The following is a 54,898-nucleotide window of genomic DNA, read 5'->3' as shown; positions in this document are numbered from 1 at the left end:
GATCGAGCAGAAGTCCCAGCACCTGACCTTCGGCGAGTTCTCCTCCAAGTTCGCCAAGGCCGCGAAGCTCGCGCCGTGGCTGGACGAACCGACCGTGATCTCCTCCGAGCCGGGCACGCACCCCGAGCCGGTGGCCGAAGCGGGCGTCGACGTGTACGCGTACACGCACAACGAGACCTCGACGGGTGTGGCGGCGCCGGTCAAGCGCGTCGCGGGCGCCGACGCCGGGTCACTCGTCCTGGTGGACGCGACCTCGGGTGCCGGCGGTCTGCCGGTGGACATCACCGAGTCCGACGTCTACTACTTCGCCCCGCAGAAGTCCTTCGCCTCCGAGGGCGGCCTGTGGCTGGCGGCGTTCTCCCCGACGGCCCTGGAGCGCGCGGCGCGCGTCCACGCGTCCGGCCGGCACATCCCGGAGTTCTTCTCGCTGCCGACGGCGATCGACAACTCGCTGAAGAACCAGACGTACAACACCCCGGCACTGTCCACCCTCTTCCTGCTGAACCAGCAGCTGGAGTGGATGAACGGCCAGGGCGGCCTGGAGTTCACGACCGGCCGTACGGCGGCCAGCGCGCGCAACCTGTACGGCTGGGCGGAGGCGTCGAAGTACGCGACCCCGTTCGTCGTGGACGCCGACAAGCGCTCCGCCGTCATCGGCACGATCGACTTCTCGGACGACATCGACGCGGCCGCCGTCGCCAAGGTGCTGCGCGCCAACGGCATCGTGGACACCGAGCCGTACCGCAAGCTCGGCCGCAACCAGCTGCGCATCGCGATGTTCCCGGCGATCGACCCGGCGGACGTGCAGGCGCTGACCGCGTGCATCGACTACGTGATCGAGAAGCTCTGACCGCACCCCGCAGCCCGCACCCGTACGGAGCCCCCGGCGACCTCGCGTCGCCGGGGGCTCCGTCGTTCCGGACTCGGCGCGCGGCCCGGGACCTCGCAGGCGTAGCCCTCGCCTCGGCGTTGACCCTCGCCAGCACCGCCACCGCGTTCGCCGCCGACGCAACTCCGGCTCCCTCGGCCGGGCACAGCACGAGCCCCGCCGCCACCGCCTCGCTGAAGCCGTCGAAGGACTCCGGCGGCAAGGAGTCCGACACCGTCAAGTTCTCGACGGAGGCCGGTGGAGGCGGCGGGAAGCCCGACGTCAAGCCGCTGCAGCCGAGCCCCGCCCCGGCGGGGGCCGCGGGGCTGGCCGTGGTCCTCGCCTCCGGCTGCTCGGCGGGCGGCGCCGCGGCCCAGGCCTCCCCCGCGCCCGCCGGGGCGGCCCCGGCCATCGTCGGCCACATGGACACCCGAAGGAGAAGCGGATCGAGGTCCACCGGGCCGACGGCACCACCACCGTGTTCGCCGCCGACGAAGCCGACACGTACGAGAAGGACCGTTTCCCCACGGACAAGGTCTACGGGGACACCCACGGCGCGGCCCAACTCCGCCTGATCACCTGCGGCGGCAACCTCACCGCGGACCGCCACTGGGACTCCGACGTCGTCGTGTTCGCGCATCTCACCGGCCCGGCTCAGGCCGTGGCCCGGCACGGGCCCGGCCGCCCCGACCGCCGGGGGCCGCACGCGATACCTTCAAGGCCTCGGCATTCGGCACTCGGTGAATGCAGTGCAGTGCAGGACAGCTTGGAGGCAGCGGCGTGAGCGTGCGAGTGACGGCGGCCCAGGGCGGCGTGGACCCCTTCGGCACGGCCCGGCTGCGGCGCGGGGTGCTCGACGCCTGGGGCGCGGGCCCGGCCCGCTTCCGGGAGGACGCCAACGCCGAGGAGGACCTTGCCCTCGGCGGCTACCGCGACCGGCTCGTCGTCGAGCTGGCACAGAACGCAGCGGACGCCGCGGCCCGGGCCGGAGTGCCCGGCCGGCTCCGGCTCACCCTGCACCCCGGCGAGGGCGGGCACGCGGTGCTGGCCGTCGCCAACACCGGAGCCCCGCTGGACGCGACGGGCGTGGAGTCGCTGAGCACCCTGCGGGCCTCCGCGAAGCGGGAGCCCGCAGGATCGACCGGCACGACCGGCGCGACCGGCTCCGCCGACACCGTGGGCCGTTTCGGCGTCGGCTTCGCGGCCGTCCTCGCGGTGTCCGACGAGCCCGCCGTACTCGGCCGCCACGGCGGTGTCCGCTGGTCCCTGGCCGAGGCCCGCGAACTGGCCCGCGACGCCGCGAACGGCAGCCCCGGCCTCGGCGACGAGCTGCGCCGCCGCGACGGGCACGTCCCGCTGCTGCGGCTGCCGCTGCCCGCGGAGGGCACCGCCCCCGACGGGTACGACACGGTCGTGGTCCTCCCGCTGCGCGACGCCGCCGCCGAGGACCTGGTGCAGCGGCTGCTGGCCGGTATCGACGACGCGCTGCTGCTCACCCTGCCCGGGCTGGCCGAGATCCTCGTGGAGACCCCGGGGGAGGGCACCCGCACGCTGCGCCGCCGCGACGAGGGCGCGTACACCGTCATCGAGGACTCGGCAGGAGGCACCGGGGGCGAGACCCGGCGCTGGCGCACCGTCCGCCACAGCGGCCCCATCGAGCGGGCGCTGCTCGCCGACCGGCCCGTCGAGGAGCGGCTGCGGCCCGTCTGGACGGTGTCCTGGGCCGTGCCCGTCGACACCGACGGCGCCCCCGTACGCCCGGCCACCGCAAGCGTGGTGCACGCACCGACCCCGACCGACGAACCGCTGGGCATCCCCGCCCTGCTCATCGCGACGCTGCCGCTGGACACCGCCCGCCGGCACCCCGCGCCGGGGCCGCTGACCGACTTCCTGGTGGAGCGCGCGGCCGATGCGTACGCCGAACTGCTGGGCGCCTGGGACCCGGTGAGCACCGCGCTCGTGGACCTCGTACCCGGGCCGCTCGGCAAGGGCGTACTGGACGGGGCACTGCGCGCGGCCGTGCTGCAGCGGCTGCCCCGTACGGCCTTCCTCGCCCCGGCGGCTCCCGCCGAGCACGCCGAGGAGCGGTCCGCGCTGCGCCCGTTCGAGGCCGAGGTGGTGGAGGGCGCGGGCGCCGACACCGTACGGGTCCTCGCCGAGGTCCTGCCGACCCTCCTCCCCGCCGGGCTGGAGCGCCGGGCCGAGCTGCGCACGCTGGGCGTGGGCCGGCTGCCGCTGGGGGACGCCATCGAGCGGATCGCGGGCATCGAGCGCACCCCGGACTGGTGGCACCGGCTGTACGACACCCTGGCCGGGGTGGATCCGGACCGGCTCTCGGGCCTGCCGGTGCCGCTGGCCGACGGGCGGACCACGATCGGCCCGCGTCACGTACTGCTGCCCGACGCGGACACCCCGAAGGACCTGGCCCGGATGGGTCTGAAGGTGGCCCACCCGGACGCGGCGCACCCGCTGCTGGAGCGCCTCGGCGCGCTCCCGGCCACGCCCCGCGCGGTCCTGACGACCCCGCAGGTACGGGCCGCGGTGGCCGCCTCCCTCGACGCCGGGGAGATCTGGGACGAGGACGCCCTCGATGCGGACGAGCTGGCCGAGGTGGTCCTGGGCCTGGTCCGGGAGGCCGATCTGGCGCCGGGCGACGAGCCGTGGCTGGGCGCGCTGGCCCTCCCGGACGAGGACGGCGAGCTCACGCCCGCCGGCGAGCTCCTGCTGCCGGGCTCCCCGCTGGCCTCGGTGATCCGCGAGGACGAAGTCCCGTACGTGGAGGCCGAACTGGCCGACCGGTGGGGTGCGCAGCCGCTGACCGCATGCGGGGTACTGGCCGAGTTCCAGCTGGTCCGCGCCACCGATGTGGTCCTCGACCCGGACGAACTGGAGCCCCGCGACGGGGACTTCGCCGAGCCCGACGACGCGGGCCTGCTGGACGCGGTGGACGTGTGGTGCGAGGACGTCCTCGACCAGCTCCCCGACACGCCGCTGCCGCCCGTGGCCACGGAACTCGTCGCGGTCCGCGACCTCGACCTGGTCGACGACGACTGCTGGCCCCAGGCCCTGGCCATGCTCGCGCAGCCCCCGCTGCGCGATGCGCTGACCCAGCCCGTACGGGTCCTGCTGCCGGACGGCACCACGCAGTCGGTGCGCCCGTACACCGCCTGGTGGCTGCGTGACCACCCGGTGCTCGACGGCCGCCGCCCGGCGGGCCTGCGCGCGGCGGGCGGCGACCCGCTGCTGGCGGGCCTCTACACCTCGGCCGACGCCACGGGCTTCGAGGACGAGCAGGTCCTGCGGGCCCTTGGCGTACGCACGACCGTGCCGGCCCTGCTGGAGGAACCCGGCGGCGCCGCCGAGCTCCTGGGCCGGCTCGCCGACCCGGACCGCGAGGTGTCGGACCGCCAACTGCACGCCCTGTACGGGGCCCTGGCCGATCTGGACCCCGAGCAGGTCACGCTCCCGGACGAGCTGCGCGCGGTGGTGGACGGCGAGGTCGTCGTGGTCGACGCGGCGGACGCGCTGATCACGGACGCCCCGGACCTCCTGCCGCTCACGGCAGGTCTCCCCCTCCTGCCGGTGGCCCCGGCCCGTGCGGCCGACCTGGCGGAGCTCCTCCAGGTCCGCCGCCTCTCGGAGACGGTCCCGGCGGAGGTGACGACCCCGGGCGAGGAGCACGAGGTACCGGAGTCGGTCAGGATCCTCCTCGGCCCCTCGACCCCGGAGACCTACCTGGAGCACGAGGAACTGATCGCGGGCGGCGTGGAACTCGACTGGCGCCGCACCCCGGACGGCACCCTGCACGCCTCCACCCTCGAGGGCGTGGCGGCGGGCCTGGCCTGGTCGGCGGGCCAGTGGCCCCGCCGCTTCGAGGTGGCGGCCCTCCTGGAGGACCCCTCCCGCACGGCGGAACTGGCCCGCGACCGCTGGTTCGACTGACCCGCCCGGACCGGCTGCACCGCTCCTCTGGGCCCCCTCCCCGAAACCGTGCAAAATGGAAGGGAGGGGGCAGGCCGGAGCACGTACGGCGACCCTGCGGAGCGATGACCCATGGCCGAACGGTTGCGTATCGAGGTCCAGCGGTCCGACGAAGACATCGAATCGCTACTGCGGGAAGTGGACACCCTCCGCAGGGACCTGCTGGAACTGGACGTCGTGAACGTCGAGCGCGCCGAGGCGGGCCCCGCCCCACCCGGCACCCGGGCGGGGGCCCTGGAACTGGCGAACGGACTGCTGGTCACGCTGCCCGCGGCCATGACGCTGCTGAAGGAAGTCGTATCGGTCGTCGGCGACTGGCGCGGCCGGGCCACCACGACCGCAGACGTCACCCTGAAGATCGGCGACCACCGCCTCATCCTGACCGGGGTGGGGGCCGCCGAGCAGCGCAGGCTGATCGATGCGTGGCTGCTTGCCGTCTCTGCCGGCCGCGGTGCGGAGGAGGTGGACGGTGGCTGAGTCGCGCCGGAGGGCGCTCGTCGTCGTCACCAGCACGTACGGCGACAGCAAACTCACCGCGCTGCGGGCACCCCCACACGACGCCGCGGCGCTTGAGGAGGTACTCGGCGATGCCAGCGTCGGGAACTTCGACGTGAAGATACTCGCCGACCCGAGCTGCCAGGAACTCCGGGAGGCAGTGGAGAACTTCTTCGCCGACCGCTCATCCGACCACACCCTGTTGCTGCACTTCTCGTGCCATGGGCTGAAGGACGCATTCGGCACCCTCTTCCTCGCGACGAAGGACACCAAATGCACCCGCCTCGCCTCGACGGCCGTACCGGCCGAGTACGTGAGCACCCTCATGCTGAGGAGCGACGCACGGCGCGCCGTTGTCGTCCTCGACTGCTGTTACGCCGGGGCGTTCGACCGTGGGGTGCTGACACGCGCAGGTGATGAAGAAGACGTGCACGTGGAGGAAAGCTTCCACAACCTCGACGAGATCAGCGATACCAGCCCGCGCGGGCGCGCGGTGCTGGCCGCATGCGGTGCGGTCGAGGTCTCGCAGGAGGGCGTCAGTGACGCGTCGCTCTTCACCCGCACCGTGGTGAAGGGGCTGCGCAGCGGTGATGCCGACCTGGACCGGAACGGCGAAATCGGAGTATCCGAACTGCACCAGTACGTCTGCGACGAAATCCGTGAGTTGACGCCCCACCAGAGGCCTCGCTTGTGGGTCTTCGGCGGCCATGGACGCGACCTTCCGATCGCCCGGGCCCCTGCGAGAGAACCCGAACTCCCGCCGCTTCCGCCGGAGCTGGATGCCCTTGTCAAGTCGCCCAGCCCCGCAGATCGGTTGTGGGCCATCGAGGATCTCGAATCCATCCTGCAGGGCGATGGGATCGGGCTGGCCCTGACGGCCGTGACGACGTTGGACGCGATGCAACGGGACGACAGCCGCCGCGTGGCGGACAAGGCCGAAAGGGTACGGCGCTCTGCACGGCCCCGGGTCCGTCCGGACTCGCTGGATCTCGGGACAGCGATCCAGGACGCGCCCGGACCGGCCGCCGTAATCAGCGTGGAAGGCCCGCCCGTGGCGCACTCCAAGGTGGAAGCCACGACAGACGTCACGTGGCTGACGGCAGAGCCCGTGGCCGACGGGGGCGAGGTCGAGGTGAGGACGACCCGGCTTCCCGGCCCCGGGAATCACCAGGGCCACGTACGGGTACGCACCGCTACGGGAGAAGAAGCGGTCCAGGTGCGGGTCCAGGTCGAGTCCCGGGTTCAGCCCGAGACCTTGGTCCAGGTGCCCCCTGTCACGGAACCGATCGGAGAGGAAGTGGTTGTGCCGGGGGACCGGCCGCCGCCCCCTCCACCCGCCAGACGTGTGCCGCACTGGCCCTTCTCCATCGCGGTGGTGCTCCTGGTGATCCCCCTCGTGTGCCTACTGACCACCGAGGATGAGGGTCACTACCTCTGGAGCGTCTTCAGCGGAGCTTCGGCCCTCCTGGTGTGGCCGGTGCTGATCGCGAGCATGGCCGCGAACACGGCGATGGCCGTGATGGCACGACGCAGAGCCGCCGTCCTGCGAAGTGCACCGATGTTCGGGTGGTACATGGGCCTGACGGCTCTGACCATTACGGCGACGGTCCTGGCCTTCATTGCCTACACCCCCATCGTTGACGCCTCTACCACTCCCACATCGTCCGTATGGGACATGGACACGACCATCTCGGCCTTGTACGCACTCCCTTGCGCCTGCGTCGCCCAGCTCGCCGGATGCCTCGTCCTCGGGAGGGCCGGACCGGCCGTCACGCCGGGAATCTCCGGTCCACCCAGCGGAACGTGAACTCGATCAGGAGCGACGCCCCCGCCGCGATGGCGACGGCCGTCCACGGCATCTGGGTGCCCACCAGCTTCAGCTGGAAGAACTCCTGGAGCCACGGGACGACGAGGACGACCAGGAACGCCGCTCCCATCGCGCCGACCAGGGCCACCCGCCACCACGTGTACGGGCGGGCGATGATCGCCAGGACCCACATCGAGGTCAGGAACAGCGTCAGCGTCGCCGCGCTCGTCTCGGCGTTCAGGGCGTCCGGGCCCGTGTAGTGGTGGCGGGCCACCAGGTACGTCACGAAGGTGGCCACCGCCGCGATCACGCCGCCCGGGATCGCGTACCGCATCACCCGTTTCACGAAGTGCGGCTTCGCGCGCTCCTTGTTCGGGGCCAGGGCCAGGAAGAACGCCGGGATGCCGATCGTGAGGGTGGACAGCAGCGTCAGGTGGCGCGGCAGGAAGGGGTACTCGACCTGGAAGCAGACCACCAGGATCGCCAGCAGCACCGAGTAGACGGTCTTCGTGAGGAAGAGGGTGGCGACCCGGGTGATGTTGCCGATGACCCGCCGGCCCTCGGCGACCACCGAGGGGAGGGTGGCGAAGCTGTTGTTCAGGAGGACGATCTGCGCGACCGCGCGGGTGGCCTCGGAGCCCGAGCCCATGCTCACGCCGATGTCCGCGTCCTTGAGGGCCAGGACGTCGTTGACGCCGTCGCCCGTCATCGCGACCGTGTGGCCCTTGGACTGCAGCGCGCCGACCATGTCGCGCTTCTGCTGCGGGGTGACCCGCCCGAAGACGGCGTTCTCGTCGAGGACCCTGGCCATGTCGGCCTGGTCGGCCGGCATCCTGCGCGCGTCGACCGTGTTCTCGGCGCCCGGCAGGCCGAGCTTGCCGGCCACCGCGCCGACGGAGACCGCGTTGTCGCCGGAGATGACCTTCGCGTGGACCTTCTGGTCCTCGAAGTAGCGCAGGGTGTCGGCGGCGTCCGGACGCAGCCGCTGTTCCAGGACGATCAGGGCGGTCGGCCGGGCCCCGGCCCCGACGGCCGGGTCGTCGAGCTCGCCCGCGGCCTTGGCGAGCAGCAGGACGCGCAGGCCCTGCTCGTTGAGCTCGTTGATCTCGTCGAGGGCCGGGTCGCCGGCCGGGAGGAGTACGTCGGGGGCGCCGAGCAGCCAGGTGTTGTTCTCGCCGTCGCCCTCGCTGAAGCTGGCGCCGCTGTACTTGCGGGCGGAGGAGAAGGGCAGCGATTCGGTGCAGCGCCACTCGGCGCTGACGGGGTAGGCGTCGATGATCGCCTGGAGGCTGGCGTTGGGCCGCGGGTCGGATTCGCCGAGCGCGCCGAGCACCTTCCTGACGTAAGTGTCCTCCGCGCCGCCGAGCGGGCGGAGCTCGGTGACGTCCATGCCGCCCTCGGTGAGCGTGCCGGTCTTGTCGAGGCAGACCACGTCGACGCGGGCGAGGCCCTCGATGGCCGGCAGTTCCTGCACGAGGCACTGCTTGCGGCCGAGCCGGATGACGCCGATCGCGAAGGCGACGGAGGTCAGCAGGACCAGGCCCTCGGGGATCATCGGGACGATGCCGCCGACGGTACGGGCGATGGCGTCCTTGAGGTTGTCGTCCTTGACGACGAGCTGGCTGATGATCAGGCCGATCGAGGTCGGGATCATCATCCAGGTGACGTACTTGAGGATGGTGGAGATGCCGGAGCGCAGCTCGGAGTGGACGAGCGTGAAGCGGGTGGCCTCTTCGGCCAACTGGGCGGCGTAGGCCTCGCGGCCGACCTTCGTGGCGGTGAACGCGCCGCCGCCGGCGACGACGAAGGATCCGGACATGACCGGGTCGCCGGGCTTCTTCAGGACGGGGTCGGCCTCGCCGGTGAGCAGGGACTCGTCGATCTCCAGGCCGTCGGCCTCGCCGACGGCGCCGTCGACGACGACCTTGTCCCCCGGCCCGAGCTCGATGACGTCGTCGAGGACGATCTCGGAGGTGGAGATCTCGGCGGTCCGGCCGTCGCGGCGGACGCTGGGTTTGGCCTCGCCGATGACGGCGAGGCTGTCCAGGGTCTTCTTGGCCCGCATCTCCTGGATGATGCCGATGCCGGTGTTCGCGATGATCACGTAGCCGAAGAGGCTGTCCTGGAGCGGCGCGACGATGAGCATGACCACCCAGAGCACGCCGATGATGGCGTTGAACCGGGTGAAGACGTTGGCGCGGACGATGTCGGCGGTGGAGCGGCTGCTGCGGACGGGCACGTCGTTGACGGCTCCGCGCGCGACGCGTTCGGCGACTTCGGCGGTGGTCAGGCCGGCGGGCTTGAACCGGGGCGCGGGCGGCCGGACGGGGTGCACCGGGTCGAGCTCGGCACCGGCGTCGATGGCGGCGCCGCCGGGCCCGCGGCCTACCGGCTCGGAACCGTTGGGTTCGATCTCTGCCCGCTGCGTCATGCAATCGACGGTAAAGGGGGTTTCCTCCGTTCACCCGCCGAGCGGCGCGAAGATCCGACTTCGGGATGACCCGAATCGTCCCCCGGTCGGGCACGCACCGGACGCCCCTGCACCAAGGCGGGGCCCGCATGCCGGCGCGGCCGGCGCGGCCGGCCCGGCTGCCGTCAGCCGGTGCGCGGCGCCGGGCCGGCGCCGCTTTCCTCGTCCCGCGCGGCCAGCGCAGCTGCGGCGTGCCGCTTGAGCGCCGCGTCCCGGCCCCGTACGTACCAGAGGCCGATCAGGCCGAGCACGCCGCCGGCCGCGCAGCACCAGACCCACCACAGCAGGTCCCGGTCGGCGAACCAGCCGTAGAAGGGGAGCTGGACCAGGAACAGGGCGAACCAGATGATCGTGCCGCCGGTGACGGTCGCGACGATCGGGCCCTCAAGGGGCTCGGGCGCCTCGTGCTTCGCAGTCCATTTCGCCATGCCCTCAAGTCTAGGTGCGCGGAAACGGGGTCTACGCGCGGAGATGGACGGGCTTTCGTTCATGTGTTCATACTGAAACGGTGTGGGCATGGCCCATTTTCTTCGTATGAATCCCCCAATGCCCCCGCAATGAGGACCCAGAGGACCGCATGAGCACGTCGGCCCCCGCCCCCGCGCCCACCCTCCCGGAACCCGGCCCCCAGGGCACGTCCGGACTGGACCGCTACTTCAAGATCTCCGAGCGCGGCTCGACGGTCGCCCGCGAGGTCCGGGGCGGTTTCGCCACCTTCTTCGCGATGGCCTACATCATCGTGCTGAACCCGATCATCCTGGGCAGCGCGAAGGACATGTACGGGCACCAGCTCGACGGCGGCCAGCTCGTCACCGCCACCGTCCTGACGGCTGCGTTCACCACGCTCCTCATGGGCGTCATCGGCAACGTCCCGATCGCGCTCGCCGCCGGCCTCGGCGTGAACACCGTCGTCGCCCTGCAGCTCGCCCCGCGCATGAGCTGGCCCGACGCCATGGGCATGGTGGTCCTGGCCGGCTTCGTCGTGATGCTGCTGGTCGCGACCGGCCTGCGCGAGCGGGTCATGAACGCCGTCCCGCTCAGCCTGCGCAAGGGCATCGCGATCGGCATCGGCCTGTTCATCATGCTGATCGGCCTGGTCGACTCGGGCTTCGTCACCCGCATCCCGGACGCCGCGCACACCACCGTGCCGCTCCAGCTCGGCACGGCCGGCCACCTGCACGGCTGGCCGGTGCTGATCTTCATCGTCGGCGTCCTGCTGACCCTCGCCCTGCTGATCCGCAAGACCCCCGGCGCGATCCTGATCTCCATCGTGGTCATGACCGTGATCGCCGTCGCCGTCCAGCTGATCGCCGGGCTGCCCGACTCGGGCTGGGGCTTGACCGTCCCCGAATGGCCGGGCAACCCGGTGGCCGCCCCCGACTTCGGGCTCGTCGGCCAGGTCAGCCTGTTCGGCGGCTTCGGCAAGGTCGGCCTGCTGACCGGCATCCTCTTCGTCTTCACCGTGCTGCTGTCCTGCTTCTTCGACGCGATGGGGACGATCCTCGGCGTCGGCGACGAGGCCAAGCTGATCGACAAGAAGACCGGCGAGTTCCCCGGCATCAACCGGGTCCTGCTGGTCGACGGCCTGGCCGTCGCGTCCGGCGGCGCCACCTCGTCCTCGGCCACCACCTGCTTCGTGGAGTCCACGGCCGGCGTCGGCGAGGGCGCCCGTACCGGTCTGGCGAACGTCGTGACCGGCGGCCTCTTCGCCGTGGCGCTGTTCCTGACCCCGCTCGCGACCATGGTCCCGTCCCAGGCGGCCACCCCCGCCCTCGTGGCGGTCGGCTTCCTGATCCTGGCGGGCTCGGTCAAGGACATCGACTGGAGCGACTTCACCATCGCCGTGCCGGCCTTCCTGGCCATGGTGATGATGCCGTTCACGTACTCGATCACCAACGGCATCGGCTTCGGCTTCATCAGCTTCTGCGTGCTGCGGCTGGCGACCGGCCGGGGCCGTGAAGTCCCGGCGGCCATGTACGCCGTGTCGGCGGTGTTCGTCTTCTACTACGCGATGCCGGCCCTCGGCCTCACGTAGTCGCCTCACGCAAGGGCCTCGCCCGGGCGCCCCTCCCGGGCCTCCACGGGCTCAGGTCAGCCCGTAGAACTTCTCCGTCTCGTCGACGGCCGCCTTGAAGCGCTCGTCGAAGTCATCGCGAATGAGCGTCCGGACGACATAGTCCTGGACGCTCATTCCGCGTTTGGCGGCATGAGTCCGGAGGCGGTCGAGCAGCTCCCCGTCTATGCGCATGCTCAGCACGTGTGTCCCCATGCCGAAAGGGTCGTGGCACAGACCGTGGACGCGTGTCACTTTCCGCCGCCGACTCACCCGTACGAGTGATTCGATTAAGTGGCGTTCCTTAGCGAGAGTAATGAGGTAGTCTAAAGAGATGCTCGACCTTACCCATGGCGACGACGCTGCCGCCGTGAACGACCTCCGCTCCGCCGTCATGCGGCTGGGCCGGCGCCTCAAGCACCAGCGCGTCGACGAATCGCTGAGCCCGACCGAGATGTCGGTCCTCGGCACCCTCGCCCGGTGCGGCCAGGCCACCCCCGGTGAGCTGGCCCGGCGCGAACACGTCCAGCCGCCGTCGATGACACGCATCGTCGCGCTGCTGGAGGCCAAGGGGCTGGTCAGGCTGCAGCCGCACCCGGACGACCGCCGCCAGAAGGTGGTCACCCAGACCGAGGAGGCCGAAGCGATGCTCGAGGAGAGCCGTCGCAAGCGGAACGCCTTCCTGGCCGGGCTCGCGGCCGAGCTCACCGAAGACGAATGGGCCAAGCTTCGCGAGGCCGCGCCCGTCCTGGAGAAGCTCGCGCACCTGTAGGAGACGACGCCAGGAGGCGAACGCTTTTGAGTACGGGAAACGGAGCAGACTCCGCACCCGGCCATACATCCACCACTAGCACCGCGCGCACGACGCGCGCCGCGGGCGAGAACAACTCGATGTTCAGCTCGCTGAAGATCCGGAACTACCGGCTCTTCGCCACGGGACAGGCGGTGTCCAACACCGGCACCTGGATGCAGCGCATCGCCCAGGACTGGCTGGTCCTGTCCCTGACCGGCTCGGCTTCCGCCGTCGGCATCACCATCGCGCTGCAGTTCCTGCCGATGATGGTGTTCGGCCTCTACGGAGGCGTACTCGCGGACCGGCTGCCCAAGCGGCCGCTGCTGATCGCCACGCAGTCCCTGATGGGCCTGACCGGTATCGCCCTCGCCGCGCTCACCCTGGCCGGACACGTCCAGGTCTGGCACGTGTACCTCGCGGCCTTCCTGCTCGGCCTCGTCACCGTCGTGGACAACCCCGCACGGCAGACCTTCGTCTCCGAGATGGTCGGCCCGGAGCAGCTCGCCAACGCCGTCAGCCTGAACTCGGCCAACTTCCAGTCCGCGCGGCTGGTCGGCCCGGCGATCGCCGGTGTGCTGATCACCGCCGTCGGCTCCGGCTGGGCCTTCCTGCTGAACGGGCTGTCCTTCGCCGCGCCCGTCGCCGGCCTGCTGCTGATGCGGACGCGCGAACTGCGCCCGATCGAGCCGCAGCCGCGTGCCAAGGGGCAGCTGCGGGAGGGCCTGCGCTACGTCGCCGGGCGCCCGGAGCTGATCTGGCCGATCGTGCTGGTGGGCTTCATCGGCACCTTCGGATTCAACTTCCCGATCTGGCTTTCGGCGTTCGTCAGCGACGTGTTCCACGGGGACGCGGGCACGTACGGCCTGTTCAACACGCTGATCGCCGCGGGCTCCCTGGCGGGTGCGCTGCTGGCGGCGCGGCGCGGCAACTCCCGGCTGCGGCTGCTGGTCGCGGCGGCGCTGCTGTTCTCCGTACTGGAGGTCGTGACGGCCTTCGCACCCGGGTTCTGGCTGTTCGCGGCGCTGCTCGTCCCGATCGGGATGTTCGGGCTGACGGTCAACGTCACCGCCAACGCGAGCGTCCAGATGGCCACCGACCCCGAGATGCGGGGGCGGGTGATGGCCCTGTTCATGATGGTGTTCACCGGCGGCACCCCGATCGGTGCACCGGTCGTCGGCTGGGTGACGGACACGTACGGGGCCCGCATCGGCATGGCCGCGGGCGGCCTCGTCTCACTGGCCGCCGCCGCGACGATCGCGGTGGTCCTCTCCCGGGTCGGCAACCTCCGCCTGAGCGTGACCCGCCGCGGAGTCACGTTCGTCCCTTCCCCCCGCCCCCGCGAACTTGTCACGGCGGCGTAGCGAACCCCCGGCAGCGGACCGCCGGTCAGGAGTTGTCCCGGGGGCGGCGGCGGAAGAGGCGCTTGGCGCCGAAGACCAGGGCCGTGCCCACGGCAAGGACGGCCGCGCCCTTCGTGAAGCCGCCCCCGCCCTGCTCGCCCGCAGGGCCGGGGGCCCCGGCGGCCGGAGTCGCGCGCGGCTTCGCGGGGGCCGCCGAGCCGTCGGACGCCGCCGGTTTCACCGGAACCGCCACCACCCGGCTCGACTCCCCCTCCGATCCGAACATCAGCGTCGACCCGTCCGCCGAGTACGTCACCGACTCCGCCTGCCCCTGCCAGGGCGCGTCCACCCGCTCGCCCTCACCTTCCGGCCGCCCGTCCTTCCACGGGTACGTCCGCGCGAAGAAGTAGCCGCGCAGCGTCAGCCGGCCGCCGTCCGGCGAGAACGCCCCGTCGGTGACCCACGGCAGGTCCGCAACCCGCCGGAACACGTTCGGCCCCGACGCGGACAGCTTCTCCGGCCCCTCGTACAGCCCGCCCTTGTCCTCGCTCTTGCTCGCGATGTACACCCGGCCCGTCACCGGATGCACCATCAGCGCCTCCGCGTTGCGCGCCCCGTCCGCGTACCGCACGGTGAACTGCTCGGCCTTGACCGTGACATCGCCCAGCTGCTTCGGCTCCGGGAAGCGGTAGATCCAGACGTGGTCCCAGGTCCCGTTCAGGTTGTCGCCGATGTCGCCTACGTACAGCTGCCCGTCCGGGCCCAGCGAGATCGCCTCGACGTCGCGCGGGGTCCCGACACCGGCCAGCGTCACCCGGGCCACGGTCTTGCCGGTCGCCGAGTCCACCGCGTACACGTACGGGCCGTCGTCGCTGTCGTTGTGCGTCCAGTACACCCCCGGGTGGATCCGGCTCGCCGCCAGCCCGCTCGACTCCTTGATCCGCGGATCGGCGATCGTGAACCCGGGCGCACCGGCAGCGGACACGGCGGCGGAGGTACGGGCGACGGAGGTCCGGTCGGCAGAGGTCCGGTCGGCAGAGGTCTGAGCGGCCGCGGCCGCCGAACCCGGCAGCACGACAAGGGCAATGACGGCGGTCAACGGCAGCAGGCGCATACCCCCAAGCCTGCCAGCCCACCCGGCGTGTCCGGCATCACAGGGGCTCCCGGGGCGTGATCCGCGATGATGACCGGATGCGTTTCATGTTCGTCGGCGACTCCATGACCATCGGACGCGCCGGCGACTACACCTGGCGCTACCGGATGTGGCAGCACCTCGATGCCGCCCTCGGCGGCCCGTACGAGATCGTCGGCCCGCGCTGCGAGCTGTTCGACACCTCCGCGAACGAGCCGACCAGCCACGCGTACGCCGACCCCGGCTTCCCGGAGCACGCCCGCCGCCACCTCGCCGGCTGGGGCGAGGGCTGGCAGCACATGGCCCCCCTGATCGGCTCCGCCGTGCGCTCCGGCGAGGCCGACATACTCCTCGTCTCGCTCGGCCTGATCGACCTCGGCTTCTACACCGGCGCCGAGGAGACCGCGGCCAATGCCCGCCGCTTCGTCGCGGAGGCCCGCGCCGTGCGGCCCGGCATCCGGATGATCCTGCTCCCGGTCATCCCGAACGTCCGGGCCGAGTCCGACGCGCCCTTCGCGGCCGAGGTCGCCCGGTTCAACGAGCTCCTCGCGAAGGCCGTCGCCGACCTGTCGACCGAGGCCTCACCGATCCTGCTGGCCGCGCGCCCCGCCTCGTACGAGATCGCGCACGACACGTACGACGGCACCCACCCCAACGCCTCCGGCGAGCACCGCCTGGCCGGGGAGTTCGCGGCGGTCCTGCACCAGGCGTGGGGCATCGGCGGCCCCTACCGAACCTTCTGACACCCCGTAGGCCCGTACCCGTCGTTTCGGCCGTGACCCGGTCTCCGTGCGTATCGTTGTACTACGCGGCTGCCCGCGACTGCGCGGCAGCGGGGAGGAGCGCCACGGTGACCGTCGTAGAGACCGACAGGATCGAGATGGCCGACATCAGCAGCGAGCAGGCCTTGGACCAGATGTTCGAGGCGCTTGAGCCCGTCCCCGAGGGATTGAAGGTCGAGATCGTCGAGGGGACCGTCTACATGTCGCCGCAGCGGGACACGCACTGGGAGATCATCCTGGACATCATCGAGCAGCTGCGCGCCACGTATCCGCGGAAGCGGCTGAAGTCCGACGTCCGTATCGACTACCCCGGCCACCTGAACGGCTTCGCCACCGACGTGACGGCGATGGCCGAGGGAGCGGAGAAGACCGATGCGGGCCGATGGCGCCACGAGGACGTGGAATTCGTCGCCGAGGTGATCTCCAAGGGCACCGCGGCGAACGACTACGGCCCCAAGAAGGCCGCGTACGCCACCGCCGAAGTCCCCGCGTACCTCATCGTCGATCCCTACACCCGCCGCTGCGTGCTCCACACCCAGCCCAAGGACGGGGACTACGCCACGGAGACGAAGATCGCCTTCGGGGACGAGATCGACCTCACGGACACGGTGGAGGGCCTGAAGCTCGACACCTCCGAGTTCCCCCGCGACTGATCCCCGCCCCGGTCCGCACCCCGGTCCGCACCCCGCACCGGGGCGCGGACCGGTCGCGCCGTCACCTCGGCCGGATCACCAGGCGAACGCCTCGGGCGAGGCGCCCGGGCCGGGGAAGATCTCGTCCAGGCCGGTGAGCACCTCGTCCGACAGCTCCAGCTCCAGCGCGCGCAGCGCGCTCTCCAGCTGCTCCGCCGTACGGGGACCCACGATCGGGCCCGTCACCCCGGGCCGGGTCAGCAGCCACGCCAGCGCCGTCTCGCCGGGTTCCAGGCCGTGCTTGTCGAGCAGGTCCTCGTACGCCTGCACCTGCGCCCGTACGGAGCTGTCGGCCAGGGCGTCCGCGGAGCGCCCGGAGGCGCGGCGGCCGCCCTCGGCCGCCTTCTTGATGACGCCGCCCAGCAGCCCGCCGTGCAGCGGGGACCACGGGATCACACCGAGCCCGTACTCCTGCGCCGCCGGGATGACCTCCATCTCGGCGCGCCGCTCGGCCAGGTTGTACAGGCACTGCTCGCTGACCAGCCCGACCGAACCGCGCCGGGCGGCCGTCTCGTTGGCCTGGGCGATCTTGTAGCCGGGGAAGTTCGACGACCCGGCGTACAGCACCTTGCCCTGCTGGATCAGCACGTCGACGGCCTGCCAGATCTCCTCGAACGGAGTCCGGCGGTCGACGTGGTGGAACTGGTAGAGGTCGATGTAGTCCGTCTGGAGCCGCTTGAGGCTGGCCTCGACGGCCCGGCGGATGTTCAGCGCCGAGAGCCGGTCGTAGTTGGGCCACGGGTCGCCCTCGTCGGCCATGCTCGCGTACACCTTGGTGGCCAGCACGGTCTTTTCCCGCCGGCCGCCGCCCTGGGCGAACCAGGTGCCGAGGATCTCCTCGGTGCGGCCCTTGTTCTCACCCCACCCGTAGACGTTGGCCGTGTCCACGAAGTTCAGACCCGAGGCGTGCGCGGCGTCCAGGATCGAGTGGCTGGTGGGTTCGTCTGTCTGCGGACCGAAGTTCATCGTGCCGAGTACAAGTCGGCTGACCTTGAGTCCGGTGCGTCCCAGCTGTGTGTACTTCATGACCCCCAAGCCAACTGCTTGGAGCCCACTCCAGGCAAGGGCCCGCGGGCAGGAGCTACTGGCCCACGGCGGCTGCCACTGCCACGACGACGAACATCAGCACGAGTACTCCGGCCATTACGCGGTTTCGGGTCTTGGGATCCACCCGTCGAGCGTAACGCGGTCCTACGGCGTTCCGGTACCGAGGGTCAAGCGCCCAGGGGCCAGGCCTCGAGGACCTCGTAGCGGGGCTGCTCCCCGGGGACTCCGCCGGCCGGGAGGTTGCTGCGGACCAGGCTGAGCTCCCCGACCTGCCAGGGCGTGCCCTCGAAGCCGGCCAGGGCCTCCACGTACGGGTGCAGGTCGGTGCCGCCGTGGCTGCGGGCCAGGGTGAGGTGGGCGGTGTACCGGCGGTGCTGGTCCATCGGGACCCCGGCCCGGCGGGCGGCGGCGTCCGCGCGCTCGGCGAGCATCCGCATCCCGTCGAGCCCGCCGGCGGCACCGGCCCACAGGGCGCGCTCGCCGAAGTGCCCGGAGCCGTGGATGCGGAGGTGGAAGGGGTCGGTGCGGTGCGCGGCGCGCGCCAGGCGGGCGTACAGGTCCGGCAGGACGGAGTCGCGCACCTCGCCCATGAAGGCGAGCGTGAAGTGCCAGCCCGCTTCCCCGGTCCAGCGGAGCCGCTCGTGCCCGGCGGGCCGGTCCTGCCCGGCGGGCGGGGCGCCCCGGACGGCCTCGACGGCCTCGCGGAGCTCGTCGACGGCCTCCTGGGGCGGCATCACCGCGGCGAACAGCCTCATGACAGCCTCATGGGCGCGAGCCTAACCCGTGGGGGTCAGGCTCGCGCCGGGCGGGTTACGCCTCCGCGATCGGGATCTGGTGGGACGAGGAGGCCGTGCTGCCGTTCACCGGCGTGGTGCCGGGGGCGGTCCCCGGAGCGGCCGGCTGGGACATCGACGAGAGCAGCTGGCGGGCCAGGCCCAGCCCGGTGCCGCCCATGGTCAGCGCCTTCGCGAACATCTCCGACATGCCCTCGGCCCCGTTGAGCAGCACCATGTGCTCCACGTTCCCGAACGCCCCGGCGCCCGCCTCCACGATCGCCGGCCAGTTCTCGGCGAGCTGCTGCGCGACCACCGCCTCCTGGTTCTCGGCCAGTGCGGCGGCCCGCGCCTTGATCGCGTCGGCCTCGGCGAGGCCCTTCGCCTTCGCCGACGCCGCCACCGCGAGGCCCTTCGCCTGGGTGGCCGCGGCCTCGGCCTCACCGGTCGCCCGGGTGGCCTTCGCGGCCGCGAGCCCCCGTGCCTCGGTGGCCGCCGCGTCCGCGGTCGCCGCCGTCGTCACGCGCGTGGCCTCGGCGGCGGCCGCCAGCTCCGTCTCCTTGGCCTTGGCCTGCGCCGCCGAGATGCGGGCGTCGCGCTCGGCCTCGGCGCGGGTGCGGGTCTCGTACGCCGCCGCGTCCGCGGGCTTGCGCACGTCGGCCTGGAGCTGCTGCTCGCGCCGGTGCGCCTCGAGCTCGGCGACCCGGGTCTCCTGGACGACGACCTCCTGCCGGGCCGCAGCCTCCGAAAGCGGGCCCGCCTGGCGGGCGGTCGCCGCGGCCTTGTCGCGTTCGGCCTGGTAGCCGGCCTGGAGGATCTCGCTGTCGCGGGTGGCCTCCGCCATCCGCGCGAACGCGGTCTGCTCGGCCTCGGTGGCCAAACGGTTCGCCTCGGCCTGCGCGATGCGCGCGTCCCGCTGGACGGCGGCCGCGTGCGGCATCGCCAGGTTCTTGATGTAGCCGGTCGGGTCCTCGATCTCGTGGATCTGCAGCGAGTCGACGATCAGACCGAGCTTCTCCATCTCCGTACCGCAGGCCGCCCGGGTCTGCCCGGTCAGCTTCTCCCGGTCGCGGATCATGTCCTCGACCGTCAACCCGCCCACGATGGACCGCAGATGACCGGCGAAGACGATGTGCACCCGCTCGGGCATCATCTTCTGCTGGTCCAGGAAGCGGCGTGCCGCGTTCGCGATGGACACGAGGTCGTCGCCGATCTTGAAGATCACGACGCCCTTCACCCGCAGCGGGATGCCCTGATGGGTCACGCAGTCCACGTTCAGCTGGGTCTCGTTGAGGTCCAGCGACAGCTTCCGTACCGCCTGCACACCGGGGACCACGAGGGTTCCCCTCCCGGTGACGATCCGGAACCCCATGCCCTCACCGATGCCCTCGGTCCGGTGCGTGGAGCCGGAGATGACGAGGGCCTCGTTCGGTTCGGCCACCCGCCACATGAGCTTGAACAGGCCGATCAAGGCCAGTATTGCAGCGAGAACGATTCCCGCCACGACGCCGATAGCCATCGGCAACGCCCCCTTATCGCAGTGCCGTTCGACACTGACGAGGGCGAGTGTGCTCCTGTGGCGGGCCGTTAAGAAGACGCTGGCGGTTTCTTGTCGCCATCTTGATACGAACCACATCCGCGCAGGTGGCGACGGGGCTCAGTTGTCGTACGCCGCCATCACGTACACCGTGCGCGGCGGCAGGTACTCGACGACGGTCACCACCGTTCCGACCGGCAGCCGGCCCGTCCCGTGCGCCGGGTGCGCGAGGAAGTGCTCCGCGCCGCCCCGGATGCGGACGATGACCTCGCCCACCAGGCCCGGGCCCACCGTCCCGGTCACCCGGCCGTCCAGCCCGACCATGCCGTCTTCCCCCATGCGCCGAGGGTACGCCGCCGGGGCGGGGCCGTCGCCCCGCCGTGCGGCTCGTACTCCTCGCCGCGTACGGCTACGAGTGGCCGAGGTCCGCGGCCGGGAGGTCCGTCGAGGGCACCGAGCCCGTGTCGGGGGCCGGGCGCAGCGGGAACTCGTCCGAGGCCATCGAGTCGAGCACCGGCGGCGCCGGGCGCAGCGGCTTCGGCATGACCGCGGCCTCGGAGTGGCCGCCGCAGCCGTACGAGAGGGAGACGAGGTGTCCGTCGGCCGGGCCGAACTCGTTGGCGCAGACACCGAAGGCCTGGCCGAGCGAGCCGCCGATCGCGACGAGGAACCCGCAGGAGACGCAGGAGGCGGGTGCCGCCTGGGCCATCGGCGTCTTGGCCCCGAAGGACTCGTCCCAGCGGTCGGCGGCGCTGTGCAGCCCGTAGCGGGACAGGACGCGGGCGCGCCGCATGCCGAGTTCCTCGGCGACGGAGGCGATGGAACCCCGTACGGGTACCACCGTGCGGTCGGTGACGTCGGCGTCCTCGGCCTCGACCAGTGCCGCCATCTCGGTGGAGACGACCGAGTTCGGCGGCGGTACGTCCTCGCCCGACCAGCCCGGCTCCAGCCGCAGGTCCTCGGCGTCGGTGGGCAGCAGGTCGCCGGGGCCCATGTCGCCGGGGCGCAGCCGCTCGCTCCACGGCACCCACTCGGGGGCCAGGAGGGCGTCGTCGCCGGGGAGCAGCACCGTTTCGTCGAGGGTGACGTTCTTGGCGCGGGAGGCGCGCGTGACGGTGACGGCCCAGCGCCAGCCCCGGTAGCCGGGGTCCTTGCATTCGAAGAAGTGCGTGACGACCCGGTCGCCCTCCGCGACAGCGGAGACGTGCTCGCCCACCACTGAGGGAGCGGCGGCTTCCTCGGCCGCCGCGCGGGCGAGGTCTACCGCCTCGGCGCACAGGCGGTCGGGGGTACGGCTTCGCGTCGTCGCAGCACTCACAGGTCTCGTTCTCTCCTACGCCGTCTCACGAGTGCGCCGTCCGTACTGTCGTCCACAACGACCCGTCGGTCCTGTCCGTACGTGGCGCGGGCGGAGCGGACCAGAGGGCCGCGTCGACGTCCGCACCCGATCGGCCTCGGGCGCACCTACCTGCTATCCATTCTGCGGGATCGCGAAGAGGCGCGCGGCCAAGAGCAACCGCCGGTGGCGCGCTACGCACGCTACCTCCTCCGAAGCCTTGGGCCCACATGCAAGGTCCGATTCGCGGACAAGCCCGCGCGCCGACATCGCTCCTACACCCTCCGGACGACGACCGGACAGCGGCCCGGCCACAGCCCGACGGCGACCCGACGGGCGCCCGTAACGCGCCGGGACGGGACCCGGCGGGGTCCGTGGGGCACTATGTCGAGTGTGGCACCCGTACGGTCGTCCCGTGACGGCTCGGGACCGGCCAGGCGGGCCGGCCGGGCCGTCGGGCGTGCCCTGCACCGCCCCTTCACCGGTACGGCACGCGGGATCCGGCGGGCCACGCACGCGCACGGAGCCGGCGAATCGGGCCTCGGCAAGCTGATCGAGCTGCACGCCATCAACGGCGCCGGCGATGTGATGATCACCGTGGCGCTGGCCTCGACGGTGTTCTTCTCGGTCCCCACGGACGAGGCACGCGGCCGCGTCGCCCTGTACCTGGCCATCACCATGGCCCCCTTCACCGTGCTGGCCCCGGTGATCGGCCCGGCGCTGGACCGGCTGCCGCACGGGCGGCGGGCCGCGATGGCGTGCGCGATGCTCGCCCGGGCGCTGCTCGCGGTGATGATGTCCGGCGCGGTGGCCACGGGTGGGCTGGAGCTCTACCCGGCGGCGCTGGGCGTGCTCGTCGCGTCCAAGGCGTACGGAGTGGTCCGCAGTGCGGTGGTGCCGCGGCTGCTCCCGCCGAACTTCTCACTCGTCAAGGCGAACTCCCGGGTCACCCTGGCGGGCCTGCTCGCCACGGCGGCGGCTGCGCCGATCGCGGCGGGGCTGCACACCATCGGGCCGCCATGGCCGCTGTACGGGGCCTGCGCCATCTTCATCGGGGGCACGTTCGCTGCGTTCACGCTGCCCCACAAGGTGGACGAGGCGAAGGGCGAGCGGCGGGCCCGGCTGTCCACGCACGAGCCGCACTCGCGCAAACCGGGGCTGCGCACGGTCAGCCCGTCGGTCATGTGCGGGCTGCTGGCGAACGCGTCGATGCGCGCACTGTCCGGGTTCCTGATCTTCTTCCTGGCGTTCCTGCTGCGGGAGCAACCGCTCGCCGGGCAGAGCGCGGCGGTGTCGCTGGGCATCGTGGGCGTCTCGGCGGGCGTCGGGAACGCGTGCGGGACGGCGGTGGGCGCCTGGCTGCGGGCCCGGGCGCCGGAGACCATCATCGCGGCGGTGCTGTCGGTGACCCTGGGGGTCGCGGTCCTGGCGGCGGTGTTCTTCAGCGGGCTGTTCATGGCGGTGCTGGGGGCCACGGCCGGGTTCTGCCAGGCGCTGGCGAAGCTGTCGCTGGACGCGATGATCCAGCGGGACGTGCCGGAGGCGGTACGGACGTCCGCGTTCGCCCGTTCGGAGACGCTGCTCCAGGTGGCGTGGGTGCTGGGCGGTGCGATCGGCATCGCGCTGCCGCTGAACGGGGTACTGGGCATGGCCGTCGCCGCGGCGATCGTCGCGGCGGGCACCACGATGGCCTACCGCGGCCTCCTCGCCTCCCCCCGCCACCACCACCCGGGTTCCCCCCGCCCCCGGGTGGCGTAGGGGGCGTACCGGGCGCCGGTCCGGCCCCTGCCGGGCGGGCGGCGCGCCGCGCCGCAGGCCACGCGGGACCCCGTGCGGCGGCGGAGCCGGGTGGCCCGATAGCCTTCGGCTCATGACCGCACCGCTTTTCTCGGGTAGGGGCCGCCGCAGCGTCGCGGCCCTCGGAGCCGTGTCCGCCGGCCTCCTCCTCCTCTCCGCCTGCGACAAGCCGACGCCGCTGGCGACCGTGACGGTCGGCACGTCGTCGGTGTCCACCGAGGCAGCCTGCTCCGACGACAAGGAGCTCTCCATGGACAAGGTCCAGGAGTGCCTCACCGACATGAAGGACGCCAAGACCATCGAGTACGGCCGCGGGGACACCCTGCGCCTCGGTGTCGAGCCGGAAGTCGTCGAGGACGGCAAGCGGTGGCAGGCGGTCCTGGACGGCCAGCCGATCACCGAGCCCTCCTCCAACACCTACCGCAGCTTCCCCGGCGCCGACATCTTCGCCACCGGCGGCCAGGGCGAGGCCCCGTCCTCCAAGAAGCTGAACATCGTCCAGGTGGCCGAGGACGGCAAGCCCCTCGCCGTCTGGGCCTACAACGTCAAGCTCAAGTAGTCCCGTACCGACGGTGCGCGCGCTCATCGTGACCGCGGTGGCGGCGGAGGCAGACTCCGTCGCCGCCGGTCTCACCCCTCATCCGGACCCGGTGACGCCGGAGCCGCGCGCCCTTCCCGGCAGATACCTGCTCTCCCGGCGGGATCTGCCCGGCCTCGCCGCCGACGTGCTCGTCGGCGGGGTGGGGCCGGCCGCCGCCGCGGCCGCCGCGGCCACCGCGCTCGCGCTGGCCGACTACACCCTCGTCATCTCCGCCGGCATCGGCGGCGGGTTCCAGCCCGCCGCCCCCGTCGGCTCCCTCGTGGTCGCCGACGCCATCGTCGCCGCCGACCTCGGGGCCGAGACCCCCGACGGCTTCCTCGGCGTACAGGAGCTCGGCTTCGGGCACAGCGTGCACCTGCCGCCCGCCGAGCTCGCCGCCCGCGCCGCCGAGGCCACCGGGGCACTGCTCGCGCCCGTGCTGACCGTCTCCACCGTCACCGGCACCGCCGACCGCGCGGCCCTGCTCGCCGCCCGGCATCCGCTCGCCGGGGCCGAGGCCATGGAGGGCTTCGGGGTCGCGGAGGCGGCCGCCGCGCACGGGCTGCCCGTGCTGGAGATCCGCGCCGTGTCCAACGCCGTCGGCCCCCGCGACCGCGACGCCTGGCGGATCGGGGACGCGCTGGCCGCGCTCACCGCCGGATTCCGCGCCCTGGGGCCCGTACTCGTCCATTGGGGAGAGCACCGACATGAGTCGTGAGCCGAATCCGGCGGTCAAGATCGCCTATTCGCCCTGTCCGAACGACACCTTCGTCTTCGACGCCTGGGCCCACGGGCGCGTCCCGGGCGCGCCCGGCCTCGACGTCACCTTCGCCGACATCGACATCACGAACGGCATGGCCGAGCGCGGCGAGCTGGACGTGCTGAAGGTGTCGTACGCCGTGCTGCCCTGGGTGCTGGAGGAGTACGCGCTGCTGCCCTGCGGCGGGGCGCTCGGGCGCGGCTGCGGGCCACTCGTCCTGACGCGGGAGCCGGGCGTGGACCTGGCCGGGAAGACCGTCGCCGTGCCGAGCGAACGCTCCACCGCCTACCTGCTGTTCCGGCTTTGGGCGGCGGACGTGCTGCCCGAGGGCGTAGGCAAGGTCGTCGTACTGCCCTTCCACGAGATCATGCCGGCCGTCCGCGACGGCCGGGTGGACGCCGGGCTGGTCATCCACGAGGCCCGGTTCACCTATCAGGACTACGGGCTGCACTGCCTGGCCGACATGGGCGAGCACTGGGAGTCCACGACCGCTCTGCCGATCCCGCTGGGCGCGATCATCGCCAAGCGCTCACTGGGCGCCGAGACCCTGCACGCGCTGGCCGAGTCGGCCCGTACATCGGTGCGGATGGCCTGGGACGACCCGGAGGCCTCGCGCCCGTACGTCCGCGCCCACGCGCAGGAGCTGGACCCGGCCGTCGCCGACCAGCACATCGGGCTGTACGTCAACGAGTTCACCGCCGACCTCGGCGAAGCAGGGTACGCGGCGGTGCGCGGGCTGTTGACGCGGGCCGCGGCCGAGGGTCTGGTACCGGCCATCGCACCGGATGCGCTGGCCTTCCCGTAAGGCGGTTCCAGGCGGATACGACGGTGCCCCGGCCCTCTTGGGAAGGCCGGGGCACCGTCGTGCGTACGGGCTCAGACGTCGAGCTGGTCGGCCACCGCGCGCAGCAGACCGGCGATCTTCGTGCCGTGCACCTTGTCGGGGTAGCGGCCGCGCTCCAGCATCGGAGTGATGTTCTCCAGCAGGGTCGTGAGGTCCTGCACGATCGAGGCCAGTTCGTCGGGCTTGCGGCGCTGCGCGGCCGCGACGGAGGGCGCCGGGTCCAGCACTGTCACGGAAAGCGCCTGGTCACCGCGCTGTCCCGCGACGACGCCGAACTCGACGCGCTGGCCGGGCTTGAGTGCGTCGACCCCGGCCGGGAGCACCGACGAGTGGACGAAGACGTCACCGCCGTCGTCGCGGGAGAGAAAGCCGAAGCCCTTCTCACTGTTGAACCACTTGACCTTGCCGGTAGGCACGTCCGTCCTCTGTCCTTGTGCTCGTCGGGGTCCGGTACGCCGCACAGCGGCTCCGGATAACAGCGCAGCGGGTCATGGTGACCCGCTGTATCCAGGCTAGTGGGCGATCGACTGGTGACAAGACGTTCCCCGGTCCTTCGCCGGCTCTTCGCTGTGGGCTGCGCTGTCGGCTGCTTCGGCCAGGGAACTACCCTGGTGGGGTGACTGTTACTCCTCACTCCGACGAAGCGCGGCCCGGCGACGGACTGGTGCGCGCCGGCGGCATCGTGTTCATCGCCGGCGCCGTGGCCACCCTCGTGACGATGGCCCCGCTGTTCCTGCACACGGACCCGTTCCCGTCGTACGCGTGGGCCGTGTGCATGCTGATGGGCGTCGGCTTCGCCATCTCGGCGGCGGGCGTGCTGCGCTCGGCGGCGGCCCAGCGCCGGACCGCCCGCGCCTCCCAGGCCTAGGTCGGTTCTTCCCCGCTGCTGCGGATCAGACCTGCTGCGTACGGACGTACTCCGCGAGCCACTGCGGCAGCGCCGTGAGGTCCGGCAGCACCACGTCCGCGCCCGCCTCGCGCAGTTCCGGCTCGGGGCAGGGGCCGGTCGGGACCGCCACCGACAGCGCGCCGGCCGTGCGGGCGCCGCGTACGTCGCCCACGTGGTCGCCGACGTAGACCTGCGCCCCGTACTCGCGCAGCGCGCCCGCCTTGGCCTCGGCCCACAGCCAGCCGATGACCGCGTCCGGTTCGATGCCGAGGTGCGCGAGGTGCAGCCGGGCATTGGGCTCGTGCTTGGCCGTGACGACGATCGCGCGGCCGCCGAGCGCCTGGACGGCCTCGATCGCCTCGCGGGCGCCGGGCATCGCGGGCGTCGGCTCGATGGCGTACGTGGGATAGATCTCCCGGTAGCGGTCGGCCATGGCGGGGATCTCCGCCTGCGGGAACCAGTACGCGAGCTCCTCGTCCAGCGGCGGACCGAGCCGCGTGACCGCCTCGTCCGCATCGATGAACGTGCCCGTCTCGGCGGAGAGTGCCTGGTAGGCGGCCTTGATACCGGGGCGCGAATCGATGAGGGTCATGTCGAGGTCGAAGCCGACGGTCAGCTGGGCGGACGCGGCGGGCACGGTGGGGGGCTCGGAGCTCATACGCCCATTGTGCCGAGCCGGGGCGGACGGCCGGGAACGTGGACTTGGCCTCGGCTTACCAGCCGGTGAAATCTGGTGACATGCCGGCGCCCGCCCTCAGCGACGGCGGGAGCGCCAGGCCAGGTAGAGCGCGGAGGCGACGGCCGCGGCCCGGGCCAGCCAGGGCCACATCCCCTGGAAGACCCCGCCGAGGCCCTCGTCCGTGAGCGGTGCACCCCAGCGCCCCTCGAGCCGGCCCCACAGCCACACCACCGCGCCCGCGAACACGGCACCCGGCAGCCCGAAGACGACCACCTTGCGCTCCGTCGGCCCCAGCACCCGCGAGGCGTACGCCAGCAGCCAGCCGCCGATCAGCAGCAGCCAGGACCCGGTGACCGCGCCCGCCACGAGCACGGCCGCGGCCAGCAGCAGGAAGGCGTGCGGCTTCGGACGCGGGGCGGCGGCCGCCGCGGGGCCCTTCTCCGGATCCGCCGCGGCCGATCTGGCCTGCCGGCGCTGCTTCAGGAACCGTACGAGTCCCCGTACGCCGGATGTCCCTTCGGCGGCCTGCGCGCCGGCCGGACCCGCCGCGGGCTCCGGCTTCCCCTCTTCCGGCTCCCCGAACAGCTCCGGGATCTCCACCCCGCCCGCGAAGCCCTCCACCTGCGGCCCGGCGCCGTACGGCCCCGGAGCCACGCGCCACCAGTCGGGTTCCGCCCCTCCGTCGGAGCCGAGTTCGTCGAGCCCGGCCAGGTGCGGCGGCGCGGGCGCGCTGTCCGCCGGGCGCGGCGGCGGGACCGTCTTGCGGCGCAGTCGGCCGGGCCCCCGCTGGGTCGGCACCGCCGGTGCCCGATCGGGGGTGGCGGCCGGCGTCGCGGGGGCCGGGGACGCGCCCATGCCGTCGAGGACCTCCTCCGGCGTGCCGATCCGCTCCAGGATGCGGCGTACGGCCGCCGGGGTCTCCGGCTCGTACTTGGCGCGCCGACGGTCGATCTCGTCCCGCAGCCCCGCCACCAGCCGCATCCGGTCCCCGGAGGACAGCTGCCGCCGCTGTGCCAAGTCCCCGACCCGGCTCAGGTATTCGTAGACCAGATGGTCGCTCTCGATCCCCACGCCCCGCTCCTCCCGTACCACCCACCGGAAAGGTAGCGCGTGCGCCCGTGGAGCGGCCGAGGGCACAGCGGATACCGTTGGCCGGATGGGGACCGGCCGACGCGACCATGGAGGCGACCGTGCCTGAGCCAAGCAGCGCTGCGGGAAGCGCCACAGCAAGCAACGCCCCGCGCTCCCTCGCCGAGGCGCTGCGCGCCCGCGACGACGCATCGCTCGCCGCCCTGCTGCACGCACGCCCGGACCTGCTCGGCCCGGTGCCGGGCGACATGACCCAGCTGGCCACCCGGGCCGGGACCCGGGCCTCGGTGGTCCGCGCCCTGGACCGGCTCGACCGGTTCGCGCTGCAGACCGCGGAGGCCCTCGCGGTGGCCCCGGACCCGTGCCCGTACGGGGTGCTGGAGTCGCTGCTGGCAGGCGAGCACGGCTCCACGGGCGAGGACAACGGCGCCCGCGCCGAACTCCCGCGCGCCCTGGCCACCCTGCGCGACCAGGCGCTGGTCTGGGGCGACGACGAGCGGCTGCGGCTGGTCCGCACCGCCCGCGAACTGCTCGCGCCGTCCGCCGGCCGGCCCTCCCCCACGGGCCTCGGCCCGACCGTCGCCGAGGCCACCGCGGGGATGTCGCCGACCCGGATCCAGGAGATCGTGGCGGCCTCCGGGCTGCCCGCCACGCACGACCCGGTGTCCGCCGTGACCGCGCTGACCGGGCTGTTCGCCGATCCGGAGCGGATGTCGGCGCTGCTGGACGAGGCCCCGGCGGAGGCCCACCAGGTGCTCGGCCGGCTCGTGTGGGGTCCGCCGTACGGGGAGGTCACGCCGAACCCGACCGCGCCCGTGCGCTGGCTGCGCGACCGGGGGCTGCTGCTGCCGGCGTCGGCGCGGACCGTCGTACTGCCCCGCGAGGTGGCGCTGTACCTGCGCGGCGGCCTCGCGCACCGGGTGACGGAGCCGGTGGCCCCGGCGGTGCCCGCGGACCGCGAGCACCGTCCACAGCTTGTGGACGCCAATGCGGCCGGGCAGGCGCTGGCCGCGCTGTCCACCGTCGAGGAGCTGGTGAAGTCCTGGGAGCACACCGGGCCGCCGGTGCTGCGGGCCGGCGGGCTGTCCGTACGCGACCTGAAGCGGACCGCGGCCACCCTGGACGCCACCGAGGCGACGGCGGCGTTCTGGATCGAACTCGCCTACGCGGCCGGGCTGCTGGCCAGCGACGGGGAGGCGGACGAGCGGTACGCGCCCACCCCCGCCTTCGACGACTGGCTCGAACTCCCGCCCGCCGAACGGTGGTCGGCCCTGGCCGCGGCCTGGCTGCCGGCCACCCGCACCGCCGGCCTGGCCGGCGATCAGGATTCCAAGGGCCGCACCCTGTCCGTGCTGGGTCCCGAACTCGACCGCTCCGCCGCCCCCGAGGTGCGCCGGCGCGTCCTCGAACTCCTCGCCGCCCTGCCCGAGGGCGGCTCCGCCGCCCCGGACGCCCTCCTCGCCCGGCTCGCCTGGGAGCGCCCCGTACGGGGGGCGAGCGCGCTGCGCGCCCGCCTCGCGCAGTGGACGCTGACCGAGGCCGAGGTGCTCGGCGTCACCGGCCGCGGCGCGCTCGCCGCGCACGGCCGCGCGCTGCTGGCGCACCGCGACCCGGCGCCGCTGCTGGCACCGCTGCTTCCGGAGCCCGTGGACCACGTACTGCTCCAGGCCGACCTGACGGCGGTGGCGCCCGGGCCGCTGCGCCGGGCGCTCGGCGACGTGCTGGCCGTGCTCGCGGACGTGGAGTCCAAGGGCGGGGCGACCGTCTACCGCTTCACGCCCGGCTCCGTACGCCGGGCCCTGGACTCCGGGCGGACCGCCTCCGACCTGCACGCCTTCCTCGCCGAGCACAGCATCACGCCGGTCCCGCAGCCACTGGCGTACCTGATCGACGACGTGGCCCGGCGGCACGGGCACCTGCGGGTCGGCGCGGCGTCCTCGTACGTGCGCTGCGACGACGACGCCATGCTGAACGAGATCCTGGCCGACAAGCGGTCCGCCGGGCTGGGCCTGCGGCGCCTCGCCCCGACGGTGCTGGCGGCGCAGGCCGAACCGGGCGCGCTGCTCGACGGGTTGCGGGCGATGGGCTACGCGCCGGCCGCGGAGTCCCGTACCGGCGACGTGCTGGTCGCACGGGCCGACGCCCACCGCACCCCGGCGCGTTCGGCGCCGGTCCCGGTGCCGGACGGCCCGCCGGTACCGGACCCGACGCTGCTGGGGGCGGCCGTACGGGCCATCCGCGCAGGTGATCTGGCGGCGACGGCGGTGCGCAAGGAGCCGGCCGCAGCGTCCGCCGTCCCGGGCGAACTCCCGCGCACGAGCGCGGCGGAGACCCTGGCGACGGTGCAGGCGGCCGCGCTGACCGGGTCGGCGGTGTGGATCGGGTACGTGAACGCGGACGGCGCGGCGAGCCAGCGGGTCATCGACCCGGTCCGGGTGGAGGGCGGCTTCGTCACCGGCTACGACCACACGGCGGACGAGGTCCGCACGTACGCGCTGCACCGGATCACGGGGGTCGCGGAACTGGCGGAGGAGCACCTGTAAAACGGCTCGCGGCACGGCATCCCCACCGAGCACCCTGACCTCATGCGAGAAGCACGAGAAAATCGTCGGATCAGGGCCGCCCACACCGACACCACCGTGACCGTCTACCAGGCGTACGCGCCCGCGCTGGGGCTGCCCGCGGCCCGCGACGGCCGGTTCCCGCCCGCCTGGAAGCGGGAGCGGATGACGTGGATCAAGCCGTCGTTCCTGTGGATGATGTACCGCTGCGGCTGGGCCACCAAGGCGGACCAGAAGACGGTGCTGGCCGTCGAGATCACCCGTGAGGGCTTCGACCACGCGCTGCGCCACGCCTGCCTGTCCCACTTCGAACGCGGCACGCACACCGACCGGGAGGCCTGGCAACAGGCCCTGCGCGAGTCCCCCGCCCGCGTCCAGTGGGACCCGGAGCGCGATCTGCACCTGAACCCGCTGGGCCACCGCTCGCTCCAGCTGGGCCTGTCCGGGCCGGCTTCGCGCGCGTACGCCGACGAGTGGACGGTCGCCATCCGCGATGTGACCCCGCTGGCCCGCGAGATCCACGGCCTGGTCCGGTCCGGCGACGAGGCCGCTGCGCGGGCGCTGCTGCCGGTGGAGACCCCGTATCCGGCGCCCCCGCTGGAGCACCTGGGCGCGTAGCGGATCCGCCGCACGAAAAGCGGAATGCGAAGCCTCGTTTTCCCAGCTCAGAGGGGGTGAGGGGGCCTCCGGTCGCTGTTGCACAGCGGTGACAGACGGGCGATGGTTTAGTGATCCAAGATGTGTGAAGATCAGTTCATCGCAGCAGCGGCCGAGGGAAAACGAACCGGCGCGAGAGCGACACCCCGCACCACCCGGCCCGGCACTGCGCCGCGGCCACTTCGCTCGTCGTCTTCACCCTCGCTGTGCCTTCGCCCGCTTTCTCTTGCCTTCCGCCGGCCGCCGCCGCTCTGCGCCGCTCGCCTGCCCTTTTGATTCCTTGGGGGGAGTCCACCATGTCCGCTCGCACCGCCACCCGCCGTCACTTCCGCTCCGCGGCCGCCACCGCCGTCGTCGCCGCCGTCGCCGTCGCCGGTACCGTCCTGATGCCGCTGTCGGCGTACGCCGCCCCGGCCGCCGAGAACCTGCACTCGCTGAAGATCACGATGGGCGCCCCCGTACCGAGCGGCCCGCTGACCCGGGGCGGCGCGACGGAAACCTTCGAGCTGACGGTCGCCAACCCCTCGGACAAGCCCAGCTCGTTCCACCCTTGGATCCTGGGCACCCCGACCGGTGCCAAGCCGCTCGAGAAGGCTGACGTGGTCTTCAAGGTCGAGGGCGTGACGGCGCCGGCGACCGAGTCCTTCATCGGTCAGCAGGACGGCGAGTGGCAGGGCATGTTCCACCAGGCGGGCAAGCCGCTCGGGGACGGCTTCGAGATCCCGGCGGGCGGGAAGCTGACCTGGAAGGTCACGATCGGCCTCACCAAGAGCTACCCGTCCATCGACGGTGACTTCGCACTGCGCGCCACGAGCTACCAGGGCGAGGTCGCGGAGGGCGGCGACGCCACCCTGGTCTTCAAGGCCGAGCAGACGGTCAAGACCCCCACCCTGGAGACCTGGTTCGACCAGATCAGCCCCTGCCAGGACAAGACGCCCGAGTACCAGTGCCGCGAGATGGACCTGCGCTACCGCGCCACCGGTGACGGCGAGTTCGGCACGGCCCTGGCCACCTACCTGGAGACCCAGGTCAAGGGCGGCACCCCCGAGGACGCCGATCTCCGCTACCAGCTGCAGGTCGACGGCCAGTGGAAGGACCTGTCGCAGAAGGACGGCTACCGTCTGACCGACATCCCGAAGGGCTTCGGCAAGGCTTCCGGCGAGCGCAAGGTGCACCTGCGCGCCAAGGTCGGCCCCAACGCGAAGCTGACGAAGGAGACCACCGCCATCCTGTACGCGCCGGTCCGCCCGGCCGACGACAACACCTACGCGTTCGCGACCGCCGAGGCCAGGTTCCAGATCGCCCCGGCCACCACGACCACGACCCCGTCGCCGACCCCGAGCAAGTCCGCCACGACGAAGCCGTCCGCGAGCGCGACGCCCTCGGCGTCCGCCTCCACCACCACGGCCGCCGCCGCCGGCAACACCAACACCACCGCGACGGGCAGCACCGGCTCCCTCGCGAAGACCGGCGCCGGCTCCAACACGGTCCTGTACTCCGGCCTGGCCGCCGCCCTCGTCGTCCTCGGCGGGGCCGCCGCCTGGTTCGGCGCCCGTCGCCGCCGCGCCACGCGCGTCTGACCACCCGCACCACGCGGAAAGGGCCCGGCACACCTCGTGCCGGGCCCCTTCCGCGTTCAGCGGGCCGCGTAGTCGATCCGCTCCTCCTCGAACGGCCACACCTCGGCGAGCCAGCGCGACACCGCGGCGTACAGGACCTTGTCGAGCGGGGCCCGGTCGGCCCGTACCCAGGATCTGACCTGCACCCGCCCGGGCGAGTCCCTCCCCGGGTAGATGTAGAGGCACCCGATGACCTCGTCACCGTCCAGGACGCTGTACGTGAACCCCGTACGGGCCGCGAAGTCCCGCGCGTGCTCGGCCAGGTCGGCCAGGTTCGCCTCCGCGGTCATCCCTTCCGGCGGCGGCCAGTTGCGCCCCTGGAACCCGGGCGTGGCCCGCACGTGGGCGATGCTGCCGCTCCAGGCCGCGTGGTCCCGCGCGTTGTGCGCCTCCCCGAGCGGCTCGAGCCGGAACCCGTCCCCGTCGAACCCGAGCGGCACGTCGAACCCGTCCGGCACGAAAGAAAGTCGATCATCCATCCCCCAACCGTAGGCCGAACTCCTACCGTTGGTCATATGACCGGTACGAACGACAGGCGCGGCAGCCACATCCGCAACGACATCAGCGGCGGGGTGTACTTCAACACCGTGGTGCAGGGCGCCAACGTGACCCTCCAGCTCCCGGCCACCGTCCCGGCCGCGCTCACGGGCATGCCCGCCCCCTCCCCCGCCTTCACGGGCCGGGAGCCGGAGGAGGACGCCCTGCTCACGGCGCTCGGGCCGGACCCGTCGTCGGCCGCCGCCCGTCAGGTGATCGCCGGGCTGCCGGGGGTGGGCAAGACCGAACTCGTCCTCCAGGTCGCCCATCGCGCACTCGGCACAACCGGTCTGCTGCCGGGCGGAGTCCTCTTCATCGACCTCTTCGGCTACGACGAGCGGCGGCGGGTCGGCCCCCACCGGGCCCTCGGCTCGCTGCTGCGCGCCCTGGCCCTCCCGGACGAGTGCGTCCCGGAGGACATGGAGGGCCGGGCGACCCTGTACCGGTCCGTCCTCGCCACGTACGCGGCAGAAGGGCGGCGGATCCTGCTGGTCCTCGACAACGCGATGGACAGCGCCCAGGTCCGCCCGCTGCTCCCGGGCGATCCGGGCCTCCCCGTACTGATCACCTCCCGGCACACCCTGAGCGACCTCGGGGCCCGTGTGCTGGACCTGTCCGTCCTCGGGCAGCAGGCTGCGGTGGAACTCATCGGACGGAACCTGCGCAGCGTCGTGGGTCCCGCGGACACCCGGGTGGCGGACGAGCCGGCGGCGGCCGCCGAGCTGGCGGCCCTCTGCGGCCGGCTGCCCCTCGCACTGTCCATCGTCAGCGCCCTGCTGGCCGACATCCCCACCCGGCCGCTGTCCTCCATGGCGACGGCCCTGAACGACGCCCGGCGCCGGCTGGGGCGGCTCAGCCGTGAAGACCTCGCCGTCCGCGCGGCCTTCGACCTCTCCTACCGGCACCTGCGGCCGGACCAGGCCGGGCTCTTCCGGCTGCTGGCCCTCAACCCGGGTCCCGACCTGGCCACCGAGGCCGTGGCCCGGCTGGCCGGTACGGCGCCCGAGGACACGGAGGAGCTGCTGCTGCCCCTCGCCCGCGGGCACTTCGTCGAGCCCGGACCCTCGTACGGGCGCTGGCGGATGCACGACCTGATGCGCCTGTACGCGGACGAGCTGTGCCGTGCGGAGGACGAGCCGCACGAACGGGAAGCGGCCACGGACCGTTTGTACCGGCACTACCTGAGCAACGCGCACGCCGCCGACACCCACGTGGACGCCGGGCTGCCGCCCGCCCCCCTCTTCCCCGGCCGGGACGCGGCCCTGGCCTGGCTGGACGCCGAACGGCACAACCTGCGCGCCGCCGCCCTCGCCGCGCCGGGGCTGGGACGGCCCGAGGCGCTGGTCCGACTGCAGTCGTCCCTGCTCGAATTCCACTCCTTGCGCCGGCACTTCGACGAGTTCGCCGAACTGGCGGGCGCGGCGCTGGTGGCCGTCCGCTCCTCGGACGATCCGGTACTGCGGGACACCGAGGCGAGCATCCTGAACAACCTGGGCACGGCCCGGCGCGAGCTGCGCCGCTTCGACGACGCGTCGGCCTCGTACCAGGAGGCCCTGGCCCTGCACGAGCAGGACGGGGACTCCTTCTCGGCGGCTGCCACTCTGACCAATCTCGGCCTGACCTACCAGCAGATGAACCGGCCGGAGGAGGCGGCCGACATGCTCCGGGAGGCCCTGGACCGCTACCCGCCGGAGGCGGACCCGCGCGCCCGGGGCATGGCGTACAACAACCTCGGCAAGGCCCTGCACGATCTGCGCAGACTCCCGGAAGCCGCCGAGGCCTTCGCCGAGGACATCGCCATCTGCCGGACGGCCGGCGACCGCAGGGGCGAGGGCATCGCGCTCAACAACCTGGGGCTGGTCCTGCGGGACATGGGGCAGCACGGCGCCGCCGTCGAGGCCCATGAAGACGCACTGGCGGCCGCCGAGGAGACCGGGGACCTGCACAGCGCGGGTCTCGCCCTGGCGAACAGCGGGCTGGCCCTCGCCATGGGCCGCGACGAACGCGGACCCCAGGAGGCGATCGACCGGCTCACGAGGGGGCTGGACATCCTGGACTCGCTGGGCGACGAGCACATGGCGGCTCTGGCACAGAGCCACCTCGGCCTGATCCTGCTGCAGTGCGGCCGGGCCCCGGAGGCGATCGCCCCGCTGGAGTCGGTGGTCGAGACGAGCCGCCGGGCCGGCGATCCGCACACCACGGCGATGACGCTGTCCAACCTGGGCACGGCGCTGGAACTGAGCGGCCGGTACGAGGACGCGGTGCGCGCCCAGACCGAGTCCGTCGCCCTCTACCGGCAGCTGGGCGAACGCCACTACGAGGGGCAGGCCCTGCTCAACCTCGGCCTCGCCCTCCGGCACACCGGCGGCCTGGCCGCGGCGCAGGACGCGTTCCACGAGTCCGCCGGCGCCTTCCGGGACACCGGCGACGAGCACCTCCTCACCCAGGTCCTGCAGCTCCACGACGAGACCGGGAGATGGCGCACCCAGCAGCTGCCCGGGTGGCTCCGGCGGTCGGGGCCCCGGACACCGGGCCCCTGATACGGCAGACTGGAGGTTTGGCCGTCCGCGCCCGGGCAGCCACCCCACGCCGGAAAGGGACGTTTGTGAACGGGCCTCTCATCGTCCAGAGCGACAAGACACTCCTCCTCGAGGTCGACCACGAGCTCGCCGGTGCCGCGCGCCGGGCCATCGCCCCCTTCGCCGAGCTCGAGCGGGCCCCCGAGCACATCCACACGTACCGGATCACCCCGCTCGGCCTGTGGAACGCCCGGGCCGCGGGGCACGACGCCGAGCAGGTCGTCGATGCGCTCGTCGAGTTCTCCCGCTACCCCGTCCCGCACGCGCTGCTCGTCGACGTCGCCGAGACCATGGCGCGCTACGGCCGCCTCACCCTCTCCAAGCACCCCGTCCACGGGCTGGTCCTGACCAGCACCGACCGGCCGGTGCTCGAGGAGATCCTGCGGTCCAAGCGGATCGCCCCGCTCGTCGGGGCCCGGCTCGACCCCGACACGGTGGCCGTGCACCCCTCCGAGCGCGGGCAGATCAAGCAGACCCTGCTGAAGCTGGGCTGGCCCGCCGAGGACCTCGCCGGGTACGTCGACGGCGAGGCGCACGCCATCGACCTCGTCGAGGACGGCTGGGCGCTGCGGCCGTACCAGCAGCAGGCCGTGGAGGGCTTCTGGCACGGCGGCTCGGGCGTGGTCGTGCTGCCCTGCGGCGCCGGCAAGACGCTGGTCGGCGCCGGGGCCATGGCGAAGGCCAAGGCGACCACGCTGATCCTGGTCACGAACACCGTCTCGGCCCGGCAGTGGAAGCACGAGCTGGTCAAGCGGACCTCTCTCACGGAGGAGGAGATCGGCGAGTACTCCGGCACCCGCAAGGAGATCCGGCCGGTCACCATCGCCACGTACCAGGTCCTCACGACGAAGCGGAAGGGCATCTACCCGCACCTGGAGCTGTTCGACTCCCGGGACTGGGGGCTGATCCTCTACGACGAGGTGCACCTGCTGCCGGCGCCGGTGTTCAAGTTCACCGCCGACCTGCAGGCGCGGCGGCGGCTCGGCCTGACCGCGACGCTGGTCCGCGAGGACGGCCGCGAGTCGGACGTGTTCTCGCTCATCGGCCCGAAGCGGTTCGACGCGCCGTGGAAGGAGATCGAGGCGCAGGGCTACATCGCCCCGGCGGACTGTGTCGAGGTGCGGGTGAACCTCACCGAGTCGGAGCGGCTCGCGTACGCGACCGCCGAGACGGAGGAGAAGTACCGCTTCTGCGCGACGACGGCGACGAAGCGGAAGGTCACCGAAGCGCTCGTCGCCAAGCACCGGGGCGAGCAGACGCTGGTCATCGGGCAGTACATCGACCAGCTCGACGAGCTCGGCGAGCACCTGGACGCGCCCGTCATCAAGGGCGAGACCTCCAATGCGCAGCGGGAGAAGCTCTTCGACGCCTTCCGCGAGGGCGAGATCAGCGTGCTGGTGGTGTCGAAGGTCGCGAACTTCTCCATCGACCTGCCCGAGGCCACGGTCGCGATCCAGGTGTCCGGCACCTTCGGCTCGCGGCAGGAGGAGGCCCAGCGCCTGGGCCGCGTGCTGCGCCCGAAGGCGGACGGCCACGAGGCGCGGTTCTACTCGGTCGTCGCGCGCGACACGATCGACCAGGACTTCGCGGCGCACCGCCAGCGCTTCCTCGCCGAACAGGGCTACGCCTACCGGATCATGGACGCCGACGAACTCCTGACGAGCGACTGACCGGCTCCGGGCCTGGTGCCGGGCTCACCTCACAGATCGTGGCCGAGTACATGGTGTCGCGGGGGCGGCTGCTGCTCGTGGTGCTGAGGATCTTCGACGACGCGGACATCCTGCTGCCCGAGGGGTGATCTGCGTACGGGGACCAGGACGAGTTCGGGCTTCGGGGCCGGGCGGTGGCGGGCTGCCGCCGCCCGGGCCAGGAGCGCGAGCAGGGGGACGGACCAGACCCACAGGTGCGGCCAGTCCAGCAGCAGGGCCCGGCCGGAGGCGGGCAGGTGCCGGGCCCAGAACTCTGCGGAGGCCTGCGGGAGGACGAGCAGCCCGAGCAGGGCGGTACCGGCGAAGGCGCCCAGGGCCGTCAGCCCGGCCCGGATCCGGCCGGTCAGCAGCAGGTACGGGACGAACAGCGCCGGGGTGAGGGTGATCCCGGCGGCCGTGCCCAGCGCGAAGCCCTTGCCGAGCGCGGCGCGGGGCCGGCGCAGGTCCCACAGGACCAGGCAGGCGAGCGCCAGGTTGACCTGCCCCGCGAGCAGGCTCTGGAACAGCGGCTCCACCCACAGCCCGGCGATGGTGGCGGCCAGCACGGGCCCGGGCCGGGCCCGCAGCCCCGCGAGGCGGCAGGACATCAGGATCAGCAGGGCGAGCAGCCCGGCGTTGCCGAGGACGAAGACGGCCTTCAGCACGCCGACGGGCAGCCAGGCCGCCGGTGTGAACAGGATCGCCGCGAACGGCGGGTACGCGGCGGGAGGGCGCCACTCGGCGGCGCAGAACCCGTCGGCGAGGCCGTCGGCGATCGGGATGCGCAGCACGACGCAGAGCACGCCGAGCGCGAGGAGCGAGCCCGTGACCAGCACGCCGGCGAGGGGCGACGGCGGGGGGCTGGGACGGGTACTCCGGGTCACGCGCGTGACCCTAGTGGATCAGCGCGGGGGCTCCGCCGGTATCCGGCCAGGCCGCTGCGCGGCGGCCGCGGCGGGCAGCGGCGGTCAGCGGCGTATGACGCCCGCGTCCTCGGCGTACTCACCCAGCACGACGACGCTCACGGCGGCCGCCACGAAGACCTTCGCGGCGCGCAGGGCGTTGCCCACGAGGTGGCGGGGAGGGGAGTCGGAGGTGGCGGTGGCGCCGCTAGGGCGGCCGCCCTGGATAGGAGTGAAGGTTGCGGTGCTCATGTATCCATGGTGCGTTCTCGCCCCGGATTTCACATCGCCCTCGGGGTGGAACCGCAGGCCCTGCCGCCTACTCCTCCGGGCCCATGCCGCCCCCTAGTGGCTCTGCCCGAGGTCTGACACTCCCGGGTATGACACCCGTTCGGACGTCCCGCCCCGGAGGGGCTGCCGCCCCGGTATTCGTTCGCGCCCCGCCTGCACGGTGACTACAATCTCCGCTCTTGCCGCCTCCCGCCGCCGTTTCGGGGAGAGCCGCCTGCCGGACGGAAACCGGCGGGCATCGTTCCGTACCGATCAGCAGCTGGAGGCATTTCCGTGTCCGCGCACGCCCCCGAGACCGGCATCGACAACGACGGCGACTCCGCCGCCCACCCCCTCGCCCGCGAGCAGGCCCACCTCACCGCCTCCCGGGGCGCGCTCCGCGCCATGCGCGAGGACGTCGAGGCCCTCGACATCCGCGACGTCACCGCGAACTGGGTCAACGCGATCGTCCTCCAGGCCCAGATCGACGACCGGATCAAGGCGCTGGCCGACCTCGCCCACACCCCGCTCTTCTTCGGCCGCCTCAACTACCTGCACGCACCCGGCGCCGAGCTCGCCGAAGGCGCGGAGGGCGAGCAGTTCTACATCGGCCGCCGGCACGTCCACGACGCCGACGGCGATCCGATGGTGATCGACTGGCGCGCGCCGGTCTCCCAGCCGTTCTACCGGGCCTCCAAGAACGACCCGCAGGACATCGCGCTGCGCCGCCGCTTCGGCTACACGGGCGGCGAGCTCACCGCGTACGAGGACGAGCACCTCTCCGGCCCCACCGCTGTGACACTGTCCGGCTCCGCCGGGGGGACCGCGGTCAGCAAGCTGCTCCAGCAGGAGATCGAGCGCCCGCGCGTGGGCCCCATGCGCGACATCGTCGCGACGATCCAGCCCGAGCAGGACGAGATCGTCCGCTCCGGCCTGTCCGGCTCCGTCTGCGTGCAGGGCGGCCCCGGCACCGGCAAGACGGCCGTCGGCCTGCACCGCGTCGCGTACCTGCTGTACGCCCACCGCGAGCGGCTCGCCCGTACCGGCACGCTCGTCATCGGGCCGAACCGTTCCTTCCTGCACTACATCGAGCAGGTCCTCCCGGCCCTGGGCGAGCTCGAGGTCAAGCAGGCCACCGTCGAAGACCTGGTGGCCCGCGACGGCCTGGAGATCCGCGGCGCCGACACCGCCGCGACCGCCGTGGTCAAGGGCGACGCCCGGATGGCGGAGGTGCTGCGCCGCGCGGTCCGCTCGCACGTCGCCGCGCCCGCCGAGCCGCTGATGGTGGTGCGCGGTTCGCGCCGCTGGCGGGTGCCGGCGTACGAGCTCGAGGAGATCGTCGCGGAGCTCCTCGACCGGGACATCCGCTACGGCGCCGCCCGCGACGCGCTGCCGCAGCGGATCGCGCACACCGTGCTCGTACGGATGGAGCAGGCGGGCGAGGCGCCGGACGACCGCGTCCAGGACTCGGTGGCCCGCAATGCCGCCGTGAAGGCGGCGGTCAAGGCGGTGTGGCCTGCGGTGGAGCCGGCGAAGCTGGTGCTGCGGCTGCTGTCGGACCAGGAGTTCCTGGCGGAGCACGCAGCGGGCGTCCTGTCGGACGAGGAGCAGCAGCTCCTGCTGTGGCCCAAGCCGTTCCGGAGCGTGAAGTCGGCGAAGTGGTCGGCGGCGGACCTGGTCCTGATCGACGAGGCGGCCGACCTGGTGGAGCGCACGCACTCGCTGGGCCACGTCGTCCTCGACGAGGCGCAGGACCTGTCGCCGATGCAGTACCGGGCAGTGGGCCGGCGCTGCACGACCGGCTCGGCGACGGTCCTGGGAGACCTCGCGCAGGGCACGACGCCGTGGGCCACGCGCAGCTGGGACGAGGCCCTGGCGCATCTGGGCAAGCCGGAGGCGGCGCTGGAGGAGCTGACGGCGGGCTTCCGCGTGCCGCGCGAGGTGATCGCGTACGCCTCGCGGCTGCTGCCGTCGATCTCGCCGGGGCTGGCCGCGGTCTCCTCGGTCCGTGAGACGCCGGGCTCGCTGGTCGTCTCACGGGTGGTCTCGCCGGTGACGGAAAGGCCGGACGGGCAGGACGGGCAGGACGGGCTGACCGAGCAGGACGGGCCGGACGGGCAGGCCGGGTCGAACGGGCAGGCCGGGTCGACGGCTTCGGTCGTCGAGGCCTGCCGCGCCGCGCTGGCCCACGAGGGCTCGATCGGCCTGATCGCGGCCGACGCCCGGATCCCGGAGCTGGCCGAGTCGCTGCGCGCGGCGGAACTGCCGTATCTGGCACCGGGCGAGGAGACGACGGTGGAGGCCCGGCTGACGCTGGTGCCGGCGTCGCTGGCGAAGGGTCTCGAGTACGACTACGTGGTGCTGGACGAGCCCGCCGCGATCGTCTCCGGCGAACCCGACGAACGCACCGGCCTGCGCCGCCTCTACGTGTGCCTCACCCGTGCCGTCTCGGGTCTCCACGTCCTGCACGCCGCCGCGTTGCCGGCGGCCCTCGGACCTGCCCTTCCGTAGCTCCGGTGGACACGGCCGGCCGGCGGCAGGACGATGGACGTGTTCACACCTCCCCGGGCCCGGTTCTTCCATGTTCCATCCGAGGGAAGGACGAACGATGAAGCCCCGTATTCGACTGGCCGTGCTGGCGCCTGTGCTCGTGTCCTCGCTGGCACTCGGGTCGGCACCGCTCCTGGCGGCTTCCGCGCAGGCAGCAGCGGTGCCTTCCCTGACGTGCAGCGTGAAGCAGACCCCCAACACCGCGGGCAAGTACGACGTCACGGTCACAGGAGCCCAGCCGGGAACGAGCGTGACCGTCCACGGCGGCAGTAAGACCCACCAGTTCAGCTTCGTCACCCTCGCCGACGACGACGGGAAGGCCACCACGAGTGGATTCATCCCGGCCGGCAAGGTGACGGCCTCGTCGGAGGACGAAAAGGTCAGCTGCGGCACCGTCAAGCAGGCCGAACAGAAGGACGCCCAGGACCAGTACGACGCCGGCTACAGCAAGGGCTTCGCCAGCACGAAGGCCAACTGCAAGAAGGCACCCCTGCCCCAGAGCCTCACGCAACTGGACCAGAACTACAAGGACGGTTACAACGCGGGCGCAGAAGCCGCACTCAAGAGTGACGCCTGCACGTAGGGCTGAGCACCCGTCACCGGAGCGGCTGTGAAAGGGCCGTACGCCACTCGGCGACGGCCGACGCCGCGACCGGGGCGTCCCACCCCTGCGGCCGGGCCGCACCGCCGATGTGGAAGGCGTCGATGCCCGCGGCCCGCAGCCGCGGCACGTGCGCCAGGGTGAGGCCGCCGCCGACCAGGATCCGCGGCGCGTACCCCGGCTCGCCCCGCCGTGCCGCCTCGGAGAGCAGCACGGGAAGGCCCGCGTCGACCCCGTCGGCCGAGCCCGCCGTCAGGTAGGCGTCGAGCCCCGGCAGGTCGGCGAGGGCCTTGCGCGCCTGGTCGCGGTCCGCCGCCCGGTCCAGCGCCCGGTGGAAGGTCCAGCGGCAGCCCTCCAGCTCCGCCAGGACGGCCTCCACGGCGGCCAGGTCGGGGCTGCCGTCCGGGGTCAGGAACCCGAGGACGAACTCCTGCGCCCCCTCCGCGCGCAGCGCCCGCGCCTGCTCCACCAGCAGGTCGACCGGCCCGGCGGCGAACCCGCCCGTCCGGCGGATCATCACGCGCAGCGGGATGTCGACCGCCGCGCGGATCGCCGCGAAGGTCTCGCGCGGCGGGGTGAGCCCGTCGGCGGCCATATCGGTGACCAGCTCCAGCCGGTCGGCCCCGCCGGCCTGGGCCGCGACCGCGTCCCGGGCATCGAGGGCGATCACCTCCAGCAGCGCTTGGTTGCTCATTCGATGCCATCCTTCGCATACGGAAAATAGGTCTAGTCCAATATGAAGGGTACGGGCCCGGGCCCGCGCATCACCAGCACAAACACGCCACCCCCACAATGTGCCCATGACCTCCGACCTCCGCGACCGCTGGCACGCCACCACCGCCGCCGCAGGCGCCGACCCCGACCGCGACCCCGGCCCCCACGCCTACCGGCTCCTGGCCGCCTGGGCGGAGCCGCAGCGCCGGTACCACACCACCGTGCACCTGGCCGACGTACTCGCGCGGATCGACGTACTCGCCCCGCACGCCGCCGACCCCGCCGCCGTCGAGCTCGCCGCCTGGTTCCACGACGCCGTCTACCGCCCCGACCGCTCCGAGAACGAGGAGCGCAGCGCCGCCCTCGCCGAGCGCGCCCTGCCCGAGCTCGGCATCGACGCCGCCCGCACCGCCGAGGTGGCCCGCCTGGTCCGGCTCACCGTCACCCACGACCCCGCCCCCGGCGACACCAACGGCGAGGTGCTCTGCGATGCGGACCTGGCCGTCCTGGCGGGCGGCCCGGACGCGTACGCCGCGTACGCCGCCGCCGTCCGCGCCGAGTACGGGTTCGTCCCCGAGGACGCCTTCCGCGCCGGCCGGGCCGCCGTACTGCGCCAGCTGCTCGCGCTGCCCCGCCTCTTCCGTACCCCGTACGGCACCGCGCACTGGGAGGCCCCGGCCCGCCGCAACCTGGCCGCCGAGCTCGCCGTCCTGAGCGCCGGGGAATGAGAGCCGCGGCGCGCAGGTTCGTACGGAACGTGCCCCCAGCCCCCGCCACCGCCACCGCCACCGCCACCGCCACCGCCACCGCCCCGGCTGCCACCCCCTCCCGCATGCCCGTCGCCGTCTACGTCCTCGGCCTGGCCGTCTTCTCGCTCGGGACGAGCGAGTTCATGCTGTCCGGGCTGCTCCCGCCCATCGCCGAGGACATGGGCGTCACCATCCCGCAGGCAGGCCTGCTGATATCGGCCTTCGCGATCGGCATGGTCATCGGGGCGCCGCTGCTGGCGGTGGCCACGTTGCGGCTCCCGCGCCGCACCACCCTCATCGCACTCATCAGCCTCTTCGGCCTCGGGCAGGTGGCGGGCGCGCTGGCCCCCTCGTACGAGCTCCTCTTCGCCTCCCGCATCGTCTCGGCACTCGCCTGCGCCGGCTTCTGGGCGGTCGGCGCGGCCGTCGCCATCGCCATGGTCGGCCGGGACCAGCGGGCCCGCGCCATGGCCGTCATGATCGGCGGCCTGTCCATCGCCAACGTCCTCGGCGTCCCCGCCGGCGCCTTCCTCGGGGAGCACCTGGGCTGGCGTTCCGCGTTCTGGTCGGTCGGCGCGGCCTCGGCGGTCGCCCTCGCCGGCATCCTCACGCTGATCCCGGCCATCCCGCCGCCCGCCGCACGGCCCACCCTGGCGCGGGAGCTGCGCATCTACCGCGACCGGCAGGTGTGGCTCTCCATCGGCGTCACGGCCCTGGCCGCGGGCGGGGTCTTCTGCGCGTTCAGCTACCTCTCGCCGCTGCTGACGGAGGTCGCCGGGCTGGATCCGGGCCGGGTGCCGTGGGTGCTGGCGCTGTTCGGGGTCGGCGCGCTCGTCGGCACGACGATCGGCGGGCGGGTCGCGGATGCGCACCTGTTCGGGGTGATGCTGTGGGGCATCGCCGCGTCCACGGTCTTCCTCGTCGCACTGGCCCTGCTGGCGTCGGCGGCGGTCGCGGCGGTCGGGCTGTCGTTCCTGCTCGGCGTCTCGGCGTTCTTCACGGCGCCGGCGCTCAACGCCCGCATGTTCAACGTCGCGGGCGCGGCCCCGACCCTCGCCGGAGCCACCACGACGGCGGCGTTCAACCTGGGCAACACGGGCGGCCCCTGGCTCGGCGGCACGGTGATCGACGCCGACTACGGCTTCGCCGCCACCGCCTGGGCGGGCGCCGCCATGACCCTGACGGCGATGGCCCTGACCGCGCTCGCCCTGCGCCTCCACCACCGCACCCCACCCACCGCGACCCGGGTGATCGCCTCGTCGGCAGCGACCGCACCGGCCGCAGCGGCACAGCCCGCCGCGCGCTGACCCCGGGCGCCGCCGGTCCCGGCGGGCTCCGCTACGCCGGGCGGCCCTTCGGGCGGCGCAGGCCCGCGGACGTCAGGCGGCGGACCAGTTCCTTGCTGCCCACCTCCACCGCGCCCGCCCGCACCGCGTCCGCGTAACGGTGCGACGGTACGTCGTAGTGGTCGCGCTCGAAGGCCCTCGGCGGGCAGCCGATCGACGCCGCGAAGGCGTGCAGCTCCTCGTACGAGACGTCGCTGACCAGGTGCGACCACATGCGGCCATGGCCCGGCCAGGTCGGCGGGTCGATGTAGAGCGTCACCGGCGGCTCACCGGCCTGCGCCGAAGACGGGCGCGAGGCCGCCGACCGCGGCCACCTTCACCCCTGCCTTGGCGCACACCCAGTGCGGGTCGGGTCCCAACTCCGGCTCCACGTCCAGCGCGTGCGGATCGCCGTGCGAGCAGACCGGGCACAGCGGCCAGCGCCCGTACTTCTCCAGCAGCGCGTCCTGTACGTCCTGGGCGACGAGTCCGGGAAGGTAGTCGACCCCCTCCGGCCACTGCTCCACCCACCACCGGCGGTGCGTGACCGAGTCCTCGACGAGGGAGACGACATCGGCCTCGGCGACCTCGCCCGCGGCGAGATCGGCGAGAACAAGTGCACGGGCGACGTGCAGCGCCTGTTCCATGGGGGTCGCGTGGTCCATGCGCCCATTGTGGACCCGTATGGCCCAGCTGACGAAGGTCCGTCCGCCACGGGGACTCATGGCGCCTTGACGACCCCCACAGCCGAAAATAGCTTTCAGCTGTGAGCGGAGACGCGAAGGAAACTTCCAGACCCCCGGCCCCGGCCGCTCCGGCCCCCGCCCCCGGCGCCCTGCAGGCCCGGATCCGGGCCCTCGGCCCCTCCATGACCCGCTCCGTGCAGGCCGTCGCCGAGACCGTCGCCGCCGATCCCGCGGGCTGCTCCCGCCTCACCGTCGGCGCGCTCGCCACGCGCACCGGCACCAGCGAGGCCACCGTCGTCCGCACCGCCCGCCTCCTCGGCTACCCCGGCTACCGCGACCTGCGCCTCGCCCTCGCCGCGCTCGCCGCGCAGCAGGAGTCCGGCGCGGCCCCCGCCGTCACCGCCGACATAGCCGTCGACGACCCGATCGCCGACGTCGTCGCCAAGCTCGCCCGCGAGGAGGCCCGGACCCTCGCCGACACCGCCGCCGGACTCGACCTCGCCGCGCTCGCCGCCGCCGTCACCGCGCTCGCGACCGCCCGCCGCATCGACGTCTACGGCGTCGGCGCCTCCGCCCTCGTCGGACAGGACCTGGCCCAGAAACTGCTGCGCATCGGCCTCGTCGCCCACGCCCACAGCGACCCCCACCTGGCCGTCACCGGCGCCGTGCAGCTGCGCCCCGGAGACGCGGCCGTCGCGATCACCCACTCCGGCGCCACGGGCGACGTGATCGATCCCTTCCGGACGGCCTTCGAGCGCGGCGCCACCACCATCGCCCTCACCAGCCGCCCGAACGCCCCCGTCACCCGCTACGCCGACCTCGTACTGGCCACCTCCGCCGCCCGCGAGACCCGGCTGCGCCCGGCCGCCATGTCCAGCCGGACCAGCCAGCTCCTCGTCGTCGACTGCCTGTTCGTCGCCGTCGCGCAGCAGACGTACGAGACCGCCGCGCCCGCGCTCGCCGCCTCGTACGAGGCACTCGCCCCCCGCCGAACCGTCAGGAGCCCCCGCCCATGACCGCCTCGTACGGCGCACTGCGCGCCCAGCTCGACACACTGACCACCGAGGCCTTCCGGCCCGAGCTGGCCGGGATCGACCGGCTGTCCACCCTCGAGATCGCCCGCACCATGAACACCGAGGACGCCGGGGTCCCGGCGGCCGTCGCCACCCAGCTGCCGCACATCGCCGCCGCGATCGACGTGATCGCGCTGCGGATGGCCCGGGGCGGACGGCTGGTCTACGCGGGCGCCGGCACCGCCGGCCGCATCGGCGTCCTGGACGCCAGCGAGTGCCCGCCCACCTTCAACACCGATCCGGCCCAGGTCGTCGGCCTCATCGCGGGCGGCCCCTCCGCCATGGTCGAAGCCGTCGAAGGCGCCGAGGACTCCGCCGAACTGGCCGCCGCGGACCTGGCCGCCCTGGAGCTGACCGCCGACGACACCGTCATCGGAATCTCCGCCTCCGGCCGCACCCCGTACGCGATCGGCGCCGTCGCGTTCGCCCGTACGCGCGGCGCCCTCACCGTCGGCCTGTCCTGCAACGCCGGCTCGGCGCTCGCCGCGGCCGCCGAGCACGGCATCGAGGTCGTCGTCGGGCCCGAGCTGCTGACCGGGTCCACCCGCCTGAAGGCCGGTACCGCGCAGAAGCTCGTCCTGAACCTCGTCTCGACCATCACGATGATCCGGCTCGGGAAGACGTACGGGAACCTGATGGTCGACCTGCGCGCCTCCAACGAGAAGCTGCGCGCCCGCTCCCGCCGGATCCTGGCGCTGGCCACCGGCGCGCCGGAAGAGGAGATCGAGGCCGCGCTCGACGCCACCGGCGGCGAGGTCAAGCAGGCCGTGCTCGTACTCCTCGCGGGCGTGGACGGCCGGACCGCGGCCGGGCTGCTCACCGCCTCGCACGGCCACCTCCGCGAGGCCCTCGCCCGTACGGCCGCCGCGGAGTGACCTCGCCGGCCCTCCGACGCCTCCGACCCCGCTGACCTGCTGACCTGCCGACCTGCTGACTGCCCCGTTCCCCCGACGCAAGGCGATCACCACATGTCCACTGACAAGAACCGCGCCACAGCCGCCGCGATCCTCCCCCTGGTCGGCGGCCCGGACAACATCGACTCGATCGCGCACTGCATGACCCGCCTGCGCATCGCGCTGCACGACCGCTCGCTGGTCGACGATGCGGCGCTCAGGGCACTGCCCGCGGTGCTGGGCGTCGTCGAGGACGACACTTACCAGATCGTGCTGGGGCCGGGAACCGTCGCCCGGGTGACCCCGGAGTTCGAGGCGCTGGTCGAGCAGGGCCGCTCGGCCGGGCACCCACCGCGCACGGCCGTCACAGCGGTCACCGCCGGGGAACTCGCCGACCGGGGCGCCGCGTTGAAGCAGGCGCAGAAGGCCCGGAACAGCACCCCGGTCAAACTGTTCCTGCGCCGGATCGCGAACGTCTTCGTCCCGCTGATCCCGGCGCTCATCGGCTGCGGCATCATCGCCGGCCTGAACGGCGTGCTGCTGAACACCGGTTGGCTGCCCGCCGTCGTCCCGGCGCTCGCCGCGATCGCCTCGGGGTTCATGTCGCTGATCGCGGTGTTCGTCGGCTACAACACGGCCAAGGAGTTCGGCGGCACCCCGGTGCTCGGCGGCGCCGTCGCCGCGATCATCGTCTTCCCGGGCGTTGCGAAGATCGATGCTTTCGGCCAACACCTGTCCCCCGGCCAGGGCGGCGTACTCGGGGCCCTGGCGGCCGCGTTCCTCGCGGTCCGGGTGGAGAAGCTGTGCCGCAGGTGGGTCCCCGAGTCGGTGGACGCGCTGGTCACCCCCACCGTCACCGTCCTGGTCTCCGGGCTGGTGACGATTTTCGGCCTGATGTTCCTCGCCGGCGAGGTCTCCACCGCGATCGGCTCCTTCGCCACCTGGCTGCTCGCCACCGGCGGCGCCTTCGCCGGGCTGGTCCTGGGCGGCCTGTTCCTGCCGCTCGTGATGCTGGGCCTGCACCAGGCCCTGATCCCGATCCACACCACCCTCATCGAGCAGACCGGCCACACCGCCCTCCTGCCTGTCCTCGCCATGGCGGGCGCGGGCCAGGTCGGCGCCGCGCTCGCGGTCTACTGCCGGCTGCCGCGCAACCGGTCCCTGCGCACGACCATCAGGTCCGCGCTCCCGGCGGGCTTCCTGGGCGTCGGCGAACCGCTGATCTACGGGGTCTCGCTCCCGCTGGGCCGCCCCTTCGTCACCGCCTGCGCGGGCGGCGCGGCGGGCGGGGCGTTCGTCGGGCTCTGCAACCAGCTGGGGGTCGCGTTCGGCGCGACGGCCATCGGCCCGTCGGGGTGGGCGCTGTTCCCGCTGCTGGACGGCCCGTCGGGGATGGGCCTGAACCTCGCGGTCTACGCGGGCGGCCTGCTGGTCGGCTACCTGGTGGGCTTCGCCGCCACGTACTTCTTCGGATTCACGCGGCAGATGCTGACCGAGCTCAACGCCGACCAGGACCCAATTCCGGCCACCGCCCCACCGGCCACGGAGCCCGCTATGGCGTAAATAGAGGTCGGCCGGGGAGACTGCGCGAATGCAGCTCCCCGCCGAAGCCGTTGCCGCCACCGCTGTCGTCGAGGTCGTACGCCTCTCCGCGCGCCCCGAGCGCTATGGCGACCCCATGACCGGCCCGGTCGTCTCCCGCTGGACGGGCAGAGAGGCCGCCGACTCGCTCGCACTGATCTCGTCGATGGTGCCGGGTGAGCCACGCATCTGCTTCGCGCCGGGCTGGGGCCTGCGGGCGTACGACGCCCTGGACGAGCCCCTGTTCGAGCTGATCTTCTGCTTCAGCTGCCACCACACCTGGCTGTGGGGGCAGGCCGTCCCGGCCGGCATGGCCTTCGACACCATCTCCGGCAGCACCGCCGACGCCGAGGCCCTGCTGGCCCACTTCCGGGACGCGGCATGACCCTCGCCCCCGTGGTCCCGCCGGGGCGGATGGCAGACCTCCCCCAGCCGGTCCTCGCCCTCCCGGGCGCGCTCCACCTGCGCCCGTGGGCCCCGTACGACGCCCCCGCGCTGGTCGAGTCCTGCCACGACCCGGAGATCCGCCACTGGAACCGCCCGCCGATGCTGTCACCGGCCGAGGCCGTGGCCCGCATCGAGCGCTGGCAGGGGCGCTGGCACGCCGAGGAGGCCGCGATCTGGGCGGTGGCCCCCGCCGCCGGCGGCCTGCCCGTCGGCCTGATCGGCCTGGCCGACCTCGACCTGGCGGGCGGGAGCGGCGAGTTGCTGTACTGGCTGCTGCCCGCGGGCCGCGGTGGCGGTGTCATGGTCGAAGCCACGGCCCGGGTCAGCCGCTGGGCCTTCGAGGAGCTGGGCCTGCACCGCCTGCGCATCACCCACTCGGTGGCCAACCCGGCCTCCTGCCGCATCGCGGAGAAGGCCGGTTTCCCCCTGGAGGGCACCATGCGCGGCGCCCTCCTCCACGCGGACGGCTGGCACGACGAACACCTCCACGCCCGCCTGCGCACGGACTGACGGGCTGCGGCCCCACGCGCGCCGCGGCTACGGCACCGAACCCTGTTCCACGATCCACTCCACCGACTGTCCCGTGACCTTTGCGATCTCGTCGTAGTCCGCGTCGTAGTGGAGGACCACCGCCCCGTGGCGCTCCGCCGTGGCAGCGATCAGCAGGTCCGCCAGTGAGGCACGCCGGTGATCACCGCTCTGCGCCAGCAGCCCCTGCACTTCAATGGCCCGCTCCCCCACCTCGTCAGTGAGGGGCAGCCAGGCGAAGCCTCGCCGTACGGAGCGGCCGCGCGCGTGGTCCTCCGCGTTGCGCGCGCTGTAGAGGATCTCCAGGTCGACAACTGCGCACGTCGCGAGCAGACCACGCTCCAAGAGCGGCATCAGCCTGTCCCGGACGGCTGGCACATGCATCCGGGCCCACGCACTCTTGTCGACCAGGTACACCGTCACCGCCATGCCCCCCGCATCACTTCCGGGTCGCGCAGGTCATCGAAGACACCTTCGTCCATCAGCTCCACGAAGCGCCGCCGCCGGGCTGCGGCCACGAATTCCGCCAGCGCTCCGTTGATCGTCGCCCGCTTCGTGGTCGTCCCCAGTATTTCCGCGGCCTCAGCGAGAAGTGCATCGTCCAGGTCCACCATGGTGCGCGACATGAGCTTCTCCAGGCATATAGATCTGGTCAACTTATATGCCATCCTACAGCTCGGGCCTCGTCGGCGGCGCTCAAGCAGGTTTCCCGACGGACTCCGCCCCTGCCGCCGCACACAGGAAGCGAACGAGATCCTCGAATGAGTAGCCGAGCTTCGGGGCCCGTTCGGCGGCCATGAGCAGCAGCTGGCCCACGATCTCCGCGCCCCAGCCGTCCGTGCCGTCCGCCGACCACTCCCACAGCTTCTCGATCCCGAGGTCGGTCATGAGCAGCCCGTGTCCGGTCCGGACCTCCCCGCACAGCTCGGCCACCGCGTCCAGCAGCCGCGCGCCCGGCCGCTCGCAGCGCAGCCCGAAGTGCCCGCCGATCTCCTCGACCGCGCAGCCCTGCGGCGGCCGCGCCTTCAGCCCGTCGTAGCGGGCGTCCTCGAACCGCGCGCAATCCCCCACCGGCCAGTGGATCAGCGTGAACCGCTGCACGCCCGGCGCAGGCGGCTTCGGCCGGCCCGCCTCCACCCCGAACGCCTCCCGGACGAGCGCGGTCGCCTCCGCCTCCGTATCGGCGGTACGGCTCTCCCGCCGCCGCCCGTCGTCCCCGACGGCCGTCCACACCCCGTCGCCCTCCTCGCACCGCACGCGCACGGAAAGCCCCGTGCCCCCGCGTTTCCATCCGCCGCCGAGGAGGGCCTGCTCCAGTCCCCGCAGCTTCCATCCGAGCTCGAAGCCCCACTCGGCGGCCGCGTCCCCGATCACGGGTTGGCCCGCTCGTGGAGCACGGCGGCCAGCCGGAGCGCGGTGTCGAGGTTGCAGCGGCCGAGATCGACCAGCGGCAGCCCGTACGTACCGGCGGCCGAGACCCGCTCCACGTCCAGCGAGGGGAACAGCACCCCCACCCCGGCCAGGGACTCCTTCAGCTGCCGGACGGCCTCCTCGGCCGCCCGCATCCGCTCCTGCGGAGTGAGCACCATGACATGTCACCTTTCCACTCTGAGTGTTCAGCTTCGACACACAGCGTGGCGGCGGGCTCGCTAGCCTTTCCATACGGACACCGCAACAACGGCACGTGTTGCCAGGAGAGTTGCCATGGCAGGTAAGAACCTCGACCCGTCCTCCTCACCCCGCGCCCTGCTCGGCGCCGAACTGCGCGTGGCCCGCGAACGCGCGGGCCTCAGCCAGACCGAACTGGGCGAACCCCTCTTCGTCAGCGGCTCGTTCATCGGCCAGCTCGAAGCCGGCACGCGGCGGATGCACATCGAATTCGCCCGGCAGATAGACGACATCCTCGGCACGAACGGCTTCTTCGTCCGGAACTGCGGGGCCCTGGCCAAGTCGAAGTACCCGAACCACTTTGCCGAGGCAGCAGAGGCAGAAGCGGAAGCCAAGACGATCCGCGAGTACGCCCCACTGGCGCTGCCGGGAATGCTCCAGACGGAGGCGTACGCACGCGAAGTCTTCGTCGCGTACCAACCGACAGCCACAGAGGAGGTCATCGCCGAGCTGGTCACGAACCGGCTGGACCGTGCCAAGCTGCTGTCCGACCCAACAACACCCCTGTTGTGGTGCGTGCTTGACGAAACCGTCCTCCGGAGGATCGTTGGAGGCAGGACGGTGATGGCGGAGGCCCTGCGCCACATCGCGACCCTGATCCGCAAACGCCGGATCTTCGTGCAGGTACTGCCGTTCAGCGCAGGAGCACACTCCTCGATGGGAGGCACCCTGAAGCTGATGACTTTCGAGGACGCTCCCCCGCTCGCCTATGTCCAAGGCAACGCAATAGGCGTGCTGCTGGACGATCCCGCCACTGTGACCCGCCACTCACTGACCTACGATCTCCTCACGGCCAGCGCGCTGTCACCCACTCAATCACTGGCCGTGATCGAGTCCGCGGCGGAGGATTACGAACATGATCAGCACGCCTGAGTACGACCTGTCCGCAGCCATCTGGCACAAGTCCAGCTACAGCGGCGGTGACGGCGGCGAGTGCCTGGAGATGGCCACCTGGCGCAAGTCCACGTACAGCGACGGCACTGGCGGCGACTGCCTCGAAGTTGCCGACGGCCACCCCGACCTCGTCCCCGTCCGGGACTCCAAGGTCCCGGACGGCCCGCACCTCACCTTCAACGGCCCGGCCTGGACGGCGTTCGTCACCAGCCTCTGCTGAACGGAGTCGCGCATGGAGTTGACCCTCGACGAGTTCGAAGCGCTTGAGCACGGCGCACCCGAAACCGTGACGCTCGAATTCATCGCGGGAAGGCTGGCGGTCAAGCCGGTGCCCGACGGCGACCACAGCACCATCGTCATGTGGGTGCTGCGACAGTGCCTGCAGCAGCGCCCCGAGCTGGCGCTCTTCCCGGGGCGGGGGCTGGAGGTCGAGCGGGATCGGGCTGGCCGAGCCAGGGTGGACGGCGCTCTGGCGCCCGTCGGAACGTTCGCCGGTGACGGCGAGTGGTCCGATCCCGCAGGGGTTCTGATGGTGCTGGAGGTGACCTCCCACGACTCCGACACCAACCTCCGTATCCGTCACGAGAAGCGGGACGGATACGCCGCAGCCGGCATCCCGGTCTTCCTCCTGATCGACCGGGACCGGCACACCCTCACCGTCTACAGCGAGCCCGAGGGCGGCACGTACCGCCTCGACCCCGCCTTCGCGTACGGCACGACCGTCAAGCTCCCCGACCCCGTCGGCATCACCCTCGACACCGAGCCCCTGAAGAACTTCGCGAGCTGACTCACCAGCCGATCGTCGGGGCCACGTCGAAGATCGGCGGGAGGCGGCCGTCGTCGTCGAGGTTGACGAACGTCCGGCCGTAGAGGGCGAACGACTCGCCCAGCCGGAGGCCCCGCAGGACCGTCGACTCGCCGATCGGCTTCCCGGTGCCCGGGTCGAGGTGCCAGAGGTGGGTGTACGCGCCCTCCGTGACGACGGCGATCCGGCCGGTCCGGTCGTCGGCGGACAGGGCGCGGATCCGCCATTCGTTCTCGAATGCGCGGGTCCACAGGTGGCGGCCGTCCTTCAGCGAGAACGCCGCCAGGACCTCCCGCTTCTCCCGTTCCGGGACCGACGCGTACAGCACCTCGCCTGCGACCAGCCACTCCGCCTCGCCCGAGGTCGGGACGTACGGCGCCTCCGACTCGCCGCGCGGGCGGCCCGCGTCGTCGAACGCCAGCAGGCGCCCGTCGCCGACGGCGGCCGCCGGGGACGCCGACACGATGCGCGGGGACTCGTACCCGACCGGCATCGGGAACCGCCAGGCGACGGCACCGGTGCGGGCGCCGAGCGCGAACAGCTCGACACCCTGGTCGGTCCGGGCCATGAGCAGGACCCGGTCGGGGCCGGCGGCGACCTCCATGGCGACGGCGCCCGCGGGCAGCGGGGCGCGCCACAGCTCGGCACCGGTGGCCAGGTCGTGGGCGAGTACGGCGTCCGCGGTCGCGGTCGCGGCCAGGGAGCCACCCGCGGACGGCTTGCCCACGAGTTTCGGAATGTCCTTGGTCCAGAGCTGCTTGCCGGACGTGACGTCCACCGCCACCAGGCGGTTGCCGCAGGTGCTCTCCGCGGTGGTCAAGGTGAGCAGGCCGGTCCCGGAGGGGGTGTCACCGCTCATCGCGCACACCGCGCCGCCGGGCGGGGCGGGGAGGCTCCAGCCGTGGCGGCCCTCGCCGTTGTAGCCGGTCACGCCGTCCGCGCGGGCCCGGATCACGTACCCCGTGTCCGGGTGGCCCGCCCAGGAGCCGAGCGGCTTGTCGGCGCCCGGGCCGTCCGGGACCTGGTACGAGAAGAGGTCCATGTGCGGGCCGCGCAGCCAGGAGTAGCCGAGCCAGCCGGGCCACAGCGCGACGAGCCCGACGGTGACGGCCACGAGCCAGCCGACGGCGGAGCGGTACCCGCGGCCCTTCACGGCCGACCACCACAGGCCGCCCGCGGCGAGCCCGGCGACCAGCGCCCACAGCACCAGCGGGCCCAGCCCGCGCGGGCAGCCGCCGTCGCTGCACACGACGCCGGACATGTCCACGGCGGTCAACCTCAGGCACAGGACGGCGTACAGCACCGCGACGGCGCTGAACGCGCAGGCCGCTGCGAGCCGCACGTGGTCCCCGAGCCGCTTCACGAGCGGCGATGGCGTGTTCATGATCCCCCCTGGCCCGCAGCCTATCCGCGATCGGGCTGCGGGCCGGGTTCGTCAGCCCTCCGGCGGTCAGAGACCGCCGGTGAACAGCAGCCGGTTGGGGCTGCTCTTGCTGATGCTGTTCAGGACGTCCTTGGTGGACTCGTCGTCCAGGAACTCGGCGATCTCCCCCGGCGTCGCCGTCGGGTGCGCCTGCTTGTAGAGGGCGGCGACACCGGCGACGTGCGGCGAGGCCATCGACGTGCCGTCGAGGGCCACGCTGCCGCCGCCCAGCTTCGCGGAGACGATGGCCTGCCCGGGCGCGTAGAGGGAGACGCAGCTGCCCCAGTTGGAGAAGTCGGTCTCCTCGTCGTACTGGTTGCTCGCCGCGACCGTCACCACGCGCGGGGCGGACGCGGGCGAGACGAAGCAGGCGTCCTTCGCGGAGTTGCCCGCCGCGACGACCG

Annotated in this window: 56 protein-coding genes (2 of these 56 only partly in view); 32 read left to right on the top strand and 24 right to left on the bottom strand. The window is 72.8% G+C overall.

Annotation, left to right across the window (positions count from 1 at the left end; translation table 11 throughout):
• The 5 genes from serC to ACZ5WG_RS17520 all read left to right on the top strand — a co-directional run.
• A protein-coding gene (serC, locus tag ACZ5WG_RS17540; RefSeq protein WP_468724078.1) for a phosphoserine transaminase crosses the window boundary here: on the top strand, positions 1-850 show its 3' portion. The gene continues 269 nt to the left of window position 1, outside the view; only the last 850 of its 1,119 coding nucleotides appear in the window; its start codon lies beyond the left edge, outside the window; it ends in the stop codon at positions 848-850.
• A 367-nt stretch (positions 851-1,217) separates the two neighbouring features.
• Positions 1,218-1,652 (top strand): sortase domain-containing protein, encoded by a 435-nt coding sequence (locus ACZ5WG_RS17535; protein ID WP_468724539.1) that lies wholly within the window; start codon positions 1,218-1,220, stop codon positions 1,650-1,652.
• A complete protein-coding gene (locus tag ACZ5WG_RS17530) occupies positions 1,649-4,810 on the top strand; it encodes a sacsin N-terminal ATP-binding-like domain-containing protein (RefSeq protein ID WP_468724077.1) in 3,162 nt (1,053 codons plus the stop codon). The genes ACZ5WG_RS17535 and ACZ5WG_RS17530 overlap by 4 nt, the downstream gene beginning before the upstream one ends.
• Positions 4,811-4,921: 111 nt before the next feature.
• A complete protein-coding gene (locus ACZ5WG_RS17525; protein ID WP_468724076.1) occupies positions 4,922-5,326 on the top strand; it encodes a hypothetical protein in 405 nt (134 codons plus the stop codon).
• A complete protein-coding gene (locus ACZ5WG_RS17520) occupies positions 5,319-7,151 on the top strand; it encodes a caspase family protein (protein ID WP_468724075.1) in 1,833 nt (610 codons plus the stop codon). The genes ACZ5WG_RS17525 and ACZ5WG_RS17520 overlap by 8 nt, the downstream gene beginning before the upstream one ends.
• Here the strand turns inward: ACZ5WG_RS17520 and ACZ5WG_RS17515 are convergent.
• Complete coding sequence (locus tag ACZ5WG_RS17515; RefSeq protein ID WP_468724073.1) at positions 7,114-9,582, bottom strand: cation-translocating P-type ATPase; 2,469 nt, start codon at positions 9,580-9,582, stop codon at positions 7,114-7,116. The two genes, ACZ5WG_RS17520 and ACZ5WG_RS17515, sit on opposite strands and share 38 nt — an antisense overlap.
• A 164-nt stretch (positions 9,583-9,746) precedes the next feature.
• Positions 9,747-10,049, bottom strand: coding sequence for a DUF2530 domain-containing protein (locus tag ACZ5WG_RS17510; protein WP_468724071.1), 303 nt, complete (start codon positions 10,047-10,049; stop codon positions 9,747-9,749).
• 149 nt (positions 10,050-10,198) lie between these two features.
• Here ACZ5WG_RS17510 and ACZ5WG_RS17505 point away from each other — a divergent pair, with 149 nt between their 5' ends.
• A complete protein-coding gene (locus ACZ5WG_RS17505; RefSeq protein WP_468724070.1) occupies positions 10,199-11,656 on the top strand; it encodes an NCS2 family permease in 1,458 nt (485 codons plus the stop codon).
• Between the two features lie 51 nt (positions 11,657-11,707).
• Here the strand turns inward: ACZ5WG_RS17505 and ACZ5WG_RS17500 are convergent, their stop codons facing one another.
• Positions 11,708-11,890 carry a hypothetical protein gene (locus tag ACZ5WG_RS17500; protein ID WP_030156886.1) on the bottom strand — a complete coding sequence of 61 codons (183 nt, stop codon included), beginning with the start codon at positions 11,888-11,890 and terminating at the stop codon, positions 11,708-11,710.
• A 118-nt stretch (positions 11,891-12,008) separates the two neighbouring features.
• Between ACZ5WG_RS17500 and ACZ5WG_RS17495 the strand changes: the two genes are divergently transcribed.
• The gene (locus ACZ5WG_RS17495; RefSeq protein WP_030156888.1) at positions 12,009-12,446 is read left to right on the top strand and encodes a MarR family winged helix-turn-helix transcriptional regulator; all 438 of its coding nucleotides are present in this window, start codon (positions 12,009-12,011) and stop codon (positions 12,444-12,446) included.
• Positions 12,447-12,472: 26 nt separating this feature from the next.
• Positions 12,473-13,828, top strand: a complete 1,356-nt coding sequence (locus tag ACZ5WG_RS17490; protein ID WP_468724068.1) for an MFS transporter — start codon at positions 12,473-12,475, stop codon at positions 13,826-13,828.
• Between the two features lie 25 nt (positions 13,829-13,853).
• Here the strand turns inward: ACZ5WG_RS17490 and ACZ5WG_RS17485 are convergent, their stop codons facing one another.
• A complete protein-coding gene (locus ACZ5WG_RS17485) occupies positions 13,854-14,921 on the bottom strand; it encodes a WD40 repeat domain-containing protein (protein WP_468724066.1) in 1,068 nt (355 codons plus the stop codon).
• A 77-nt stretch (positions 14,922-14,998) separates the two neighbouring features.
• On the opposite strand from ACZ5WG_RS17485, the gene ACZ5WG_RS17480 reads away from it, so the two are divergent.
• On the top strand, positions 14,999-15,682 hold the full coding sequence (locus ACZ5WG_RS17480; protein ID WP_468724065.1) for a GDSL-type esterase/lipase family protein: 684 nt from the start codon (positions 14,999-15,001) through the stop codon (positions 15,680-15,682).
• A gap of 107 nt (positions 15,683-15,789) precedes the next feature.
• Entirely contained in the window at positions 15,790-16,374 is a 585-nt protein-coding gene (locus tag ACZ5WG_RS17475; protein WP_468724063.1) for a Uma2 family endonuclease, read from the top strand.
• Positions 16,375-16,449: 75 nt separating this feature from the next.
• Here ACZ5WG_RS17475 and ACZ5WG_RS17470 read toward each other — a convergent pair whose 3' ends face one another.
• The 5 genes from ACZ5WG_RS17470 to ACZ5WG_RS17450 form a co-directional block, all read right to left on the bottom strand.
• Positions 16,450-17,439, bottom strand: a complete 990-nt coding sequence (locus tag ACZ5WG_RS17470) for an aldo/keto reductase (protein ID WP_468724062.1) — start codon at positions 17,437-17,439, stop codon at positions 16,450-16,452.
• A 188-nt stretch (positions 17,440-17,627) separates the two neighbouring features.
• On the bottom strand, positions 17,628-18,215 hold the full coding sequence (gene thpR / locus ACZ5WG_RS17465) for an RNA 2',3'-cyclic phosphodiesterase (protein ID WP_468724061.1): 588 nt from the start codon (positions 18,213-18,215) through the stop codon (positions 17,628-17,630).
• 55 nt (positions 18,216-18,270) lie between these two features.
• Positions 18,271-19,758, bottom strand: a complete 1,488-nt coding sequence (locus tag ACZ5WG_RS17460) for a flotillin family protein (protein WP_468724059.1) — start codon at positions 19,756-19,758, stop codon at positions 18,271-18,273.
• Positions 19,759-19,890: 132 nt separating this feature from the next.
• Positions 19,891-20,109, bottom strand: a complete 219-nt coding sequence (locus ACZ5WG_RS17455) for a hypothetical protein (protein WP_030156898.1) — start codon at positions 20,107-20,109, stop codon at positions 19,891-19,893.
• A 70-nt stretch (positions 20,110-20,179) separates the two neighbouring features.
• Entirely contained in the window at positions 20,180-21,088 is a 909-nt protein-coding gene (locus ACZ5WG_RS17450) for a DUF3027 domain-containing protein (RefSeq protein WP_468724058.1), read from the bottom strand.
• A 402-nt stretch (positions 21,089-21,490) separates the two neighbouring features.
• On the opposite strand from ACZ5WG_RS17450, the gene ACZ5WG_RS17445 reads away from it, so the two are divergent.
• From ACZ5WG_RS17445 to ACZ5WG_RS17430, 4 genes are all read left to right on the top strand, one after another.
• The gene (locus tag ACZ5WG_RS17445; protein ID WP_468724056.1) at positions 21,491-22,864 is read left to right on the top strand and encodes an MFS transporter; all 1,374 of its coding nucleotides are present in this window, start codon (positions 21,491-21,493) and stop codon (positions 22,862-22,864) included.
• Between the two features lie 112 nt (positions 22,865-22,976).
• Positions 22,977-23,462, top strand: coding sequence for a DUF2771 domain-containing protein (locus ACZ5WG_RS17440; RefSeq protein ID WP_468724055.1), 486 nt, complete (start codon positions 22,977-22,979; stop codon positions 23,460-23,462).
• A 13-nt stretch (positions 23,463-23,475) separates the two neighbouring features.
• On the top strand, positions 23,476-24,201 hold the full coding sequence (locus ACZ5WG_RS17435; RefSeq protein WP_468724054.1) for a futalosine hydrolase: 726 nt from the start codon (positions 23,476-23,478) through the stop codon (positions 24,199-24,201).
• Positions 24,191-25,048 (top strand): 1,4-dihydroxy-6-naphthoate synthase, encoded by an 858-nt coding sequence (locus tag ACZ5WG_RS17430; protein ID WP_468724052.1) that lies wholly within the window; start codon positions 24,191-24,193, stop codon positions 25,046-25,048. Before ACZ5WG_RS17435 ends, ACZ5WG_RS17430 begins: the two co-directional genes overlap by 11 nt.
• Before the next feature lie 71 nt (positions 25,049-25,119).
• Here ACZ5WG_RS17430 and ACZ5WG_RS17425 read toward each other — a convergent pair whose 3' ends face one another.
• Complete coding sequence (locus ACZ5WG_RS17425; RefSeq protein WP_030012939.1) at positions 25,120-25,503, bottom strand: cold-shock protein; 384 nt, start codon at positions 25,501-25,503, stop codon at positions 25,120-25,122.
• 200 nt (positions 25,504-25,703) lie between these two features.
• On the opposite strand from ACZ5WG_RS17425, the gene ACZ5WG_RS17420 reads away from it, so the two are divergent.
• The gene (locus ACZ5WG_RS17420; RefSeq protein ID WP_468724051.1) at positions 25,704-25,955 is read left to right on the top strand and encodes a hypothetical protein; all 252 of its coding nucleotides are present in this window, start codon (positions 25,704-25,706) and stop codon (positions 25,953-25,955) included.
• A gap of 25 nt (positions 25,956-25,980) precedes the next feature.
• Here the strand turns inward: ACZ5WG_RS17420 and ACZ5WG_RS17415 are convergent, their stop codons facing one another.
• Both ACZ5WG_RS17415 and ACZ5WG_RS17410 read right to left on the bottom strand, forming a co-directional pair.
• On the bottom strand, positions 25,981-26,634 hold the full coding sequence (locus ACZ5WG_RS17415) for an HAD family hydrolase (protein WP_468724050.1): 654 nt from the start codon (positions 26,632-26,634) through the stop codon (positions 25,981-25,983).
• A 96-nt stretch (positions 26,635-26,730) separates the two neighbouring features.
• Complete coding sequence (locus tag ACZ5WG_RS17410; RefSeq protein ID WP_468724049.1) at positions 26,731-27,726, bottom strand: hypothetical protein; 996 nt, start codon at positions 27,724-27,726, stop codon at positions 26,731-26,733.
• Between the two features lie 107 nt (positions 27,727-27,833).
• On the opposite strand from ACZ5WG_RS17410, the gene ACZ5WG_RS17405 reads away from it, so the two are divergent.
• The 3 genes from ACZ5WG_RS17405 to ACZ5WG_RS17395 all read left to right on the top strand — a co-directional run bounded on the left by ACZ5WG_RS17405 (position 27,834) and on the right by ACZ5WG_RS17395 (position 32,542).
• Positions 27,834-30,287, top strand: a complete 2,454-nt coding sequence (locus ACZ5WG_RS17405; RefSeq protein WP_468724538.1) for a helicase-associated domain-containing protein — start codon at positions 27,834-27,836, stop codon at positions 30,285-30,287.
• Positions 30,288-30,329: 42 nt separating this feature from the next.
• Positions 30,330-30,923 (top strand): DUF4291 domain-containing protein, encoded by a 594-nt coding sequence (locus tag ACZ5WG_RS17400; protein WP_468724048.1) that lies wholly within the window; start codon positions 30,330-30,332, stop codon positions 30,921-30,923.
• 335 nt (positions 30,924-31,258) lie between these two features.
• Entirely contained in the window at positions 31,259-32,542 is a 1,284-nt protein-coding gene (locus ACZ5WG_RS17395) for an LPXTG cell wall anchor domain-containing protein (RefSeq protein WP_468724047.1), read from the top strand.
• 56 nt (positions 32,543-32,598) lie between these two features.
• On the opposite strand, the gene ACZ5WG_RS17390 is transcribed toward ACZ5WG_RS17395, so the two are convergent.
• Positions 32,599-33,060, bottom strand: coding sequence for an N-acetyltransferase (locus tag ACZ5WG_RS17390; RefSeq protein ID WP_468724046.1), 462 nt, complete (start codon positions 33,058-33,060; stop codon positions 32,599-32,601).
• A 36-nt stretch (positions 33,061-33,096) separates the two neighbouring features.
• Here ACZ5WG_RS17390 and ACZ5WG_RS17385 point away from each other — a divergent pair, with 36 nt between their 5' ends.
• Positions 33,097-35,658 carry a tetratricopeptide repeat protein gene (locus ACZ5WG_RS17385; RefSeq protein WP_468724045.1) on the top strand — a complete coding sequence of 854 codons (2,562 nt, stop codon included), beginning with the start codon at positions 33,097-33,099 and terminating at the stop codon, positions 35,656-35,658.
• Between the two features lie 65 nt (positions 35,659-35,723).
• Positions 35,724-37,367 (top strand): DNA repair helicase XPB, encoded by a 1,644-nt coding sequence (locus ACZ5WG_RS17380; protein ID WP_468724044.1) that lies wholly within the window; start codon positions 35,724-35,726, stop codon positions 37,365-37,367.
• Positions 37,368-37,396: 29 nt separating this feature from the next.
• Here the strand turns inward: ACZ5WG_RS17380 and ACZ5WG_RS17375 are convergent, their stop codons facing one another.
• Together ACZ5WG_RS17375 and ACZ5WG_RS17370 are read right to left on the bottom strand one after the other, a co-directional pair.
• Entirely contained in the window at positions 37,397-38,269 is an 873-nt protein-coding gene (locus ACZ5WG_RS17375; protein WP_468724043.1) for a glycosyltransferase family 87 protein, read from the bottom strand.
• Positions 38,270-38,353: 84 nt separating this feature from the next.
• Complete coding sequence (locus ACZ5WG_RS17370; protein WP_468724042.1) at positions 38,354-38,539, bottom strand: hypothetical protein; 186 nt, start codon at positions 38,537-38,539, stop codon at positions 38,354-38,356.
• Positions 38,540-38,962: 423 nt separating this feature from the next.
• Between ACZ5WG_RS17370 and ACZ5WG_RS17365 the strand changes: the two genes are divergently transcribed.
• Both ACZ5WG_RS17365 and ACZ5WG_RS17360 read left to right on the top strand, forming a co-directional pair.
• Positions 38,963-41,068, top strand: coding sequence for a HelD family protein (locus ACZ5WG_RS17365; RefSeq protein ID WP_468724537.1), 2,106 nt, complete (start codon positions 38,963-38,965; stop codon positions 41,066-41,068).
• Positions 41,069-41,165: 97 nt separating this feature from the next.
• Positions 41,166-41,690 (top strand): hypothetical protein, encoded by a 525-nt coding sequence (locus tag ACZ5WG_RS17360; RefSeq protein WP_468724041.1) that lies wholly within the window; start codon positions 41,166-41,168, stop codon positions 41,688-41,690.
• 13 nt (positions 41,691-41,703) lie between these two features.
• Here the strand turns inward: ACZ5WG_RS17360 and ACZ5WG_RS17355 are convergent, their stop codons facing one another.
• A complete protein-coding gene (locus tag ACZ5WG_RS17355; protein ID WP_468724040.1) occupies positions 41,704-42,402 on the bottom strand; it encodes a copper homeostasis protein CutC in 699 nt (232 codons plus the stop codon).
• Between the two features lie 106 nt (positions 42,403-42,508).
• On the opposite strand from ACZ5WG_RS17355, the gene ACZ5WG_RS17350 reads away from it, so the two are divergent.
• Both ACZ5WG_RS17350 and ACZ5WG_RS17345 read left to right on the top strand, forming a co-directional pair.
• Positions 42,509-43,150, top strand: coding sequence for an HD domain-containing protein (locus ACZ5WG_RS17350; RefSeq protein WP_468724039.1), 642 nt, complete (start codon positions 42,509-42,511; stop codon positions 43,148-43,150).
• Between the two features lie 104 nt (positions 43,151-43,254).
• A complete protein-coding gene (locus ACZ5WG_RS17345; RefSeq protein ID WP_468724536.1) occupies positions 43,255-44,478 on the top strand; it encodes a Cmx/CmrA family chloramphenicol efflux MFS transporter in 1,224 nt (407 codons plus the stop codon).
• 31 nt (positions 44,479-44,509) lie between these two features.
• Here the strand turns inward: ACZ5WG_RS17345 and ACZ5WG_RS17340 are convergent, their stop codons facing one another.
• Together ACZ5WG_RS17340 and ACZ5WG_RS17335 are read right to left on the bottom strand one after the other, a co-directional pair.
• Positions 44,510-44,776: a DUF4031 domain-containing protein gene (locus tag ACZ5WG_RS17340; protein ID WP_468724037.1), complete on the bottom strand. Its 267-nt coding sequence runs from the start codon at positions 44,774-44,776 to the stop codon at positions 44,510-44,512.
• Between the two features lie 7 nt (positions 44,777-44,783).
• Positions 44,784-45,161: a hypothetical protein gene (locus ACZ5WG_RS17335; RefSeq protein WP_468724035.1), complete on the bottom strand. Its 378-nt coding sequence runs from the start codon at positions 45,159-45,161 to the stop codon at positions 44,784-44,786.
• A 101-nt stretch (positions 45,162-45,262) separates the two neighbouring features.
• On the opposite strand from ACZ5WG_RS17335, the gene ACZ5WG_RS17330 reads away from it, so the two are divergent.
• The 5 genes from ACZ5WG_RS17330 (at position 45,263) to ACZ5WG_RS17310 (ending at position 49,686) form a co-directional block, all read left to right on the top strand.
• The gene (locus tag ACZ5WG_RS17330) at positions 45,263-46,198 is read left to right on the top strand and encodes a MurR/RpiR family transcriptional regulator (protein WP_468724034.1); all 936 of its coding nucleotides are present in this window, start codon (positions 45,263-45,265) and stop codon (positions 46,196-46,198) included.
• Positions 46,195-47,130, top strand: coding sequence for an N-acetylmuramic acid 6-phosphate etherase (gene murQ / locus ACZ5WG_RS17325; RefSeq protein WP_468724032.1), 936 nt, complete (start codon positions 46,195-46,197; stop codon positions 47,128-47,130). The genes ACZ5WG_RS17330 and murQ overlap by 4 nt, the downstream gene beginning before the upstream one ends.
• A gap of 93 nt (positions 47,131-47,223) precedes the next feature.
• Positions 47,224-48,711, top strand: a complete 1,488-nt coding sequence (locus tag ACZ5WG_RS17320; protein ID WP_468724030.1) for a PTS transporter subunit EIIC — start codon at positions 47,224-47,226, stop codon at positions 48,709-48,711.
• A gap of 28 nt (positions 48,712-48,739) precedes the next feature.
• Complete coding sequence (locus tag ACZ5WG_RS17315; protein ID WP_468724029.1) at positions 48,740-49,114, top strand: hypothetical protein; 375 nt, start codon at positions 48,740-48,742, stop codon at positions 49,112-49,114.
• Complete coding sequence (locus ACZ5WG_RS17310; protein ID WP_468724027.1) at positions 49,111-49,686, top strand: GNAT family N-acetyltransferase; 576 nt, start codon at positions 49,111-49,113, stop codon at positions 49,684-49,686. Before ACZ5WG_RS17315 ends, ACZ5WG_RS17310 begins: the two co-directional genes overlap by 4 nt.
• 27 nt (positions 49,687-49,713) lie before the next feature.
• Here the strand turns inward: ACZ5WG_RS17310 and ACZ5WG_RS17305 are convergent, their stop codons facing one another.
• From ACZ5WG_RS17305 to ACZ5WG_RS17290, 4 genes are all read right to left on the bottom strand, one after another.
• Positions 49,714-50,133 carry a PIN domain-containing protein gene (locus ACZ5WG_RS17305; RefSeq protein WP_468724025.1) on the bottom strand — a complete coding sequence of 140 codons (420 nt, stop codon included), beginning with the start codon at positions 50,131-50,133 and terminating at the stop codon, positions 49,714-49,716.
• Complete coding sequence (locus ACZ5WG_RS17300; RefSeq protein WP_266666042.1) at positions 50,124-50,330, bottom strand: type II toxin-antitoxin system VapB family antitoxin; 207 nt, start codon at positions 50,328-50,330, stop codon at positions 50,124-50,126. Before ACZ5WG_RS17300 ends, ACZ5WG_RS17305 begins: the two co-directional genes overlap by 10 nt.
• Before the next feature lie 70 nt (positions 50,331-50,400).
• Positions 50,401-51,078 (bottom strand): hypothetical protein, encoded by a 678-nt coding sequence (locus ACZ5WG_RS17295; RefSeq protein WP_468724023.1) that lies wholly within the window; start codon positions 51,076-51,078, stop codon positions 50,401-50,403.
• Positions 51,075-51,293 (bottom strand): hypothetical protein, encoded by a 219-nt coding sequence (locus ACZ5WG_RS17290; protein ID WP_053786548.1) that lies wholly within the window; start codon positions 51,291-51,293, stop codon positions 51,075-51,077. The genes ACZ5WG_RS17295 and ACZ5WG_RS17290 overlap by 4 nt, the downstream gene beginning before the upstream one ends.
• 115 nt (positions 51,294-51,408) lie before the next feature.
• On the opposite strand from ACZ5WG_RS17290, the gene ACZ5WG_RS17285 reads away from it, so the two are divergent.
• The 3 genes from ACZ5WG_RS17285 to ACZ5WG_RS17275 are packed head-to-tail and all read left to right on the top strand — an operon-like array spanning position 51,409 to position 53,053.
• On the top strand, positions 51,409-52,245 hold the full coding sequence (locus ACZ5WG_RS17285; RefSeq protein WP_468724021.1) for a helix-turn-helix domain-containing protein: 837 nt from the start codon (positions 51,409-51,411) through the stop codon (positions 52,243-52,245).
• The gene (locus tag ACZ5WG_RS17280; RefSeq protein ID WP_468724019.1) at positions 52,229-52,486 is read left to right on the top strand and encodes a DUF397 domain-containing protein; all 258 of its coding nucleotides are present in this window, start codon (positions 52,229-52,231) and stop codon (positions 52,484-52,486) included. Before ACZ5WG_RS17285 ends, ACZ5WG_RS17280 begins: the two co-directional genes overlap by 17 nt.
• Before the next feature lie 12 nt (positions 52,487-52,498).
• Positions 52,499-53,053, top strand: a complete 555-nt coding sequence (locus ACZ5WG_RS17275; RefSeq protein ID WP_468724018.1) for a Uma2 family endonuclease — start codon at positions 52,499-52,501, stop codon at positions 53,051-53,053.
• A gap of 1 nt (position 53,054) precedes the next feature.
• Here the strand turns inward: ACZ5WG_RS17275 and ACZ5WG_RS17270 are convergent, their stop codons facing one another.
• Together ACZ5WG_RS17270 and ACZ5WG_RS17265 are read right to left on the bottom strand one after the other, a co-directional pair.
• Positions 53,055-54,455: an outer membrane protein assembly factor BamB family protein gene (locus tag ACZ5WG_RS17270; RefSeq protein WP_468724016.1), complete on the bottom strand. Its 1,401-nt coding sequence runs from the start codon at positions 54,453-54,455 to the stop codon at positions 53,055-53,057.
• A gap of 66 nt (positions 54,456-54,521) precedes the next feature.
• On the bottom strand, positions 54,522-54,898 hold the 3' portion of the coding sequence (locus tag ACZ5WG_RS17265; protein ID WP_468724015.1) for a S8 family peptidase. The gene runs 805 nt beyond the window's last position; the window shows 377 of its 1,182 coding nt (coding positions 806-1,182); the start codon falls outside the window, past its right edge; its stop codon occupies positions 54,522-54,524.

The sequence above is a fragment of the Streptomyces sp. NPDC032745 genome, from assembly GCF_055579465.1.
The sequence above is the reverse complement of the archived record's forward strand: the minus strand, read 5'-3'. Positions and strand labels throughout refer to the sequence as shown.

What these genes read in the sequence shown, in the direction of transcription:
- ACZ5WG_RS17525 (WP_468724076.1), top strand. Translation starts at nt 4,922, where the DNA reads ATGGCCGAACGGTTGCGTATCGAGGTCCAGCGGTCCGACGAAGACATC.
- ACZ5WG_RS17515 (WP_468724073.1), bottom strand. Translation starts at nt 9,582, where the DNA reads ATGACGCAGCGGGCAGAGATCGAACCCAACGGTTCCGAGCCGGTAGGC.
- ACZ5WG_RS17510 (WP_468724071.1), bottom strand. Translation starts at nt 10,049, where the DNA reads ATGGCGAAATGGACTGCGAAGCACGAGGCGCCCGAGCCCCTTGAGGGC.
- ACZ5WG_RS17505 (WP_468724070.1), top strand. Translation starts at nt 10,199, where the DNA reads ATGAGCACGTCGGCCCCCGCCCCCGCGCCCACCCTCCCGGAACCCGGC.
- ACZ5WG_RS17500 (WP_030156886.1), bottom strand. Translation starts at nt 11,890, where the DNA reads ATGGGGACACACGTGCTGAGCATGCGCATAGACGGGGAGCTGCTCGAC.
- ACZ5WG_RS17495 (WP_030156888.1), top strand. Translation starts at nt 12,009, where the DNA reads ATGCTCGACCTTACCCATGGCGACGACGCTGCCGCCGTGAACGACCTC.
- ACZ5WG_RS17485 (WP_468724066.1), bottom strand. Translation starts at nt 14,921, where the DNA reads ATGCGCCTGCTGCCGTTGACCGCCGTCATTGCCCTTGTCGTGCTGCCG.
- ACZ5WG_RS17480 (WP_468724065.1), top strand. Translation starts at nt 14,999, where the DNA reads ATGCGTTTCATGTTCGTCGGCGACTCCATGACCATCGGACGCGCCGGC.
- ACZ5WG_RS17470 (WP_468724062.1), bottom strand. Translation starts at nt 17,439, where the DNA reads ATGAAGTACACACAGCTGGGACGCACCGGACTCAAGGTCAGCCGACTT.
- thpR (WP_468724061.1), bottom strand. Translation starts at nt 18,215, where the DNA reads ATGAGGCTGTTCGCCGCGGTGATGCCGCCCCAGGAGGCCGTCGACGAG.
- ACZ5WG_RS17455 (WP_030156898.1), bottom strand. Translation starts at nt 20,109, where the DNA reads ATGGGGGAAGACGGCATGGTCGGGCTGGACGGCCGGGTGACCGGGACG.
- ACZ5WG_RS17445 (WP_468724056.1), top strand. Translation starts at nt 21,491, where the DNA reads ATGTCGAGTGTGGCACCCGTACGGTCGTCCCGTGACGGCTCGGGACCG.
- ACZ5WG_RS17440 (WP_468724055.1), top strand. Translation starts at nt 22,977, where the DNA reads ATGACCGCACCGCTTTTCTCGGGTAGGGGCCGCCGCAGCGTCGCGGCC.
- ACZ5WG_RS17430 (WP_468724052.1), top strand. Translation starts at nt 24,191, where the DNA reads ATGAGTCGTGAGCCGAATCCGGCGGTCAAGATCGCCTATTCGCCCTGT.
- ACZ5WG_RS17415 (WP_468724050.1), bottom strand. Translation starts at nt 26,634, where the DNA reads ATGAGCTCCGAGCCCCCCACCGTGCCCGCCGCGTCCGCCCAGCTGACC.
- ACZ5WG_RS17405 (WP_468724538.1), top strand. Translation starts at nt 27,834, where the DNA reads ATGGAGGCGACCGTGCCTGAGCCAAGCAGCGCTGCGGGAAGCGCCACA.
- ACZ5WG_RS17400 (WP_468724048.1), top strand. Translation starts at nt 30,330, where the DNA reads ATGCGAGAAGCACGAGAAAATCGTCGGATCAGGGCCGCCCACACCGAC.
- ACZ5WG_RS17395 (WP_468724047.1), top strand. Translation starts at nt 31,259, where the DNA reads ATGTCCGCTCGCACCGCCACCCGCCGTCACTTCCGCTCCGCGGCCGCC.
- ACZ5WG_RS17390 (WP_468724046.1), bottom strand. Translation starts at nt 33,060, where the DNA reads ATGGATGATCGACTTTCTTTCGTGCCGGACGGGTTCGACGTGCCGCTC.
- ACZ5WG_RS17385 (WP_468724045.1), top strand. Translation starts at nt 33,097, where the DNA reads ATGACCGGTACGAACGACAGGCGCGGCAGCCACATCCGCAACGACATC.
- ACZ5WG_RS17370 (WP_468724042.1), bottom strand. Translation starts at nt 38,539, where the DNA reads ATGAGCACCGCAACCTTCACTCCTATCCAGGGCGGCCGCCCTAGCGGC.
- ACZ5WG_RS17365 (WP_468724537.1), top strand. Translation starts at nt 38,963, where the DNA reads ATGCGCGAGGACGTCGAGGCCCTCGACATCCGCGACGTCACCGCGAAC.
- ACZ5WG_RS17360 (WP_468724041.1), top strand. Translation starts at nt 41,166, where the DNA reads ATGAAGCCCCGTATTCGACTGGCCGTGCTGGCGCCTGTGCTCGTGTCC.
- ACZ5WG_RS17355 (WP_468724040.1), bottom strand. Translation starts at nt 42,402, where the DNA reads ATGAGCAACCAAGCGCTGCTGGAGGTGATCGCCCTCGATGCCCGGGAC.
- ACZ5WG_RS17350 (WP_468724039.1), top strand. Translation starts at nt 42,509, where the DNA reads ATGACCTCCGACCTCCGCGACCGCTGGCACGCCACCACCGCCGCCGCA.
- ACZ5WG_RS17345 (WP_468724536.1), top strand. Translation starts at nt 43,255, where the DNA reads ATGCCCGTCGCCGTCTACGTCCTCGGCCTGGCCGTCTTCTCGCTCGGG.
- ACZ5WG_RS17335 (WP_468724035.1), bottom strand. Translation starts at nt 45,161, where the DNA reads ATGGACCACGCGACCCCCATGGAACAGGCGCTGCACGTCGCCCGTGCA.
- murQ (WP_468724032.1), top strand. Translation starts at nt 46,195, where the DNA reads ATGACCGCCTCGTACGGCGCACTGCGCGCCCAGCTCGACACACTGACC.
- ACZ5WG_RS17320 (WP_468724030.1), top strand. Translation starts at nt 47,224, where the DNA reads ATGTCCACTGACAAGAACCGCGCCACAGCCGCCGCGATCCTCCCCCTG.
- ACZ5WG_RS17315 (WP_468724029.1), top strand. Translation starts at nt 48,740, where the DNA reads ATGCAGCTCCCCGCCGAAGCCGTTGCCGCCACCGCTGTCGTCGAGGTC.
- ACZ5WG_RS17310 (WP_468724027.1), top strand. Translation starts at nt 49,111, where the DNA reads ATGACCCTCGCCCCCGTGGTCCCGCCGGGGCGGATGGCAGACCTCCCC.
- ACZ5WG_RS17305 (WP_468724025.1), bottom strand. Translation starts at nt 50,133, where the DNA reads ATGGCGGTGACGGTGTACCTGGTCGACAAGAGTGCGTGGGCCCGGATG.
- ACZ5WG_RS17300 (WP_266666042.1), bottom strand. Translation starts at nt 50,330, where the DNA reads ATGTCGCGCACCATGGTGGACCTGGACGATGCACTTCTCGCTGAGGCC.
- ACZ5WG_RS17290 (WP_053786548.1), bottom strand. Translation starts at nt 51,293, where the DNA reads ATGGTGCTCACTCCGCAGGAGCGGATGCGGGCGGCCGAGGAGGCCGTC.
- ACZ5WG_RS17285 (WP_468724021.1), top strand. Translation starts at nt 51,409, where the DNA reads ATGGCAGGTAAGAACCTCGACCCGTCCTCCTCACCCCGCGCCCTGCTC.
- ACZ5WG_RS17280 (WP_468724019.1), top strand. Translation starts at nt 52,229, where the DNA reads ATGATCAGCACGCCTGAGTACGACCTGTCCGCAGCCATCTGGCACAAG.
- ACZ5WG_RS17275 (WP_468724018.1), top strand. Translation starts at nt 52,499, where the DNA reads ATGGAGTTGACCCTCGACGAGTTCGAAGCGCTTGAGCACGGCGCACCC.
- ACZ5WG_RS17270 (WP_468724016.1), bottom strand. Translation starts at nt 54,455, where the DNA reads ATGAACACGCCATCGCCGCTCGTGAAGCGGCTCGGGGACCACGTGCGG.